This window comes from Gammaproteobacteria bacterium (assembly GCA_021648145.1).
In the GTDB taxonomy this organism is placed as follows: Bacteria; Pseudomonadota; Gammaproteobacteria; order JAADGQ01; family JAADGQ01; genus S141-38.
This window is the reverse complement of the sequence record JAKITI010000002.1, coordinates 57,672-115,342: the sequence shown is the minus strand read 5'-3', so window position 1 is coordinate 115,342 and position 57,671 is coordinate 57,672. Positions and strand designations below refer to the sequence as shown.

Annotated in this window: 64 protein-coding genes and 2 pseudogenes (2 of these 66 cut by a window edge); 13 read left to right on the top strand and 53 right to left on the bottom strand. The window is 41.9% G+C overall.

The annotated features are described in order from the left end of the window. The 6 genes from L3J70_01750 to L3J70_01725 form a co-directional block, all read left to right on the top strand. Positions 1–90: the 3' portion of a 2Fe-2S iron-sulfur cluster-binding protein gene (locus L3J70_01750; GenBank protein ID MCF6235094.1), read on the top strand. Its footprint begins 642 nt before the window's first position; 90 of the gene's 732 nt are visible here — the last part of the coding sequence; the start codon falls outside the window, past its left edge; the stop codon is at positions 88–90. Continuing rightward, positions 83–619, top strand: a complete 537-nt coding sequence (locus tag L3J70_01745) for an NADP oxidoreductase (protein ID MCF6235093.1) — start codon at positions 83–85, stop codon at positions 617–619. Before L3J70_01750 ends, L3J70_01745 begins: the two co-directional genes overlap by 8 nt. 9 nt (positions 620–628) lie before the next feature. Then, a complete protein-coding gene (locus tag L3J70_01740) occupies positions 629–2,101 on the top strand; it encodes a Ni/Fe hydrogenase subunit alpha (GenBank protein ID MCF6235092.1) in 1,473 nt (490 codons plus the stop codon). After that, entirely contained in the window at positions 2,091–2,594 is a 504-nt protein-coding gene (locus tag L3J70_01735) for a hydrogenase maturation protease (GenBank protein ID MCF6235091.1), read from the top strand. Before L3J70_01740 ends, L3J70_01735 begins: the two co-directional genes overlap by 11 nt. 227 nt (positions 2,595–2,821) lie before the next feature. Continuing rightward, complete coding sequence (tviB, locus tag L3J70_01730; protein MCF6235090.1) at positions 2,822–4,099, top strand: Vi polysaccharide biosynthesis UDP-N-acetylglucosamine C-6 dehydrogenase TviB; 1,278 nt, start codon at positions 2,822–2,824, stop codon at positions 4,097–4,099. 2 nt (positions 4,100–4,101) lie between these two features. Continuing rightward, complete coding sequence (locus L3J70_01725) at positions 4,102–5,109, top strand: NAD-dependent epimerase (GenBank protein ID MCF6235089.1); 1,008 nt, start codon at positions 4,102–4,104, stop codon at positions 5,107–5,109. A gap of 75 nt (positions 5,110–5,184) precedes the next feature. On the opposite strand, the gene L3J70_01720 is transcribed toward L3J70_01725, so the two are convergent. The 4 genes from L3J70_01720 to L3J70_01705 form a co-directional block, all read right to left on the bottom strand. Continuing rightward, complete coding sequence (locus L3J70_01720; protein ID MCF6235088.1) at positions 5,185–6,717, bottom strand: SulP family inorganic anion transporter; 1,533 nt, start codon at positions 6,715–6,717, stop codon at positions 5,185–5,187. A gap of 176 nt (positions 6,718–6,893) precedes the next feature. Then, positions 6,894–8,249, bottom strand: a complete 1,356-nt coding sequence (locus L3J70_01715; protein ID MCF6235087.1) for a sigma 54-interacting transcriptional regulator — start codon at positions 8,247–8,249, stop codon at positions 6,894–6,896. Continuing rightward, on the bottom strand, positions 8,236–8,880 hold the full coding sequence (locus L3J70_01710; protein ID MCF6235086.1) for a hypothetical protein: 645 nt from the start codon (positions 8,878–8,880) through the stop codon (positions 8,236–8,238). Before L3J70_01710 ends, L3J70_01715 begins: the two co-directional genes overlap by 14 nt. Positions 8,881–8,884: 4 nt before the next feature. Next, a complete protein-coding gene (locus L3J70_01705) occupies positions 8,885–10,330 on the bottom strand; it encodes an ATP-binding protein (protein MCF6235085.1) in 1,446 nt (481 codons plus the stop codon). A 295-nt stretch (positions 10,331–10,625) separates the two neighbouring features. Between L3J70_01705 and L3J70_01700 the strand changes: the two genes are divergently transcribed. Further along, the gene (locus tag L3J70_01700; protein ID MCF6235084.1) at positions 10,626–10,871 is read left to right on the top strand and encodes a calmodulin; all 246 of its coding nucleotides are present in this window, start codon (positions 10,626–10,628) and stop codon (positions 10,869–10,871) included. Between the two features lie 171 nt (positions 10,872–11,042). Here L3J70_01700 and L3J70_01695 read toward each other — a convergent pair whose 3' ends face one another. From L3J70_01695 to L3J70_01685, 3 genes are all read right to left on the bottom strand, one after another. Further along, entirely contained in the window at positions 11,043–12,221 is a 1,179-nt protein-coding gene (locus L3J70_01695) for an ABC transporter permease (GenBank protein MCF6235083.1), read from the bottom strand. Further along, the gene (locus L3J70_01690; GenBank protein MCF6235082.1) at positions 12,214–13,590 is read right to left on the bottom strand and encodes an ABC transporter permease; all 1,377 of its coding nucleotides are present in this window, start codon (positions 13,588–13,590) and stop codon (positions 12,214–12,216) included. The genes L3J70_01695 and L3J70_01690 overlap by 8 nt, the downstream gene beginning before the upstream one ends. A 357-nt stretch (positions 13,591–13,947) precedes the next feature. Continuing rightward, complete coding sequence (locus tag L3J70_01685; protein ID MCF6235081.1) at positions 13,948–14,481, bottom strand: hypothetical protein; 534 nt, start codon at positions 14,479–14,481, stop codon at positions 13,948–13,950. 148 nt (positions 14,482–14,629) lie between these two features. Here L3J70_01685 and L3J70_01680 point away from each other — a divergent pair, with 148 nt between their 5' ends. Next, positions 14,630–14,995, top strand: coding sequence for a DUF6164 family protein (locus L3J70_01680; protein MCF6235080.1), 366 nt, complete (start codon positions 14,630–14,632; stop codon positions 14,993–14,995). 16 nt (positions 14,996–15,011) lie between these two features. On the opposite strand, the gene L3J70_01675 is transcribed toward L3J70_01680, so the two are convergent. The 8 genes from L3J70_01675 to speA form a co-directional block, all read right to left on the bottom strand. Further along, a complete protein-coding gene (locus tag L3J70_01675) occupies positions 15,012–15,701 on the bottom strand; it encodes an NrdJb (protein ID MCF6235079.1) in 690 nt (229 codons plus the stop codon). Between the two features lie 2 nt (positions 15,702–15,703). Next, positions 15,704–17,857 carry an adenosylcobalamin-dependent ribonucleoside-diphosphate reductase gene (locus L3J70_01670; GenBank protein MCF6235078.1) on the bottom strand — a complete coding sequence of 718 codons (2,154 nt, stop codon included), beginning with the start codon at positions 17,855–17,857 and terminating at the stop codon, positions 15,704–15,706. A 231-nt stretch (positions 17,858–18,088) separates the two neighbouring features. Continuing rightward, positions 18,089–19,960 carry a polysaccharide biosynthesis protein gene (locus L3J70_01665; GenBank protein MCF6235077.1) on the bottom strand — a complete coding sequence of 624 codons (1,872 nt, stop codon included), beginning with the start codon at positions 19,958–19,960 and terminating at the stop codon, positions 18,089–18,091. Between the two features lie 118 nt (positions 19,961–20,078). Further along, positions 20,079–21,443, bottom strand: a complete 1,365-nt coding sequence (locus tag L3J70_01660; protein MCF6235076.1) for a sigma-54 dependent transcriptional regulator — start codon at positions 21,441–21,443, stop codon at positions 20,079–20,081. Positions 21,444–21,462: 19 nt separating this feature from the next. Beyond that, on the bottom strand, positions 21,463–23,109 hold the full coding sequence (locus L3J70_01655) for an ATP-binding protein (protein MCF6235075.1): 1,647 nt from the start codon (positions 23,107–23,109) through the stop codon (positions 21,463–21,465). Between the two features lie 9 nt (positions 23,110–23,118). After that, complete coding sequence (locus L3J70_01650) at positions 23,119–23,628, bottom strand: zinc ribbon-containing protein (GenBank protein MCF6235074.1); 510 nt, start codon at positions 23,626–23,628, stop codon at positions 23,119–23,121. A gap of 129 nt (positions 23,629–23,757) precedes the next feature. Beyond that, positions 23,758–24,273, bottom strand: coding sequence for a peptidylprolyl isomerase (locus tag L3J70_01645; GenBank protein ID MCF6235073.1), 516 nt, complete (start codon positions 24,271–24,273; stop codon positions 23,758–23,760). Positions 24,274–24,309: 36 nt separating this feature from the next. Then, positions 24,310–26,211: a biosynthetic arginine decarboxylase gene (speA, locus tag L3J70_01640; protein ID MCF6235072.1), complete on the bottom strand. Its 1,902-nt coding sequence runs from the start codon at positions 26,209–26,211 to the stop codon at positions 24,310–24,312. Positions 26,212–26,298: 87 nt separating this feature from the next. Between speA and L3J70_01635 the strand changes: the two genes are divergently transcribed. Next, on the top strand, positions 26,299–27,120 hold the full coding sequence (locus L3J70_01635; GenBank protein ID MCF6235071.1) for a response regulator: 822 nt from the start codon (positions 26,299–26,301) through the stop codon (positions 27,118–27,120). 97 nt (positions 27,121–27,217) lie between these two features. Here L3J70_01635 and L3J70_01630 read toward each other — a convergent pair whose 3' ends face one another. The 5 genes from L3J70_01630 to L3J70_01610 form a co-directional block, all read right to left on the bottom strand. Further along, positions 27,218–27,523: a hypothetical protein gene (locus L3J70_01630; protein MCF6235070.1), complete on the bottom strand. Its 306-nt coding sequence runs from the start codon at positions 27,521–27,523 to the stop codon at positions 27,218–27,220. An 87-nt stretch (positions 27,524–27,610) separates the two neighbouring features. Then, positions 27,611–28,528: a polyphosphate kinase 2 gene (gene ppk2, locus L3J70_01625; GenBank protein MCF6235069.1), complete on the bottom strand. Its 918-nt coding sequence runs from the start codon at positions 28,526–28,528 to the stop codon at positions 27,611–27,613. A 336-nt stretch (positions 28,529–28,864) separates the two neighbouring features. Further along, entirely contained in the window at positions 28,865–29,104 is a 240-nt protein-coding gene (locus L3J70_01620; GenBank protein MCF6235068.1) for a ribbon-helix-helix domain-containing protein, read from the bottom strand. A gap of 57 nt (positions 29,105–29,161) precedes the next feature. Next, complete coding sequence (locus L3J70_01615; GenBank protein ID MCF6235067.1) at positions 29,162–29,833, bottom strand: SDR family oxidoreductase; 672 nt, start codon at positions 29,831–29,833, stop codon at positions 29,162–29,164. Between the two features lie 18 nt (positions 29,834–29,851). Then, positions 29,852–31,726: an ATP-binding cassette domain-containing protein gene (locus L3J70_01610; protein ID MCF6235066.1), complete on the bottom strand. Its 1,875-nt coding sequence runs from the start codon at positions 31,724–31,726 to the stop codon at positions 29,852–29,854. Between the two features lie 77 nt (positions 31,727–31,803). On the opposite strand from L3J70_01610, the gene L3J70_01605 reads away from it, so the two are divergent. From L3J70_01605 to L3J70_01590, 4 genes are all read left to right on the top strand, one after another. After that, positions 31,804–32,562, top strand: coding sequence for a class I SAM-dependent methyltransferase (locus L3J70_01605; GenBank protein MCF6235065.1), 759 nt, complete (start codon positions 31,804–31,806; stop codon positions 32,560–32,562). 5 nt (positions 32,563–32,567) lie between these two features. Then, positions 32,568–32,999 carry a ribonuclease HI gene (gene rnhA, locus L3J70_01600; GenBank protein ID MCF6235064.1) on the top strand — a complete coding sequence of 144 codons (432 nt, stop codon included), beginning with the start codon at positions 32,568–32,570 and terminating at the stop codon, positions 32,997–32,999. A 47-nt stretch (positions 33,000–33,046) separates the two neighbouring features. Then, positions 33,047–34,042, top strand: a complete 996-nt coding sequence (hemH, locus tag L3J70_01595) for a ferrochelatase (GenBank protein ID MCF6235063.1) — start codon at positions 33,047–33,049, stop codon at positions 34,040–34,042. Between the two features lie 109 nt (positions 34,043–34,151). After that, positions 34,152–35,903: an EAL domain-containing protein gene (locus L3J70_01590; GenBank protein ID MCF6235062.1), complete on the top strand. Its 1,752-nt coding sequence runs from the start codon at positions 34,152–34,154 to the stop codon at positions 35,901–35,903. Positions 35,904–35,938: 35 nt separating this feature from the next. On the opposite strand, the gene L3J70_01585 is transcribed toward L3J70_01590, so the two are convergent. The 33 genes and pseudogenes from L3J70_01585 to rplB all read right to left on the bottom strand — a co-directional run. Beyond that, a complete protein-coding gene (locus L3J70_01585; protein MCF6235061.1) occupies positions 35,939–36,820 on the bottom strand; it encodes a diguanylate cyclase in 882 nt (293 codons plus the stop codon). Positions 36,821–36,899: 79 nt separating this feature from the next. Continuing rightward, positions 36,900–37,931 carry a chemotaxis response regulator protein-glutamate methylesterase gene (locus L3J70_01580; protein ID MCF6235060.1) on the bottom strand — a complete coding sequence of 344 codons (1,032 nt, stop codon included), beginning with the start codon at positions 37,929–37,931 and terminating at the stop codon, positions 36,900–36,902. Further along, positions 37,928–40,720, bottom strand: a complete 2,793-nt coding sequence (locus tag L3J70_01575; protein MCF6235059.1) for a hybrid sensor histidine kinase/response regulator — start codon at positions 40,718–40,720, stop codon at positions 37,928–37,930. The genes L3J70_01580 and L3J70_01575 overlap by 4 nt, the downstream gene beginning before the upstream one ends. 4 nt (positions 40,721–40,724) lie before the next feature. Next, entirely contained in the window at positions 40,725–41,441 is a 717-nt protein-coding gene (locus L3J70_01570) for a chemotaxis protein CheW (protein MCF6235058.1), read from the bottom strand. Then, positions 41,438–42,676 carry a hypothetical protein gene (locus L3J70_01565; protein MCF6235057.1) on the bottom strand — a complete coding sequence of 413 codons (1,239 nt, stop codon included), beginning with the start codon at positions 42,674–42,676 and terminating at the stop codon, positions 41,438–41,440. Before L3J70_01565 ends, L3J70_01570 begins: the two co-directional genes overlap by 4 nt. 12 nt (positions 42,677–42,688) lie before the next feature. Next, positions 42,689–43,177, bottom strand: coding sequence for a chemotaxis protein CheW (locus L3J70_01560; protein MCF6235056.1), 489 nt, complete (start codon positions 43,175–43,177; stop codon positions 42,689–42,691). Between the two features lie 5 nt (positions 43,178–43,182). Next, positions 43,183–44,181 (bottom strand): annotated as a pseudogene (locus L3J70_01555) (methyl-accepting chemotaxis protein). A 114-nt stretch (positions 44,182–44,295) separates the two neighbouring features. Continuing rightward, positions 44,296–44,601: pseudogene (locus L3J70_01550) on the bottom strand (HAMP domain-containing protein). Positions 44,602–45,388: 787 nt separating this feature from the next. Beyond that, complete coding sequence (locus L3J70_01545; protein MCF6235055.1) at positions 45,389–46,132, bottom strand: DsbC family protein; 744 nt, start codon at positions 46,130–46,132, stop codon at positions 45,389–45,391. Between the two features lie 25 nt (positions 46,133–46,157). Continuing rightward, positions 46,158–47,042 (bottom strand): site-specific tyrosine recombinase XerD, encoded by an 885-nt coding sequence (gene xerD, locus L3J70_01540; GenBank protein ID MCF6235054.1) that lies wholly within the window; start codon positions 47,040–47,042, stop codon positions 46,158–46,160. 28 nt (positions 47,043–47,070) lie between these two features. After that, positions 47,071–47,451, bottom strand: a complete 381-nt coding sequence (rplQ, locus tag L3J70_01535) for a 50S ribosomal protein L17 (protein ID MCF6235053.1) — start codon at positions 47,449–47,451, stop codon at positions 47,071–47,073. 181 nt (positions 47,452–47,632) lie between these two features. Next, a complete protein-coding gene (gene rpoA / locus L3J70_01530) occupies positions 47,633–48,616 on the bottom strand; it encodes a DNA-directed RNA polymerase subunit alpha (GenBank protein ID MCF6235052.1) in 984 nt (327 codons plus the stop codon). A 76-nt stretch (positions 48,617–48,692) separates the two neighbouring features. After that, positions 48,693–49,085, bottom strand: coding sequence for a 30S ribosomal protein S11 (rpsK, locus tag L3J70_01525; protein MCF6235051.1), 393 nt, complete (start codon positions 49,083–49,085; stop codon positions 48,693–48,695). A gap of 67 nt (positions 49,086–49,152) precedes the next feature. After that, positions 49,153–49,509 (bottom strand): 30S ribosomal protein S13, encoded by a 357-nt coding sequence (gene rpsM, locus L3J70_01520; protein ID MCF6235050.1) that lies wholly within the window; start codon positions 49,507–49,509, stop codon positions 49,153–49,155. An 85-nt stretch (positions 49,510–49,594) separates the two neighbouring features. Beyond that, positions 49,595–49,708, bottom strand: a complete 114-nt coding sequence (gene rpmJ, locus L3J70_01515) for a 50S ribosomal protein L36 (protein ID MCF6235049.1) — start codon at positions 49,706–49,708, stop codon at positions 49,595–49,597. Between the two features lie 68 nt (positions 49,709–49,776). Continuing rightward, positions 49,777–51,096, bottom strand: coding sequence for a preprotein translocase subunit SecY (secY, locus tag L3J70_01510; protein ID MCF6235048.1), 1,320 nt, complete (start codon positions 51,094–51,096; stop codon positions 49,777–49,779). Further along, positions 51,097–51,531 carry a 50S ribosomal protein L15 gene (gene rplO, locus L3J70_01505; protein MCF6235047.1) on the bottom strand — a complete coding sequence of 145 codons (435 nt, stop codon included), beginning with the start codon at positions 51,529–51,531 and terminating at the stop codon, positions 51,097–51,099. It lies immediately after the preceding gene. Then, complete coding sequence (gene rpmD / locus L3J70_01500) at positions 51,531–51,716, bottom strand: 50S ribosomal protein L30 (protein ID MCF6235046.1); 186 nt, start codon at positions 51,714–51,716, stop codon at positions 51,531–51,533. Before rpmD ends, rplO begins: the two co-directional genes overlap by 1 nt. Before the next feature lie 5 nt (positions 51,717–51,721). Beyond that, entirely contained in the window at positions 51,722–52,225 is a 504-nt protein-coding gene (rpsE, locus tag L3J70_01495; GenBank protein MCF6235045.1) for a 30S ribosomal protein S5, read from the bottom strand. Between the two features lie 15 nt (positions 52,226–52,240). Beyond that, a complete protein-coding gene (gene rplR, locus L3J70_01490) occupies positions 52,241–52,594 on the bottom strand; it encodes a 50S ribosomal protein L18 (protein ID MCF6235044.1) in 354 nt (117 codons plus the stop codon). Between the two features lie 25 nt (positions 52,595–52,619). After that, positions 52,620–53,150: a 50S ribosomal protein L6 gene (gene rplF, locus L3J70_01485; protein MCF6235043.1), complete on the bottom strand. Its 531-nt coding sequence runs from the start codon at positions 53,148–53,150 to the stop codon at positions 52,620–52,622. 14 nt (positions 53,151–53,164) lie between these two features. After that, the gene (gene rpsH, locus L3J70_01480; protein ID MCF6235042.1) at positions 53,165–53,557 is read right to left on the bottom strand and encodes a 30S ribosomal protein S8; all 393 of its coding nucleotides are present in this window, start codon (positions 53,555–53,557) and stop codon (positions 53,165–53,167) included. A gap of 74 nt (positions 53,558–53,631) precedes the next feature. Next, positions 53,632–53,937, bottom strand: coding sequence for a 30S ribosomal protein S14 (rpsN, locus tag L3J70_01475; GenBank protein MCF6235041.1), 306 nt, complete (start codon positions 53,935–53,937; stop codon positions 53,632–53,634). A gap of 10 nt (positions 53,938–53,947) precedes the next feature. After that, positions 53,948–54,487 (bottom strand): 50S ribosomal protein L5, encoded by a 540-nt coding sequence (rplE, locus tag L3J70_01470; GenBank protein MCF6235040.1) that lies wholly within the window; start codon positions 54,485–54,487, stop codon positions 53,948–53,950. A gap of 14 nt (positions 54,488–54,501) precedes the next feature. Continuing rightward, complete coding sequence (rplX, locus tag L3J70_01465; protein MCF6235039.1) at positions 54,502–54,819, bottom strand: 50S ribosomal protein L24; 318 nt, start codon at positions 54,817–54,819, stop codon at positions 54,502–54,504. A gap of 21 nt (positions 54,820–54,840) precedes the next feature. After that, positions 54,841–55,209, bottom strand: coding sequence for a 50S ribosomal protein L14 (rplN, locus tag L3J70_01460; protein MCF6235038.1), 369 nt, complete (start codon positions 55,207–55,209; stop codon positions 54,841–54,843). Positions 55,210–55,257: 48 nt separating this feature from the next. Next, positions 55,258–55,521 (bottom strand): 30S ribosomal protein S17, encoded by a 264-nt coding sequence (gene rpsQ / locus L3J70_01455; protein MCF6235037.1) that lies wholly within the window; start codon positions 55,519–55,521, stop codon positions 55,258–55,260. Next, positions 55,518–55,715 (bottom strand): 50S ribosomal protein L29, encoded by a 198-nt coding sequence (gene rpmC / locus L3J70_01450; protein ID MCF6235036.1) that lies wholly within the window; start codon positions 55,713–55,715, stop codon positions 55,518–55,520. The genes rpsQ and rpmC overlap by 4 nt, the downstream gene beginning before the upstream one ends. A gap of 2 nt (positions 55,716–55,717) precedes the next feature. Beyond that, positions 55,718–56,131 carry a 50S ribosomal protein L16 gene (gene rplP, locus L3J70_01445; protein MCF6235035.1) on the bottom strand — a complete coding sequence of 138 codons (414 nt, stop codon included), beginning with the start codon at positions 56,129–56,131 and terminating at the stop codon, positions 55,718–55,720. Positions 56,132–56,146: 15 nt separating this feature from the next. Next, positions 56,147–56,830, bottom strand: coding sequence for a 30S ribosomal protein S3 (rpsC, locus tag L3J70_01440; GenBank protein ID MCF6235034.1), 684 nt, complete (start codon positions 56,828–56,830; stop codon positions 56,147–56,149). 12 nt (positions 56,831–56,842) lie between these two features. After that, entirely contained in the window at positions 56,843–57,175 is a 333-nt protein-coding gene (gene rplV / locus L3J70_01435) for a 50S ribosomal protein L22 (protein MCF6235033.1), read from the bottom strand. Between the two features lie 14 nt (positions 57,176–57,189). Then, positions 57,190–57,465: a 30S ribosomal protein S19 gene (rpsS, locus tag L3J70_01430; protein ID MCF6235032.1), complete on the bottom strand. Its 276-nt coding sequence runs from the start codon at positions 57,463–57,465 to the stop codon at positions 57,190–57,192. Between the two features lie 30 nt (positions 57,466–57,495). Beyond that, a protein-coding gene (rplB, locus tag L3J70_01425; protein MCF6235031.1) for a 50S ribosomal protein L2 crosses the window boundary here: on the bottom strand, positions 57,496–57,671 show its final stretch. It continues 652 nt past the right edge of the window; the window shows 176 of its 828 coding nt (coding positions 653–828); its start codon lies off the right edge, out of view — the gene reads right to left on this strand; it ends in the stop codon at positions 57,496–57,498.

The window sequence follows — 57,671 nt, the reverse complement described above, 5'->3', positions numbered from 1 at the left end:
ATTGGCTGCCGAACTTTTGATCTGCGTAGCATCGCTGAAATCGATTTGGGCGATGTAAAACTCTCTGAAAAGAGTCAACACAATGAATAAAATACGCATCGCAACCACGTCCCTCGCGGGCTGTTTTGGCTGCCATATGTCATTTCTTGATATCGATGAAAGAATTTTCGAGCTGCTTGAGCATATCGAGTTTAACCGCTCACCATTGACGGATATTAAACACTGCGACATTTGTGATATCGGCTTGGTTGAAGGCGGTTTATGCAATGCAGACAATATTCATGTGCTCAAAGAGTTTCGTGCAAACTGTAAAGTTCTTATTGCCGTCGGAGCCTGTTCTATCAATGGTGGCGTGCCTGCCATGCGCAATCATCACCAACTAGCAGAGTGCTTGGCAGAGTCATATCTCAACGGTATAGGCGTAGAAAACCCACAAATTCCTAATGATGTAGAGGTTCCGCTTTTGCTCAATAAAGTTCACCCTATTCATGAAGTTGTAAAAATAGATTATTACCTGCCTGGTTGCCCACCCCCAGCTGATGCTTTTATGAAGGTACTGGGTGATCTGATTGAAGGGCGTGAACCCTCTTTACCAAAAACGATGCTGCGTTACGATTAGGAAGTGAGTATGAAAGAGAATAAAAAAAGACAAAACCTGCGTCGTGTCGCGATTGATCCTATCACCCGTGTTGAGGGTCACGGTAAAATCACACTATTGCTTGATGAGAACAGTCGCGTTCAGGAAGCACGTTTGCATATTGTTGAGTTCCGTGGTTTTGAAAAATTTATCCAAGGGCGACCCTATTGGGAAGTCCCATTTTTCGTGCAGCGCTTGTGTGGCATCTGTCCAGTCTCTCACCATTTAGCCGCCGCCAAAGCGATTGACCAGCTTGTGGGTGTCGAGCAACTGACACCAACAGCGGAAAAACTGCGTCGGCTGCTGCATTTTGGCCAAGTATTACAATCACACGCCCTGCACTTCTTTCACCTCTCATCACCTGATCTTCTGTTTGGTTTTGGCTCAAACCTGGCACATCGTAATATCGTAGGTGTTATTGAAGATTACCCAGACCTAGCGCTCAAAGGGGTTAAACTTCGTAAATACGGCCAGCAAATTATTAAAGCGATTACGGGCAAACGTATCCATGGTACAGCTGCCATTGCTGGGGGCATGAATAAAGCTTTAAGCCTGGAAGATCGCAATGGGCTTTTGGAAAATATCAATGACATACTGAGCTGGACGCAAGAAGCCGTCACACTGAATGAGCAGATCCATACCAGCCATGCAGAGAACCACAATTTTGCAGCCATTCAAAGCCATTTTCTATCCATGGTCGATGGGGAAGGTGCGCTGGAGCTTTATCACGGCGGCCTACGTGCGACATCAATCACTGGTGAAAAAATATTTGATCAGTTTGATTATCGTGGTTATCAAGAGATCATTCGTGAAGAAGTTCGACCATGGTCCTACATGAAATTTCCATTTCTTACCGAACTGGGCAAAGAGAACGGCTGGTATCGAGTGGGCCCATTAGCACGTTTGAACAGTTGTGACTTTATCTCCACACCCCAAGCTGAAGCAGCGAGAAAAAGATTTCGTGCTTTTGCTGATGGTGGCTTAGTTCAGGATACGTTGGCTTACCACTGGGCACGCATGATTGAAACCTTGCATTGTGCTGAAGCGATTCATGACCTACTTCACGACCCTGATATTTGTGGCACTGATCTTATGGTGCATAGTAATGAGAAACGAAAAGAAGGCATCGGTGTCATTGAAGCACCACGTGGCACACTGTTTCACCACTACATTATTAACGAGGAAGGCTTAGTAGAAAAAGCCAACCTGATCGTATCCACCACCAGCAATAATCAAGCAATGAACGAATCAGTACGCGCCGTTGCGGATGCTTATATTGATGGTAACGAAATCACCGAAGGATTACTGAATCACCTGGAAGTCGCGGTACGTGCTTACGACCCCTGCCTCTCTTGTGCAACACACGCACTGGGGAAAATGCCGTTACAAGTTGAACTCATTGGTGCATCAGGCCAACAAGTTGATCGTTTATTTAAACATTCTGACGGAACAATTGAGCGCTAATCCAGCTATGCCCCCTTCCCCTAAAAAAATTCTCTGTTTTGGTTATGGAAATCCTGGCCGAGGTGATGATGCACTAGGCCCTGAACTTATCAATTATATAGAAACTCAGGAACTTAAAAATGTTGAGTGCATCTGTGACATGCAGCTTCAGGTTGAAGATATTACCGAGCTTACTGGGCGTGAAAAAATTATATTCATTGATGCGGATATGTCTTGCGAAGCACCCTTCCAGTATTCACAAATCTCAGCACGTAAAGATTGTTCATATACCAGCCATGCAATGACTCCTGAAGCGCTGCTTTATGCTTATTGGAAAACGTATGGAAAAGAAGCGCCGCCTGCTTATATGCTGCGTATTCGAGGGTATCAATTTGAGTTGGGAGAGTCGTTGAGTACAGCGGCTGAGGTTAATCTTGGAGAGGTGCGGAAGTTATTAAGAATATGGGGCAGCGATATGAACTCCCTCTTTATTAACAATAAAATTAAAGATTAAATAAGAACTTAAATTATTGATTTATCAGCGTTTCATATATTATACATTTTTGGACATTCATCTTACTTTAAATTAGTACGATAAATACCTTAATTAATGACCAATAGGATGGCTTTACATTTTATAATTCATCAGTTATATCTACCATACTATTGATTGGCACCAAACAAAAAGCAAGAGATCGCTTCGTATTATCATATTAAAGCTCAAGTAATAAAGGAAAAATAATGTTTGACTTAAACTCCACAAAAATTGGCATGATAGGCCTAGGTTATGTCGGTCTGCCACTGGCTGTCGAATTCGGCAAGAAAATGACAATCATTGGCCTAGATGTGAACACCGCACGCATTGCTGAATTAAAACAAGGAAAAGACAGCTCTCTGGAAGTTGAGCCTGAAATACTCAAAGAAGCGACACTGCTCTCTTACACGACAGCTCCCGAAGACCTCGCAGAGTGTAATATTTTTATCATTACCGTACCCACACCTATTGATAAAAATAAGCGCCCAGACCTGACCCCACTGGAAAAAGCCAGTGAAACTGTTGGCAAACTGCTTAAACCTAATGATATTGTTATCTATGAATCAACCGTTTACCCTGGTGCAACTGAAGAAGTTTGCATTCCAATCCTGGAGGCACAGTCTGGGCTTGTATATAATCAGGATTTTTATGCAGGTTACAGCCCTGAACGCATCAACCCTGGTGACAAAGAGCATCGCGTCAGTAATATTCTTAAAGTCACCTCAGGGTCAACACCAGAAGTGGCTGATTTTGTCGATCTACTTTACCAACAGGTCATCACAGCCGGCACTTACAAAGCCAGCACCATTCGTGTTGCCGAAGCTGCAAAAGTCATTGAAAATACCCAGCGCGATGTCAATATTGCCCTGATCAATGAGCTTGCGCTTATTTTTAATAAATTAGACATTGATACTGAAGAAGTTTTACTTGCCGCAGGTACAAAGTGGAACTTCCTGCCATTCCGTCCAGGTTTAGTCGGTGGGCACTGCATTGGTGTTGACCCTTATTACCTCACCCACAAAGCTCAGGAAATTGGTTATCACCCCGAAATGATCCTCGCCGGACGGCGCGTCAATGATGGAATGGGAGCTTATGTTGCCCAGCAGGTTGTTAAATTAATGACCAAAAAGCAGATTCATGTGTCAGGCTCAAAGATTCTGCTTCTCGGCCTGACCTTCAAAGAAAATTGTCCAGATATGCGCAACACTCGTGTTGTTGATATTATTGAAGAGTTTAATGACTATCATACTCAACTTGATGTTTATGATCCATGGATTGACAATAGTGAAGCCCAGAAAGAGTACGGTATTACTACGATAGATTCATTGGAAAATGGAATTTATGATGCAATTATCGTTGCGGTATCACATAAGCAATTCATTGAAATGGGTGTGGATAAAATTCGTGCACTGGGTAAAGAGAAATCAGTTCTATATGATATCAAGCACCTTTTCCCAGCCGAACAAACTGATGGTCGACTATAAAAATGAAAATTTTAATTACCGGAACAGCGGGTTTTATTGGCAACGCACTTGCACAAAAATTACTGGAAAGAGGTGATGAAATTATAGGCATTGACAACCTCAATGACTATTATGATGTCAATTTAAAACTGGCACGATTAGATAAAATAAAAAGCCATAACAACTTTACAGAAGTTAAAATTGATATTGAAGACCGTGATGCCGTTGCTGCGATTTTTAAAAAGCATCAGCCACAACGTGTCGTTAATCTGGCCGCTCAAGCGGGTGTTCGTTATTCACTTGTGAACCCTCATGCCTATATTGACAGCAATATTGTCGGTTTCACCAACATATTGGAAGGCTGTCGGCACAACAGTGTAGAGCACTTGGTTTATGCATCCAGCAGCTCTGTTTACGGCGCTAATAAAAAGATGCCATTCTCTGTGCATGATAATGTTGACCATCCCGTCAGCCTTTATGCAGCAAGTAAAAAAGCCAATGAGCTGATGGCACATACATACAGCCATCTCTACCAACTCCCTACGACCGGATTACGATTTTTCACCGTATATGGCCCGTGGGGTCGCCCTGATATGGCGCTTTTTATGTTTACTAAAAATATTCTCGAAGGCAAACCGATTGATGTATTCAACTACGGCAAGTGCAAACGTGATTTCACATTCATTGATGACATCGTAGAAGGTGTCACACGCACGATGGATAACATATCAAAACCTAATCCTGACTGGTCAGGAGAAAACCCCGACTGTGGAACCAGCTACGCGCCGTTCAAACTATACAACATAGGCAATAATCAGCCTGTTGAATTACAATATTTCATTGATGTTATTGAAAAGAATCTAGGGATCAAAGCACAAAGAAATATGATGCCACTACAACCCGGTGATGTGCCTGAAACCTACGCTAATGTTGATGATTTAATTAACGATGTTGGCTTTAAGCCCGCAACATCCATTGAAGACGGCATCGCACTCTTTATAGAGTGGTACAGAGATTTTTATAAAATATAATAAGACTGATCGCTCTCATCTGAGACCAACAATATACAAAGGTCTCAGATAAGTGATTACAGCGTGTTCCTTAAATCAGCCCAGCTGATTATCTGCAACTTTGTATTTTGGGTCTTCAATAACATTGACCTCTACAAGATCCTCAGCTTGATGTAATAACTTTCTACATTCAGGACTTAGATGGCGTATATGCAATTTTTTACCCACTTTCACATAACGCACAGCTAAAGCATCAATTGCCTCTAACCCTGAGTGATCGTAGACACGCGTATTCTTAAAATCAACAACAACATCGTCAGGGTCACCTTTAGGATCAAAAAGATCACGAAAGCTCTGGATAGATCCAAAGAATAGCGGGCCATTCAACTCATAAATCTTGCTGCCATTTTCATCGATAGAAATATGACACTCCATACGTTTAGCAACATTCCAAGCAAATACAAGTGCCGACACAATGACTCCAACAACAACGGCCATCGCCAAATCCGTTGCCACAGTCACTCCAGAGACTAAAATAAGAACAAAAGCATCAGCACGCGGAATTTTTTTCAGGATACGAAAGCTTGACCACTCAAAAGTGCCAATGACAACAATAAACATCACACCAATCAATGCCGCCAAAGGAATCATTTCGATCAGACCTGATGCAAACAGAATAAATCCCAGTAAGAACAGCGCAGCTGAAATACCCGATAAACGCCCTCGCCCACCTGAATTGACGTTAATCATGCTTTGACCGATCATCGCACAACCGCCCATGCCACCGAAGAAACCCGTCACAACATTTGCAGTGCCCTGCCCCAGACACTCACGATTACCATGCCCTCGTGTATCCGTTAGTTCGTCAATAAGAGTTAATGTTAATAGTGATTCAATAAGCCCCACAGCCGCCAAAATCACAGAGTATGGTAAAATAATCCAAAAAGTTTCCCATGTCAGTGGCACCATAGGAATATGAAAATCGGGTAATCCCCCTGAAATTGATGCAAGATCACCGACTGTTTTTACATCCATATTGAAGATCATAACAATCGCCGTCACTACAATAATAGCGGCCAGAGAGGAGGGAACTGCTTTGGTAAAACGAGGCAAATAGTGAATAATTGCCATAGTCAGTAGAATAAGCCCAAGTAATACAGCCAAAACCGAGCCGCTGAGCCACTGAACCACACCATCATCCCCAACGGGCATTTGAAAGTGTTGTAGTTGTGCAAGAAAAATAACAATGGCCAAACCATTCACAAACCCCAACATGACGGGGTACGGTACCATACGAATGAATTTACCCATCTTCAGCGCCCCTGCGGATATCTGGATAACCCCCATCAGCACCACAGCTGCAAATAGATATTCAACACCATGATCAGCCACCAGCGCCACCATAACGACCGCCAAGGCACCAGTTGCACCAGAAATCATACCAGGTCGGCCGCCAATGCAAGCGGTAATCAGCCCCACCATAAAAGCAGCATAAAGCCCCACCAGTGGCTGAACTCCCGCAACAAAGGCAAACGCGACCGCTTCAGGCACTAATGCCAGAGCAACAGTCAACCCAGACAGCAGTTCATTTTTTAGACGAACTTTTGAGCTCGCGTGTGCTTCAAACATGAAATAAAGTCTCTAAAATAGATTTAAGTAGCCAAGCGAAATTTTGTTAGAATAATTTGTCTTGGCTACTTATAACGGCAAAGGGCGCGAAGTATAAAACAAAATAGTGGCAATTACTCAGGATGTTAGAATAAAATTTTGAATGGCTAAACATTATGTCTAGGCTTCAGAAAAGCTCAGTCATGCCGAAAGATTTTCGGCTCCAGCTGATGACGACCCAGCAATTTGTAAAACTCAGTTCGGTTTCGTTTTGCCAAGCGTGCTGCCTGCGTCACATTTCCCTGGGTCATCTGCAAAATACGCACCAGGTAATTTCTCTCGAATTCACTTTGCGCATCAGCCAGCGGAGTAATTTCTCCCATCTTTCCTCTCAGCGCTTTATTTATCTGCACTTCTGATATCGCAGGTGTAACACTTAATACAGCAACCTGCTCCACCACATTCAGCAACTGTCGTATATTGCCAGGCCATGGTGCAGTCATCAGTGCTTCCATCGCTTCGGGCGAAAAATATTTAGCGATACAATTTTCAGAACGCTTTTGTAACTGCTTCAAAAAATGATTCGCCAGTAATGAAATATCTTCACGCCGCTCACTGAGTGGCGGCAACTCCAACATGACCACGTTAAGACGGTAATATAAATCTTCACGAAAAGTGCCTGCCTGAATGGCGGCTTCCAGATCGGTATGTGTTGCAGAAATAACTCTTACATCGACGGGTATGGATTGGGTCGCACCCACAGGTCGAACCTCCCCTTCTTGTAATACGCGCAATAATTTAGCTTGAAACTCAAGCGGCATATCACCGATTTCGTCAAGAAACAAAACCCCACCATCAGCGGCCTCAATTAAACCAACATGATTAAAGTCAGCTCCGGTAAAGGCTCCTTTGCGATGACCAAACAACTCCGACTCCAGCAGGTTATCAGGAATCGCAGCACAATTGATCGGCACAAAAGGTTTTTCATGTCGAGGGCTAGCTCTATGTACAGCGCGAGCCAGTAGCTCCTTACCTGTACCACTGTCACTCTGAATCAGTATGCTGACTTCACTTTGCGCGATACGTTGCGTCTGTTTCAGCAATTCGTTCATCACTGGGCTTTGTGTCATTATTTCATTGTGCCAATCCGCCGCCATCTCCTCGCCGGTTTTTTCCATGACTGGGTAACACTGTTTAATAGCTGATTTTACATTAGAGATTAACTGCTGACTGTCAAAGGGTTTGGTCAGATAACTAAAAACCCCTTTATGTGTTGCATCAATCGCATCGGGAATAGTGCCGTGTGCTGTCAAAATAATCACGGGGAGCGATGGGTACTTATCTTGCACCGCATCAAAAAGCGCCAACCCATCCATCCCTTCCATCTGTAAATCGGTAATGATTAAATGTGGATGAAAAGCTTCGAGTTTACCAAGCGCTTGTCGCCCGCTCGTTGCAGTTTCAATCTGAAAATCAGCCGATTTCAACCGAAGCGACAATAACTTTAATAGCCTTGGATCATCATCAACCAGTAAAACTCTATTTTGGTTCATTAAGTATCTTATCCGTCAAAGGCGCACTGATTTCCTGCTCCCTAGCATTAATATTTTTATCAATTTTTTGAAGCTGCTCTAATTGTGACTGTGCTTTTGCCAAGCGCTCCCATAAATTTAAAGCGAGTGTTTGTTCTGTTTCGAGCTGTTTTTTTAAAAAGTTCTGGTGACTCTGCATTTTTTTACGCCAATGAATTTCATCTGACAACAGCCATGCAATTTGCCTATCTTGAATGACTGGCACTTCTCCTTTTTCAAGAAAGTCCTTGAGTAGTTGTTCTGCTTCTGCATCATTTTTCAATCTGAATTCCGGCAAACCAAGCAGCATAGCCAAACGCAGTCGATTACAGTTGTCTTTTGTATAATTCAAGCTCAGGCGAAGAGAGACCAACCCCAGTTTCAGCTCATTCGTAGACATAAGCCTGAGCGTTTCATAGTAATTCAACATTCCACCACATTGGCTAACCACGTCCGTTACAGGCTTTTCCTTTAATTTTGGTTGAGCTTTCAGATTTTCATATGGCACTTGTAACGGCTCATGTTGCACTTTTGGTTTGTCATAATGAATCGGTGCACAAGCGGAAAGCGCTCCAAGCAACAATATTAATATGATAGACAATAAACCTTGCATTTGATTACTCACTTTTTTTCTTATTTTCATCTAATGGCAAACAAACTCTAAAGTGCGCGCCATGATCCGATTCCATCACATGAATACTGCCATTGTGCAAACGAACATAACGTTGAGCAATAGCCAAGCCTAAACCAGTTCCTTTAACAGGCCCCTTTATAACCTGCTTGCCCTGAAAAAATGGCTCAAAAATTTGTTGTCGATATTCAGTACTAATTCCAGTCCCCTGATCAATCACATCCAGACAAGCCATTGAACCCTCAATACCGAGTTTTATTTTTATTTCTGCTGAATCCGGAGAGTATTTAATAGCATTGGACAATAGATTATCGATCACATTTCGCAACTGCTCAAGCTCACCTGAAATCGTTACGGGATGAATTTCTTTGACTACACTGATGTGTCGTGGGCGCATGGCGAGTTGATGCTTTTTGATGACTTCATGAAGCATTCCGGCCAAATCAACCTCTTGAAGTTTAGCCGGTCTATTTTGCGCCATGGCAAGATTAAAATTTAACAGGCCTTCAACCTGCATCTGCAGTTGTAAACTACTCTCCTGAAGAATTTCCACCACCTCAGCCTGCTCTTCATTTAACGAGCCAACCACCTTGTCACGCAGTAACCCTGCTCCTTCACGTATTGCCGTCAATGGTGTTTTTAACTCATGTGATACATGCTGCAAAAAAACAAGTTTTTGCTGATCCAGTTCAGCCAGTCGCTGCCGCATCCAATCCAGCTGTTCTCCTAGCTCGAGTACATCCTGAGGGCCGGAGACTGATACAGGAGTCGCCCACTCCCCAGCCCCTAAACGATGAATGGCTTTTCCCAGATTGCGTAATGGCCGAGTGATCAATATGCTAAAAATTCCTGAAAGTATTAATGCCAGAGGTATTAATGCAATGGCTTGCCACAATAACATCTGTTGCACACGTTCAATCTGCAAATTCATGGTATCACTATCGCCGACAATCCACTCTGTCACAGAGCCAGGAATCGGACGTACAACACCTGCAAGCTTAAGTGATGGGTCAAGTATTTGTGCATCATTTCCTGACATGGCAGCCCATTTTTTTAGCTGCCCATACATCGCCTCTTCGCGCCGTGAAAGCTGTGTAATTTGACCCGATAAATCCACGCCGAGTGGTAGAGCCAATAAGCGTGTGATCGCTTCAGCCAATTGCTTTCTTTGAGCCTGATAACGCTCAAGCAATATCGGATCACGTAAAATGCCATACTGCCCAGCACTTCTTTCCATGCTTAATGCCTGCGTGGTAATCAGTCGGCTTGTCTCAACGGCCTGCACAGAATCCCGCATCACTTTTTGCATTTGTACTGCTAATCTGTCGACCTGAAGTACCGTGCTGATCAGAGCAATAGTCAAGGGAGTTACAACCAGCAAAAACCCTAATACAGTAAGTCGACGAATCGAACTGGAGAACCTCATTTTCATTATGCTCTGATTCACAATATCGTAAACTCTATCAGCTTTTAACCAAAGACACGAAGTGTCTCTAAATAGAGACAGCCAAAAACCCTGTACTAATAGGCATGAGTGAATTATTTATAAAAAAGTGTCGCCTAACAACGACAATAAATCACGAAAGCTAGAGCAAGAACATCACTAAAACATACATAAATAATTGAATTATATAAATTTAATAGAACATGGCATACCATTTGCACTATTAAAATCAATCGTAAAAATTGCGATTGATTCTTATAATAACTATTAGAGAGAGAAGATCATGACTAATAAACTACTAATTCTTGCCTTGGCCATCGCTGCTTCTGGAACTGCTATTGCAGGTGATGCTTATTCAGCGCTTGATGCTGACAACAGCGGCGCTATCAGTCTGTCTGAAGCTGCAGCTCTGCCTGGTCTGACTGAGCAATTCAACGTTCTGGATGTTGATGTTAATGGTAAGTTAAGCGCTGAAGAGTTTGCCAAGTTTGAAATGGCTGAAGCTGAAGCTCCATATACACCTCAATAAAATCTCAGGTGAACGGACTGGCAGTTATTATCCTATCTACGTACACTGCCAAAAACATTAACGGATGATGACAAAAGCTCCGCAAGTGCCCACCTGCGGAGCTTTTTTTTGGTAAGCTTTATATCACTACGGCCTTAAACAAAACCAAAAACCTTCACACAGGCAACATCATCACTTATTCTTGGAAATATGAGGATCAATCGCATCACGCAACGACTCCCCAATCAAGGTATAGGCAAACACAGTGAGAAAAATGGCTCCTCCTGGGAAAACGGCCATCCACCAGTTAAATGTTGAGGCCTGAACAGCCTGATTCAACATCTGTCCCCATGAAGGATCATCCACTAAACCAAGCCCTAAAAAGCTCAATGTGGCTTCAGCCAAAATTGCGGATGCGACACCAAAGCTGGCGGCCACCAAAATGGGCGCAATGCCATTCGGTAACATGTGGCGAAACAGAATTGATTTCAGCGGCAAGTCACAAGCAATCGCAGCTTGCACAAATTCTTGCTGACGTAAGCGTAAAAATTCTGCTCGAATATAGCGCGCATAACCCGACCAACCCGTTATCCCAATAATCACCATCATGACATAGAGGTTTGGACTAAAAAAGGCGACAAAAATCAGTAATAGAAATAGAGTGGGTACGGCTTCAAACACTTCCACCAAGCGCATTCCAAGCATATCCACCCAGCCGGAGAAGTAGCCCATCAATCCGCCGAGGATAAGGCCGATGAACATTGCGATACCGGTGGCGATAAAGCCGATTGCAAGCGCAATCCGTGAGGCATGAATCATGCGACTTAATACATCAGCACCATCGGTTTCAGTGCCCAGCCAATGAGTGCGCTCTTCACTGCCGAGTGGTGATTCAAGCCCGGTATCACCATCATCACGCAAATAGTCTTTCGGTGAATAAGGAATGGGGGCATGCACCACCCAGTCGTACTGACCTGTGTTTTGATTATCACGATACTGTTCGTAAATCGTCAGTTGCGGCGGGGAAATAAAAGAGACGCTCAATGTGGCAACTACAAACAACAGACCCAAGCCCGCCATGACCTTACGCCGTAAAGCCCACGGTATCAGTAATAAAATTATTGTGATTAATAGCAGTGCCAATATGATCACGTCATTAGGTGTCATAAATTGCAGCATTGGGCTTTGCCACGCTCCATTCTGACTTAACAGCAATGGATGGCTATTCGCTAACAGAGGTGCAAATACAGCACAAAAAATTAATACTCCGATCCAGAGCAAACCTAATCGAGCGCCCCAACGGCTGAATGTATCGCGCAAAATTTGTGCGACATAACCGCTGCCTTTTTCGGGCAATCCTGAATCAGTCATAGCTCACCCGAGGATCCGCCACTGCGTAACAGAGATCTGCAATCAGATAGCTAAACAGAGTCAAGACACCACTGATCAGTGTAATTGATAATATCAGCTCACGATCCCGCCCCTTGACAGCTTCAATCGCCAGCTTTCCCATGCCATCAATACTGAAAATAGCCTCAACAATTACTGAGCCTGCTAGCAAACTGGGCAACAGAGTCGCTGAAACTGTAATCAACGGCAACAAGCTGTTACGAAATACGTGCCGCCATAAAACATCTCGCTCAGCCAAACCTTTGGCGCGTGCAGTACGTGCATAATCGGCAAGTAGATTTTCCAGCATTGCAGTTCGCATCAATTTCGCCAAAAAGGCGAAGCCGCCATAAGTCAAACAGAGCACAGGTAAAATCAGATGCCAAAGACGATCCAGCAAAAAACCTCGTACAAATTCATCTTGCATTAGAGTACACGCCAACAATATGCCGAGAAAAATACCCAGCAAACCCATCAAGCTGGTACGCAGCGCAGTAAAACTTGTATAACCAAGCAAACCTAATAGAACAGAGCCGCTCACACCGAGTAAAACAGACATGAATAGAGTGCCTGCATTCACATCACTGGCCATCATAAAACCCAGAATGCCGCCCAACCCTGCCATCATGGCCATTCTTATGGAGCGTTTTGCATATTGGCTCAATGCAACCAGCGATAATAATCCTATCACCATAAAAAACATCAACAGCAAAACATCCCACATAGATCCCCAATGCGGTAGAAATGGCATATCCAAGGCTTCACGGTCGCTGAGACCCGCGGTCGGAAACCATTGCCAATACTGATCACTGGCAAAAAAACCGATCAACAGCACACCCGCCAACATTGTTGGAATAGACCACAACCCCAGCATTGCAATACTGGATGAGGTGTCAAATGATTTTCCACGCTGGGTTGCGGCGCGCACCCCGACTGCAATAGAGAGCAGATAGATAATGGGCAGAGAAAGTACATTGAGGAGCAACGTAATCGGCACACGTTCTTCGATTAAATCCAATACAGAACGGCCGTAACGAAAGCTCATACCTAGATCGGAGCCTTTAAAAAGTGAGAAGCCATTGACGCTATTGTTTTCATCAAAGGTAAAGCCAATAGGGGAGATATTATTGAGCCAACGCAAATATTGCATAGGAGCAGGCTGATCCAGCCCGTACAGACGATTGTAATAATCCTCCATCGCCTGCTTCGCTTGTGGCTCCATATGGCCTTCAATCAGACTCTGAGCACTGATACCACCTGGTGCGGCGGCCATGACCGTAAATACAACCAGGGTGATGCCCAGCAAAGTCGGTATCATCAGTAATAAGCGGCGCAAGATGTAGCTATACATTTATAATTCAGTTTATATATTTTTGGTTGTTTTTAACTGCTTTGCAGTTTAGCAGTGATGCATTGTTTTTTCTTCAATTGAATCAAAATCGAGTAGTCGTTGACAAGGTGTGTCTAGTGTTAAATGTTGATTAATGTTGATTAATGTTCTAGTGAAATTGCCGATAACTACTTGCTAATGTCAATATAATTATTGACAAACTGGCATTTTCCGTGTGAAAATTAAAAAAAGTAGAGCGTATAAACGGAATGGTTGAACAGGCTAGCACTCCCCCGCCGAGAAATCGGTCTTTACCCAAGAGTAAGGATTAAAAGAGGTTCCGATTAGTTTAGAAGCCCCTGTTTTTCAGGGGCTTTTTTATTGTGGTTGTTTAATCACTTTATTCACATGAGTATTATAAACAATGACTTTGAAACCTATCGGCTTTTTATTTTTTCGCTCTTGTTCATGGTCTTTACTACGAACATATGCACTTTGAACATATAAATTAATTACACCTTTTTTCTTTGATTTAGAAAGAGTAAAGTAGACTTCATATTTTTCTGTTACTCCTTCATCACCCATCACATCAACTGTGAAAAAATTGCTATTTTTTGCATGGTAACATTTACGGTTCTCTAGGCTTTTTATAATATATGGAAGTTTCTTAGACCACTCATAACGTTCAAAACAAAAGACTCTTGTTTCTCTATTATCACTATATAAATGCTCTTTTTCTATCACTTCACCATTAAGTTGTTTTCGAGAGAAACAATGAAGACTAAAAATAACCTCTAGTGAATACCGTTTTTCTGGATTATGACCTTTTGCCTCTTGAACAACAGTGAATGCAAATGGCTGCAAATGTCCTAATTCATAGATTTTATTTTTATATATAAATGGATTCCACATAATGCCTAATTACTGCCCTGTATTTCTATAACCGTTAATTAAACAATTTTTGAATAAAAAATAATTTCTTTGCTATTGGGTATAGATTAGATATTATTTGAGCCCATTCGCAGTAGTGCAATAATTATTAAAAGGCAGTTTCTCATAAATGGCTACCCGTGTTTTTAACCTTAATAATGTTCCCGATGATGAACTCGAAGAAGTTCGAGAGCTGTTCAATCAACATCACATCGACTTTTATGAAACACCCGCAGGGCGCTGGGGCATCTCATCCCCTGCGCTATGGATTAAAGATAAAAAGCAACATGCTCAGGTCAAGAAGCTTTTAGCTGAATATGCGATTGAACGCGCCTCGCGTAAACGTTCAGAATATGAAGAACTTAAAAAAGAGGGGCAACAAAAAACAGCTTTTGATTTAATCAAAGAAAAACCGCTCTTTGTTGCCATGTATGCCGCCATTCTCGCATTGATCATCTACCTTTCAACGCTACCCTTTGTTCATTTTTTCAAATAGAAATTTTTATCATCCATTAGCCACACTTTGAATCGCCACAATTTAGGCAGGTTAAACAGCCGTCCATTTTAATCATGGCTTTGGTATTGCATTTTATGCACAGCTCAGAACCCGCTGGAAAATCACTGTCACTATTTTTTTCACTTTTACTCTGCACTGCTTCTAATTGCGCACGCTTTTCAGCAATCATTTTTTTCTGGTGCTCATCAAGATCTTCATCTTGAATCATGCCGATCATACGCAGGTGGGATTCAATCGCATCGCCAATTTCAGCCACTAATGATGGCATGAACTGGCCACCTTTCTTGAAGTATCCACCACGCGGATCAAACACAGCTTTTAGTTCATCGACTAAAAATGTAACGTCTCCTCCCTTTCGAAATACCGCAGAAATGATTCGTGTCAGCGCGACGATCCATTGAAAGTGATCCATATTTTTGGAGTTAATAAACACTTCAAAAGGACGACGCAATTCGTGTTCGGTACCTTGATTCAGAATAATGTCATTGATCGTGACATACAGCGCATGCTCGGAGAGAGGTGTTTTGATTTTATATGTTGAACCGACCAGCATTTCAGGGCGTTCAACTTTTTCATGCATCTGAATGACATCAGCTACACTGTTTTCTGCAACAGATTCCACTTTTACATCATCTGCAGATTTAACTTTGTAACCTACGATTTTACTTTTTAATTTAACAGCCATCATTAAAGCTTCCCGTAATAACCTTCTTTAAGCGCGTCATAAAGATTTGCAGCGGTATGTATTTCACCGTCATACTCCACCTCTTCATTACCTTTCAAATCAACCTGGTCACCATTTTCCAAGGTAAAGCTGTAGGTTGTATTTTCCAGGTCAGCCTCTTTAACCAGAACCCCTTGAAATGCTTCTGGGTTAAAGCGAAATGTTGTACAGCCTTTTAATCCTTTTTCATATGCGTATAGATAGATATCTTTGAAATCTTCATAGGCATAATCTGTTGGCACATTTGCCGTTTTTGAAATGGATGAGTCAATCCATTTCTGTGAGGCTGCTTGAACATCCACATGCTGTTTTGGTGAGATGCTATCCGCTGTAATAAAATAATCAGGCAAGCTCTCTTCAGGCTTGTCTGCATCAGGCATGGCTTTATGGTTGATCAGCTCACGGTACGCTAATAACTCATATGAACAAACATCGATTTTCTCTTTTGTTTTTTTGCCTTCGCGAATCACATTACGAAAGTAGTGATGCGCAAATGAGGGCTCAATACCATTGCTGGCATTATTGGCCAGAGAGAGTGAAATGGTTCCTGTCGGTGCAATTGAACTATGATGCGTGAAACGTGCGCCTACTTTGCTCAACTCTTCAACCAGCTCGGGAGCTAGTTTCGCAATCTGTTGCATATAGCGGCTGTATTTGGCATGTAGCACTTTACCTTGAACGGCATCGCCCACTTTCCAGCCATCATCAGCCATTTCCGGACGTTTGAGAAGCATCTCATCGGTCACTGCAAAATTTTCTTCTAAAACAGGTGCAGGGCCTTTTTCTTTGGCTAAATCTAACGCTGTTTCCCAACCGATCAGTGCAAGCTCTTGAGTCACGGTTGAAGTAAACTCCAATGAATCTTCACCACCATATTTCATGCACAACATAGTGATTGTAGAACCTAAGCCCAAATAACCCATGCCGTGCCGACGTTTACTTTCAATTTCATGGCGCTGCTGTGGCAGTGGCAATCCATTGATTTCAACCACATTATCAAGCATACGTGTAAATATGCGAATCACTTTACGATAACTATCCCAATCAAACTCAGCTTTGTCAGTAAAAGGGTTCAAGACAAATCGTGTCAGGTTAATTGATCCTAGCAAGCATGAACCGTAAGGCGGAAGCCCCTGCTCACCACAAGGATTCGTAGTACGAATATTCTCGCAAAACCAGTTATTGTTCATCTCATTGTATTGGTCAATAAGAATAAAACCTGGCTCTGCAAAATCATAAGTAGAAGTCATGATGACATTCCACAAGCGCTGCGCCCGAATTGTTTTATACACTCGACAAGCGACTTGCCCAGCATCATTGGCAATAAACCCCTCTGTAATAGGCCATTCACGCCAGATCACCTGAGATGAGTCATCAAAATTTATATTATCTGTTTTTGACTCTTTTTCAGAGATTGGAAATGCCAGTTTCCATTCTTCATCATTTTTTACCGCTTCCATAAACTCTTTGGTAATCAACAATGACAAATTAAATTGACGTAGACGACCATCTTCACGCTTGGCACGAATGTAATCAAGCACATCGGGATGTCCCACATCAAATGTACTCATTTGCGCCCCACGCCGGCCTCCTGCTGAGGAGACGGTGAAACACATCTTGTCGTAGATATCCATAAAAGAGAGTGGCCCCGACGTATAAGCGCCAGCGCCGGAAACATACGCCCCTTTCGGGCGCAGTGTTGAAAATTCGTAACCGATACCACAACCAGATTTTAGTGTTAAACCGGCTTCATGCACCTTATTTAAAATATCATCCATTGAGTCATGAACGATGCCAGATACAGTGCAATTAATTGTCGAAGTGGCAGGTTTATAGGCTAATGCACCTGCATTGGAGATAATACGGCCTGCAGGAATCGCACCATGGCGCAATGCCCATAAAAACTGCTCAAACCATTCATCACGCTGACTTTGAGTCTCTTCCACATCAGCCAAAGCACGCGCAACCCGTTTGTAAGTATCGTCAATCGTACGATCGACAATATCGCCGTCTTTAGATTTTAAGCGGTATTTTTTATCCCAAATATCTAATGATGCTGACTGCATCGGGACTTCAGTCACAGGAACAGTATTTAATTTAAGAACAGCGCCTTTCATTGGATGGATATCCTCACTAACAATTCACAAACAAAATTTCCATTTATATACTTTTAAACTTTATTAACCATAAAATATATAAGCATTAAAACCTATACATATTGTGTTAACCGAGATAAAAACACACACTATATTGTGGAAAGAAGTGAATTATACCCAAAAATAAATTTAATAAAAGTCTGTTTTTTTATTAAAATGAGTGGTATAAAAGGAAAAATATAGAGCAAAAAGTCATGAAGCTGTTTTTAAATTAATAACATTGCCAGGCTGTTTCTCACCTGTAACCCGATGCATTTCAGGCACCAACTGTTCAAGTGAATTCATCATAATTTTTTCTTCATAGTCCTTGGCTGCAATATGCATGATATCAATTTCATTATTGAGCCAATCCCAATCAACTTTTTTTGCCTGTGCTAGCAAAATCTTATCATGACCCGTTGGACTCAGGTTTTCCTGTTCATAAAATAGCTCTTCATACAGTTTTTCACCTGGGCGTAATCCAGTGTAGATTATTTTCACATCTTTACCTGGTTTTTTACCAGAAAGAATAATGAGCTGTTCAGCCAGATAACTGATTTTTACAGGCTCGCCCATATCCAATACAAAAATCTCTCCACCCTTCCCCATGACACTGGCTTCCATAATAAGCCGACATGCTTCGGGAATAGTCATGAAATAACGTGTAATTTCGGGGTGAGTCACAGTCACCGGTTCACCGGCAGCAATCTGTTTTTTAAACAGCGGAACCACACTTCCAGCCGACCCTAATACATTACCAAAGCGCACGGTAATAAAGTGAGTTTTCGAGCGTCGGTTCAGTGCCTGACAATAGATTTCAGCGGCACGTTTACTTGCTCCCATCACATTGGCAGGGTTGACCGCTTTGTCCGTAGAGATCATTACAAACGTCTCACAACCCCACTCTGAAGCCGCGCGTGCCATTGTACGTGTACCACTCACATTATTAATAATCGCTTGCCGTGCCTGATTTTCCAAAATAGGCACATGTTTATAGGCTGCGGCATGAAATATCACATCGGGTTTGCAACGTTTCATAACGTGATCAACAGTGGCTTGATCACACACATCCCCAAGACAAGCATGCAGCACAAACTCAGGGTACTCTTGGCGTAATTCCATCTCAATGCTATATAAGTGATATTCAGAGCGCTCATAAAGTATTAATGCTGCAGGCCCCAACCGACACACCTGGCGACAAAGCTCAGAACCAATAGACCCTCCCGCACCTGTAATGAGCACAGTTTTTCCCGTCAATCCTTTACTAATACGCCTCCAATCCAAAGTAATCGCATCCCTGCCCAACAAATCTTCCAGCTTAACTTCACGCAGTGCTTCCAATACAGTACGATCCGAAGAGAGATCCTGCAGCCGAGGGAGCGTTTTAAATGGAATATCAAGCTGTTCACACAGGTCAACAACACGCTGCATTTCACTGTTTGTTGCTGTTGGTATCGCAATCATCACCAAATCAACAGATAATGTTTCCACAATGTTGGACAGATGATCGACATCCCCCATCACTTGGGTTCCATGCACACTTGCACCTTTCAGGCGAGCATTATCATCTAAAAAACCAACCGGCAAATAACCATCATCACGCCGCATTTCGCGCACCAACATCTCTCCTGCTCGTCCAGCCCCCAAGATCAGCACTCGCTTGCGCTGTGAAATATTGCTCCACTGCAACTTTTGATCACGGTAAATACGATAGATTAAACGAGGAACTCCAAGAAAAAGCGTTAAATAGACTGCATAAAGTGCCAATACGGAGCGAGGCACGCCGTCCAAACGAGTAAACAGGAACAGCACCAGACTAATCGCTAAAGTACCAATAGCGACAATGCGAATAATACGCCACATATCAGGGACACTGCTAAAACGCCATACCCCCCGATACAAACCCACTTTCCACAATACAATTCCCTGCACAATGAGTACAGCAGGCAATGCCTGTAACATGGCCTGAATTTCTACGCCGCTTAATGAATACTGATAACGTGTCAGATAAGCCGCTGCCCACGCCAATGACACCATCAAGAAATCATGGGAAATTACAGAAATACGTTTGTAATCTGCTTTCATTTTTAGTCTCTACACCATAAATAATTAGGCACTATAATAACATGCCCATTATAAATACCATGTTTTGCACATAAATTCTGTGAACAACGAGACCAGACAATCAAAAACCGACTGAAGTCTATGCAAGATCCAGCTTTTTCAAACGATAACGCAACGCACCAAAACTGATACCCAACAACTTAGCTGCTGCCGTTTTGTTATAACGCACCTGCTCCAATGCTTTTATAATGGTCTCTTTTTCCACAGAATCGACCATTAAATCCAAATTACCTGATGCTACTTTTTGTGTCATTTTATTTAAACCATGGCCTGTATTTATCACTTCAGACTCAGGGAGCAGCAAATCTTCAAGCTCAATTTTATCCCCTTCTGAAAGTGTCATTGCACGCTCGAGAATATTTTCCAGCTCACGAACATTTCCGGGAAAAGAGTAGTTTTGCAGTGCAGTCAAAGATTGTTCAGACAGCAGTGACGGTGCGCTATTGAACACTTTTGCCAAACGAATTAGAAAATGATCCACCAATAATGAAATGTCTTCAGGACGTTTACGTAAACTTGGCACATGCAACTCAATCACATTAATACGATAAAACAGGTCTTGTCGAAAACAACCATTTTCGACCAGCGCTGACAGGCTCTTATGTGTTGCACATAAAATACGCACATCAACCGACTGCTCTTTTTGTTCGCCGACGCGGCGAACGGCCTTCTCCTGAATTGCCCTGAGCAACTTCACTTGCATTTGTAACGGTAGATCAGCCACCTCATCCAAAAATAGTGTGCCGCCATTCGCAGCCTGAAACAGCCCTTCTTTATCTGATACAGCGCCCGTAAAGCTTCCTTTTTTATGCCCAAAAAATTCACTCTCCATCAACTCCTGTGGAATTGCTCCACAATTCACTGGAACAAAAGAGAAGTCACTTCGTGCACTCTTTTCATGAATCGAGCGTGCCACCAGCTCTTTACCTGAGCCTGATTCGCCACTAATATAAACAGGTGCCTGACTGCGTGCCAGCTTATCAATCATCACTCGTGTTGACTGGATGGCCGCTGACTCTCCGAGCAGCTCAAGTGTTGGATTTTTATTTATAGATAAAGTTTTCGGGGTAATCTCCAGAGAAAGCTTGAGTGCTGTTTGCACAAGATTACGCAGAACCTGTAAATCGACAGGCTTTGAAACAAAATCAAATGCACCGGCTTTAAGTGCCTCAATCGCAGAAACCATACTGCCATGTGCAGTAATCACTGCCACAGGCAGATCAAAAAAATATTTTTGTATATGTTTCACCAAGTCAATGCCATTCCCATCGGGCAAGCGCATATCAGTCAAACATAAATTAAACGTATAGTTTTTAAGTAAGTGCTTCGCTTCAGCAAGATTTTTTGCTGAATGGCATAAAATTTCCATACGTTCCAGAGTTAACGCCAATAACTCTAAAATATCCGGTTCATCATCAACAATCAGCACGATTGGTTGACTCATAGACCACCTCCCTATGTTTTTATCCTTTCTTAAGCGTTCTTCTAATATCCGCAAAAGTAATACGAAAACAACTTCCACCACCGGAAGCTGGTAAATAATTTAATCGAGCCTGATTTGCTTCGCATAAGCCACGAGCAATGTATAACCCCAACCCCGTCCCTTCAACTTCTTTGGTAAAAAAAGGCTCAAATATACGCTCAACTTCTTCAGAGTTCACACCCGAACCAAAATCAATAAGATCTAAATAAGGTGTATATGACTCCTCAGTAAAACCCACTCGTAATTCAAGTTTTGCCGCACCCTCGCTGGGCTGAGTATAACGCAAACCATTATGACAAATATTCCACACCACCTGATACAGCTGTGTTGAATCAAAATAAACATCAACAGGATCGGCCTCAAAAATTGTAACAATATCCTGCAAGGGATCAAGATGCTGAGCCAAACAGAACTCTTCCATAAACTGTACCAGCCAGGTATGTAAATCAATATGGACAGGCCGAGATTGGCCACTACGGCTCAATTGTAAAATATTTTCAACAATTGTGTTCACTCGTAATGCATGATTGCGAATAATTTCAGTCAGTCGCAGGTCACTTTGCGACAAGTCGGGAGCTTCCGCCAATAGTTGCCCTGCGTGACTGATTGCTCCAAGTGGGTTACGAATTTCATGGGCAATACTTGCAGTCAACTGCCCAAGCGATGCCAGCTTAAGTTGCTGTGCCTGCTGTGCCATTGCCGCCATGTCTTCAAGAAAAATCAGTGTTCCTGATATCTGCTGATCTGCCCCCAAACGAGCAAAATGCGGTAACAGATCAGTAGACATTTCATTGGCGCGAAATGTACTTTCTCTATCAATTTCATCTGTTTTCCAAGCATTTAGTCTAGATGAAAGCGCAGGGCATATTGCGGCTAGCAGAGTCCCTTCTACATCCTCCTTCAAACCCAATTGATGACGTGCAGACTCATTGACCAAGTGCACCTGATCCAGGCGATTTAATACAACAATACCGGTTTGCATTTGTTGAATGACATACTGGGTCAATTGAACCATATTAGCAAGATCACTGCCTCGCTCCAACGCCAGTGCTTCACTCTCACGCAACTTATTAGCAAGAAGGTGACTCGCTAAAGAGACCACTAAAATAACGAGCGCCAGCATTCCCGACTGCGCCAGACTTGTACTCGGCTGAGAAGTCAAAATTTGAGTATAAAACTGTTCGCCTAATACGATCAAACTGGCAAATGAAGCAAAAAACAGCACAGCCTGCATACTCATAATCAGGCTACTGCCCGCCATCGCCACCACAAGCAACACCCCCCAACCACTTCCAGCGCCACCCGCAGCATGCATAATGAACGTGATAAAAAGGATATCAATAACGGTCAGTGTATACACTTGACCCGTAAAATCAGGCCAACGCTTTAATACACTAAAGAGAGCGATAATACCGACTAAAAGATAAAACAGACTCACAGTAAACAGAATTGAAATGCCTGCATCCGCACGCAATTTCAATTCATTACCGTACAGTGTCATAAGTACAAAAATACAGCCGAGCGCTATGCGGTAGTAATTGAAGTACCACAGTGGTTTCCAGGTGGTGAGATCAGCAGGTTTTAGTAAATGGTCGTATGACTCGGTCTCAAATGATGGAGCAGACACGTAAAAAAATCACCGTTTAAAAACTGTTTTGTGGCACTTGGGACAAGGGGGAATATGACCCGTAGAGTGGAAATGCATCTCCTGACCGCAATCTACACAGTGCAGCGTACCTATTCCGGTCACTTCTCCAGTACGCCACTCACTCTGCTTGCGCGCACGTTCAGACAGCTTATCAAGCTCTTCGCGGGTATGGTCAGCCATGCTGGAAAACAGCTCAAGCACTTTTATCTCAATGAGCTCTAATTCAAATTTGAACCACTCGGATAACTGCGACTCTGTCTGCTTAAGGTAGTGCGCTGCATCATCCAGATCACGCTTCAGGTAGTCTGAAACTTTATTGGCTTCTTCCTGAGTCACTTCACCCAGCTCGACTGCTTTTTCACGAGCCGCCTGCAGAGCTTTTTGAACAGCGGGTGAGGTCTCTTTTTCAGCTTGATCAATCAACGCTTTAACCCGTTCCAGCATACGGTTATAAGCATGAACGAGCTTTTCAGTGTTATGGGTATTATTGTCAGTCATCACATCCACTCCCAATCTGCGTATAAAAAAACAGCTACACTCCGACTATAGCATTTTGCCCATAAAAAAGCCCCGACAATATCGAGGCTTTTGACTACAATCATGACGATGCATAAGCACAACAGGCTATTATTTATCCAAAATTATATTCCAATCATCCAGGCGAGACTGCATATCAGCTTTTAACTCCGCAATATCCCCTTCGATTTCAACAGACTCAATCGAATCTCCTTGTGAAATTTTATTAACGACAGCCATATCATCATCACTGACCACCGCACCAAAAACAGTATGTTTACCATCTAACCAAGGCGTGGCCACATGAGTGATAAAAAATTGGCTGCCATTCGTTCCCGGCCCTGCATTTGCCATCGAAAAAACACCAGGTTTGTCATGACGCAGCTCACTATTGCACTCATCTTCAAACTGATAACCAGGGCCGTCGCTACCTGTACCCGAAGGGCAACCACCCTGAACCATAAAATCAGCAATCACACGATGAAAGCTCAAATTATTGTAATAACCACGCTCAACCAGATTAACAAAATTTGCTACGGTTATCGGTGTCTGGTCTGCATAAAGTTTTAAACGGATTGTACCCTGACTGGTTTTCATCACTGCTGTGATATCACTATTTTCGCTCATTTGTTTTCCTTCTTATGGATTTAAAATTTTTTACTTTCATTTACTCTCAAGATAAGTATAGCCACTCATCCCCACTTTCAAGGCCTGCATAAAGATCGTTCGTTGATTATTGTCCAGTGAAGCCAATTTAACTTTTTCCTGGAAAATATCAAGCAGTTCATCAACATCAAACTGAACAAAATTCAGTACCGAATCGACCATATCGCCATCAGTCACCTGCGTCAAACAATAACCCCCATCATCATTGAGCTCTACATTCACCGAATGAGTATCACCAAACAAATTGTGCATGTCACCCAAAATTTCCTGATAAGCCCCCACAAGGAAAATACCTAAAAGATAAGGCTTATTTTTATCAGACAGGTCAATAGCATGAAGCGGCAAACTGCTTTCAATGCCCGCTTCATTCACATAATGGTCAATACGACCATCAGAATCACAGGTCATATCATGAATAATGCCACGCTGGGTGAGCCTTTCGTTTAACCGCTGCAGCGGCACAATCGGAAAAACCTGATCAATCGCCCATGCATCAGGCAGCGATTGAAACAGTGAAAAATTGCAAAAATATTTATCTGCCAGATTTTCATTCAACTCATCCAATACTTCACGATGAGCACGCAATTCAGGACGTAATAATGTCTGCACTTTTCTACACGTCGTAAAATAGAGCTGTTCAGCTTGCGCCCTCTGCTCCAGGGTCAAAACCCCATGAACATACATCGTCTGCGCTTCAGCCAAATAATGCACCACATCATGGTAAATTTCCAAGGCAGGATGTTCTGGCAATCTTTGCACCGCATTCCATAGGTCATGAATAATGCGTGGGTCATTTTTATTTGGTGACGACAATAAAGTAGTGCCCAACTGCTGCTCAACATCAATAACATTCGTCATCAGCATCGCATGGTGTGCCGTCATCGCTCTGCCAGATTCTGTGATAATATCGGGGTGTTTCAATCCGTGACTTTCACAAACTTCACATAAAATACGCACAATATTTTGAGCATATTCACGCATACTGTAATTCATCGAACAGAAGCTGCGTGAACGCGTTCCTTCGTAATCCACACCAAGACCACCGCCCACATCGACTACTCTAACATTAACGCCTATGCGGTGAAGCTCTGCATAAAAACGAGCGGCCTCATGCAAACCTCGCTGAATATCACGAATATTGGAAATTTGAGAACCCAAGTGAAAATGAAGCAGCTGCAAAGTATCAAGCATATTGGCTTGTCGTAACCGATCAACGGCTTCTAATATCTGCGTTGCAGAGAGCCCAAACTTTGCCTTTTCACCCCCGCTGTTTTGCCACTTCCCCATACCAGTAGCAGTCAAGCGAACCCGAACACCTAGCTTGGGAGTCACACCCAAGTCACGCGCCTCTTCAATCACCAGAGAAAGTTCAGAAAGTTTTTCGAGCACAATACATACATCATGACCAAGCAACTGCCCAATAAGAGCAAGACGAATATATTCACGATCTTTATAGCCATTACATATCACCACGCCCCCATTTTGCTCAGACAAAGCCAGCACAGCCATCAACTCAGGTTTACTCCCTGCTTCCAAGCCAACCCGTACACTGCAATCACGCAAGATCTCTTTCACAACACTGCGCTGCTGGTTGACTTTGATCGGATACACAGCGGTAAATTGCCCTTGGTATTGAACATCCACCATAGCCGATTCAAATGCAGTACAAAGCTTTTTTACACGCTGGTGTAAAATTTCAGGAAAGCGAACCAATACGGGCAGAGAGAGCCCTATGTTTGCAATATCACGGCTTAACGATACACAATCAATTGCTGCTGAACTTTCACTCCCTCTAGGGGTGGCAATTAAATGCCCTGCATCATTAATATCAAAATAGCCGCCACTCCAGTGACTGATACTGTACGTTTCACGTGCGTTTTGAATATTCCAGCTCATCATTTATGGAGTCATTAAGGATAAAATCACTTCAGCGATTATTGCATTTACCGATAAGAATCGAAACAGGGAAGACAAGGACGTATACTCATGGCGGAAAAATCACTCACTATTCAGGATCTTTCAATCACACTGGTTGAGCCTTCACCGACCCAGAAAAAAATCATATCCAACCACTTGGAGAGTTTAGGTGTCTCCCGCTCACAGTGGTTTCAAGAAGGTGCGGCATGCCTGGAAAATCTAAAAACATCATTCAAACCTGATTTAATTATCAGCGCGATGTACCTGCCGGATATGAGTGGCACTGAACTCGTACAATCACTTAAAAATGACCCTGAGCTTGATGATATTCCATTCATGCTTATCTCCAGTGAAATATCTGACTATTATCTTGAACCAATCCGTCAAGCTGGTGTTGTTGCCATTCTGCCGAAACCTTTTGATCTGAATGAACTGCGCAATGCACTGTATGCTACTGTTGACTTTTTAGAGCCTGATACCAACGCACTTAAAGATTTTGATATTGAAGAGCTTCGTATTCTTCTCGTGGACGATAGTTTGAGTGCTCGTAAACATATCATCCGAATTTTAAATTCTCTCGGCATTGAAAATATTACCGAAACCATCAATGGAAAAGAGGCTATAGATCAACTGGAGTCTGATTTTTTTGATCTGATTGTAACGGATTATAATATGCCAGAAATGGATGGCAGAGAGTTAATAGATTACGTACGCGAACAGAGCAATCAATCATCAATTCCTGTTTTAATGGTCACCAGCGATGCAAATAACAGCCACTTGGCTGGCATTAAGCAATCCGGTATTTCAGCCATCTGTGACAAACCTTTCGAACCTAAATTGGTTATATCACTGATTAAAAAAATACTCAGCGGTACTCCCCAAGCCAGCTGATATAACAACCAAGCCCTTTTACCTGGCAACTGACACCTTTTCAAAAGCAGCACACCCTTCCTTTGATGGTGCGCTGCTCTTTTGAACTATTAAAAATTTATTTGTTTTTTTTCTTATTTTTTTTAGCTTCCTTAATACCTTTCTTTTTAGCTGTTTTTTTCGCCGTCTTTTTCTTGGCGCTTTCATCCGCCTTTAATTGTTTAAGCTGTGAAGTGGCTTTTTTTAGACGATTTTCAGCTTTAATCACCAAATCTTGAGCTGCATGAGCTTGTAAAGATGCCTTGTTAGCTTTTGCTTCAGCTTTTTTAGCCGAGTCTAAAGCCTTTGCAATATCTTTTTGGGACTTTTTAATGATCTTTTTAATTCTTTTTTTAATTTTCAGTTTCTTTGCTTCTGAACTCATATTTTTTCTCCTGATAGTAAAAAATTCGTTTAAGCATAAAAATGCTAGCTAGAGTCGAAATACATAGCATGTATTTGTATGGCTATTTTATATATTTGTATCTGGCTGATTATAGTAATCAGTAGATTCGTCTTTCTCATGAATATTCTTTGCAGAGCCAGCAATAAGGGGGTCTAACTTCCCAACAACATCTGTATCCTTATTTGGGTAGCTCAATAGACTTAAAAAGTGACGCATACAGTTAAGGCGGCCACGTTTTTTATCATCTGATTTAATAACTGTCCAGGGAGCATCCTTCGTATCTGTATGGAAAAACATCTCCTCCTTACTTTTAGTGTAATCATGCCACTTACCAAGTGATGCCATATCAACTGGACTTAACTTCCATTGTTTCAAAGGATCTTTTTGGCGTGATTTAAAGCGACGAAACTGCTCTTCACGACTCACTGAAAACCAGTACTTAAAAACAATCAATCCAGAATTAACGAGCATTCTTTCAAATTCTGGTGTTTGGCGCAGGAACTCTAAATACTCGCGATCATCACAAAAACCCATCACCCTTTCAACACCCGCACGGTTGTACCAAGAGCGATCAAATAACACGATTTCACCTTTAGATGGAAGGTGTTGGATATAACGCTGGTAATACCACTGATTTCGCTCTCGAGCATTAGGCTTTTCTAATGCAATTACTTTTGCACCACGTGGATTAAGGTGCTCCATAAAACGCTTAATCGTTCCACCTTTGCCAGCAGCATCACGCCCCTCAAAAACAATGACAACCCGCTGTTTGGCATCTTGAATCCAACCTTGAGCCTTTAACAGCTCAATTTGTAACAAATGTTTCTCTCGTTCATAGGTCACCACATCCATTTTTTTATTGTAAGGATAGTTCCCATCTTCGTTCCATCTGATCTTTGGATTTCTAGCATTAAGATCAAATTTAATTTTTTTCTGGGTTTTATCCTCTACACCATGGCTATTTTCTTTTGCCTTTTTAGTCATAATTTTATTTCGACTCCTCACTAGATCAACAGCCTTTAAGATGAGTTTAATTATAACATACAAAAAATATTTTCACTCAATTTATCTCACTCTAAAATGGTCATAAATCCTAGATAATAAAGGGTCATTCAAAGTGATGCAGACGGCGGCTTTAGATTGACGCAATGAAACGAAGGGCGATGTTGTACGGAGCCGTAACGGACGCAGGACGGCCGGGGCAAAAGGAATTAGCTGTCATGTTAGTGAGTGAATTTTTGGCAGGGATGGCTGAGAGTTAATAGATTACGTACGAGAACAAAGCGATCAATGGGCCTGAATCTATTAATATTTTCTTCATTATTTTTTTGATCGTATTTTATTTTTAATGAGAACTTTTCTATCTTGTGAAAGGTTATCTTGCCCACTCGCATACTTTCCAAAAAGTTCTCTACCGAGCTCCCATGGGGATGGCCGTTCTAATTTGTCAAAAAATTCCGTGAGGCTTTTTCTTACCAACTCAGATTTACTGACACCTAATCGCTGCGCCGTATGATTGATTGTTTTTTCCAATTTAGGGTCAAGCCTAAGAGTGATCATATGCCTTCTCAATAATTACCGTATTACTCATTGTAATACAGCGACTGAGTGTCAACATTAATAAGGCACAACCTTGCCATCAAATGCGACAAATGCACCGAGCTCATACTCACCAATGCGTTGAATCACATCACTCATTCCTGCAATGGATTGAGTCACATCAATCAATCCACCGTGCCCCGTCATATCAGTACGCACCCAGCCAGGATGCAACGTAATCACCTGAATACCATATTCAGCTAAATCAATGGCCATTGATTTAGAAATAATCACCAGTGCCGCTTTTGCAGCTCGGTATGCGTAACAACCTCCACTGCTATTATCATCTGACGACCCCATTTTCGAGCTTAAATTAGCAATCGTACCCCGTGCTTTTTCGATACGCGACTTAAGGGCTTGCGCGACTCGTAGTGCGCCCAGACAGTCGATATCAAACACGGTCTTCATGGTTTCGGCTGTGACCGTTTCAAACGACTGATTAGCACCATAAATACCAGCATTGTTTATCAATAGATCCAGTGAATCAGGCAAGTCCATTTCTGCTAATGCCGCTGTCGTTTTGTCTTCCTGAACATCCCACCGTACGGCATGCAAACCAGGCGAAGTGATGTCAGCCAGCCCACCTAAATCACTGCGGTAACACGCCCAAACCTTATACCCCTGATCCAGATAGTGTTCAACAAACCCCAGACCAATGCCACGATTGGCTCCTGTAATTAGTACATTCATAATTTTTCTCCCGCCCAATCAGGCATCCAATATTTCCCAGCGAGCGTAAGCTTTAGCCAGCTCATCACCAATCACTGAAAGTCGGCTTGATGACTTGGCGATCACATCCGCTTCTTTTTTATAAAACTCTGGATCCGCCATCGCTTGGTTCAAAGACTTTTGCTCTTCTTCCAAAGATTCGATCAGTTGTGGTAAATCTTCTAGCTCTTGCTGCTCTTTGTAACTCAATTTAACAGGTTTATTGCTCTCTGGTTTAGGTTCTACTTGAGGTTTTTTTTGTTTCACTGGCGCTTTTATTTCAATCTGAGGGCGCTGTCTGAGCCAATCATCGTAACCACCCACGTATTCACTGATCTGACCTTCACCTTCAAGAATTAACGTACTCGTCACGACATTATTGAGAAAGGCACGATCATGACTGACCAGCAATAGTGTCCCTTGGTAAGCGACTAAGCGGGACTCTAATAGCTCCAGTGTTTCCACATCAAGATCATTGGTCGGCTCATCCATCACGAGAACATTAGCAGGCTTGGTAAATAATTTAGCAAGCAGCAGTCGATTTCGCTCTCCACCTGAGAGCGCTTTAACGGGTGTTCGAACACGCTCCGGGCTGAATAAAAAGTCCTGCAAGTAGCCCATGACATGGCGTGGTTTGCCATCAATCATCAGCTCATCGCCATTTTCAGCAACGTTATCTTGAACGCTTTTTTCTTCATCGAGCTGACTTCTTAGCTGATCAAAATAGGCCACTTTCAAACTGGTTCCCTGCTTGACACTTCCTGTTTGTGGCTCCAGTTTTCCTAACAAGATTTTTAACAGTGTAGTTTTTCCTGAGCCGTTCGGGCCAATGATGCCGATTTTATCACCCCGTATAATGGTAGTGCTGAAATTGTGCATGCAGACTTTTTCAGGATAGTTAAAGCTGACATTTTCAACTTCAACAACGACTTTCCCAGAGCGTGTCGCTTCTTGCATTTGTATCTTTGCCGTACCCGAACGCATGCGCCTTTCACCCGCTTGTTTACGCAATGCTTCTAACGCACGTACTCGCCCTTCGTTACGTGTACGCCTCGCTTTAATTCCCTGACGAACCCACACCTCTTCTTTTGCCAGCTTTTTATCAAACTCAGCGCGCTGTGATGCTTCGGCATCAAGCATCTCTTCTTTATGGCGTAAATATGCGTGATAATCACCCGGCCAACTGGTGAGTTGACCTCGATCCAGCTCTATCATTCGTGTCGCCAGATTTTGCAACAACATTCGATCATGAGTCACAAATAACAGTGCACCTTTATAACCCAACAAAAAGGCTTCAAGCCAATCAATCGAAGCAATATCCAGATGATTGGTCGGCTCATCCAGTAATAATAGATCAGGTTCGGTGACTAAGGCTTGTGCCAGCAAAACCCGCCGCTTAAGCCCACCCGAAAGCCCCGCAAATGAAAGTTCTGCATCCAGGCTGAGCCGAGTCAGCACTGAATCCACTCGCTGCTGCAACAACCATCCATCGTGCGACTCTAACTCATGTTGAACTTTCTCTAGCTGATCCAGCACATCCTCTCCAGCTTCGAGCTGATTCAACACTTCATGATAATCACTCAAAAGCTGTCCGACGTGCCCCAAGCCTGCCGCCACCACCTCATAAATAGATTGCTCAATATTTTGCGGCACTTCCTGAGCGAGCTTTGCAATTTTTATACTCTGAGAACGCTCAATCACGCCGTCATCGGCTACAATTTCACCAGCGATCAGCTTCATCAGGGTCGATTTACCCTCACCATTACGCCCAATCAAGCAGAGCCGCTCACCCGTATTGATCTGAAAGTTGATATGATCAAGCAACAATGGGCCGCCATAACTAACACAAATATTTCTTAAATTTAATAATGCCATAGTGTTTTTTTTATCTATAAATTAAACTGACGACATTCTGCCTGTAACTGTCACTTAAATAAAGGGAACATAAACCGATGTCTGAACTGTTAATGCTGCAAAAAATGCGACGCTGGTACTCCAGCGCCATTGGCCAGCATGTACTGGAAACAGAGCAGATATTAATTGATGAAGCTCTTTCCAAACTATTCGGTTACGAGCTACTTCAAATTGAACATTTAACGAGCAGGGACTTGCGTCAAGCCAGCCAGATTAAGCATCACACAACTCTATCTACTGATACAAAGCACCCCGATAAAGCGATTAATGTCTATGGCCGCTATGATGCACTTCCTATCACCACCGATACAATTGATGTTGTACTGCTTCATCATACTCTTGAACTCACGCAATCGCCCGACCTAATTTTGCGTGAAATAGACCGAATATTGATTCCTGAAGGGCACGTTGTTATCTGCGGATTTAACCCGTATAGCCTGCTCGGACTGTGGCAAGTATTTTCAAAACAAAAAACGAATGCCCCTTGGTGTGGCCACTTTCACGGAGTATCTCACATTAAACAATGGCTGAAAGAAGTAGGTTTTGATATTATCGAACAACACAACTACTGCTTTCGCCCCCCCCTTCAGCAACAAAAAATAATGCAAAACCTGAAAATTCTCGAATCAACAGGTGCGCGTTGGTACCCTCAATGCGGCGGTGCATATATGTTAGTTGTAAAAAAACGAGTGATCACCTACACACCGATCAAACCTCGTTGGTGGCCACAAAAAGCACTGGCTTCAAGCCTGACTCAGCCAACACTGAGAAATTACAAAACAGATAATAAAGAGTGAATTCTATGGTTGAAATTTTTACTGATGGCGCATGTCGTGGCAACCCTGGCCCAGGGGGCTGGGGAGCCATATTAAAATATAACGGCCATGAAAAAGAGATTTTTGGCGGTGAAAACCACTCAACCAATAATCGCATGGAACTCATGGCGGCCATCATGAGTCTGGAATCACTCAAAAAACCCTGTCACGTACAACTGACCACGGATTCAAAATATGTCAAAGATGGCATTAGCCAGTGGATTGTCAACTGGAAAAAGCGTGGTTGGAAAACGGCCAATAAAAAGCCTGTTAAAAATGATGATTTATGGCGCCGTCTTGATGCCGCAACAAGCATCCATGAAATTGAGTGGCTGTGGGTCAAAGGGCACTCTGGACACCCTGAAAATGAAAAAGCAGATGAACTGGCCAACAGAGGCATTGATCAACTCACATTGTGAATGATACTCCAAAATCAAAACTTTATTAATATTTAAACCAAGCGCTCATGACTAAAATAAATAGTAACTCAACACACAATAAAAATTTATCCGTGGGAGTTTTAATCACTAATTTAGGAACGCCTGATGCGGCCACCCCTAAAGCAGTACGTCGTTACTTAAAGCAGTTTTTATGGGATCCGCGCATTGTTGATATACCACGCATCCCCTGGTGGCTGATCTTGCACGGCATTATTTTGCGTACACGTCCGCGTCGCTCCGCAGCACTTTACAAATCAGTATGGACGGATGAAGGCTCACCTCTACTTGTCATATCCCAAGCACAAAAAGATGCGCTGCAAAAAAAACTGGGAGATACAGTCAAAGTTGAACTCGGAATGCGTTATGGCAATCCATCCATCCCTTCTGCCCTCGAAAAACTTAGGCAGCATGGAGTAAAGCGCATTATTGTTTTACCGTTATACCCTCAACATTCATGCACAACAGCGGCATCGACTTTCGATGAAATCGCGAATACATTCAAAAGTTGGCGTAACCTGCCTCACCTGCAATTTATCAGCCGATACCACACCCACCCCAAATATATCAGTGCATTATGCAATTCAATCCAGGAGCATTGGGCAAAACACGGTCAAGCAGAAAAATTAGTACTCTCTTTTCATGGTTGCCCCAAACACCACCACACTCAGGGCGACCCCTATTATGATGAGTGCCTGGAAACAGCACAAAGCGTTGCAGAGCAGCTTAAGCTGCCCAAAGAGCAGTGGGTTGTGACATTTCAATCACGCTTTGGCCGAGCAGAATGGCTAAAACCCTATACTGACGAAACACTTAAAAAGCTCGCTCAAAGTGGCATCAAAAGCCTTGATCTTGTCTGCCCAGGGTTCAGTGCTGATTGCCTGGAAACTCTCGAAGAAATTGCTGTGGAAAACAGAGCATATTTTATTGAGTCAGGTGGTGAAAAATATCATTATATTCCAGCACTTAATAGTAGACCGGACTTTATAGAGGCCATAGCTTCACTGGTTTCAGCTCAAACTTAAAAGTTATTAATAATAAAGATCTCCTACCCTTTGTCGATACTCCTCTTGACGGAACACTCAAGAAACAAAAGTGCATATACCAATGCAGCAGCCCCCGAAGGAGACCCCCTTGAGCGAAGAAAACATGCAGCTCATACTTGATTCAACTGACAAAGGAATCATCTCTATTGATGCGACTGGAAAATGTACCTTTGCTAATAAGTCTGCACAAAAAATGCTGGAACGCACAGAAGATGAACTTTTAGGAAAAGAGATCATTAAATTAATGTGCCAGGAAAAACCGGATGGTCAATGCCTTCCACTTCATGAATCACGTATTTCCAGCCTATTTTTAAGCGGACAAGGGTGCACCGTTGATGATGAACAAATGTACCGTGAAAATGGCTCCTCATTTCCCGTGGAGTACTCATCCTACCCTATAAAGAATAGTGGTAATATTGAGGGCGCAGTTATAACATTCAGTGATATCAGTGAAAGAAAGCGAGCTGAAAATCGCCTGTATCATTTGGCCAATTATGATGATCTCACCGAGCTCCCGAACCGCAACCTTTTTATGGACAGGCTACACCAGGCCATCACCCGATCCAAAAGAGACAATAAACAGATGGCTCTCGTAGTCATTGATTTAGATCAATTTAAAAAAATCAATGAGACTTTGGGTCATGAAGCAGGTGATCAGGTACTTCAAGAAGTCAGCTTGCGACTCTCCGACTGCCTTAGAAAATGTGATTCTATTGCACGTCTATCAAGTGATATATTTGCAATAACATTGGAGAGTATTGGCAAAGCAGACGATATTCATCAGATCGTAAAAAAATTACTTGAAAATATAAGTAAGCCTTTCAATCTAACGCACCATGAAATATACATCACGAGCAGTGCGGGAATCAGCATATATCCGACCGATGGAACAGAGCTCTCTATATTGCAGCGTAATGCCGAAGCTGCGATGTATAAAGCAAAAGAAGAGGGGCGAAATAGCTATCAATTTTACAAAATAGAGATGAATGAAAAGTCCTATCAGAGAATGATGCTCGAAAATAGCTTAAGACTTGCATTAGATAAGAATGAATTTTTACTCCATTATCAACCACAAGTTGATCTGAGTGATGGAAAAATCTTTGGGGCTGAAGCTCTATTACGATGGCAACACCCTAAACTTGGCCTTGTCTCTCCGGCAGATTTTATCCCGACCCTTGAAGAGACTGATTTAATTATTCCAGTGGGTGAGTGGGTATTAAAAACAGCATGTAATCAACTTAAAGATTGGCAAAGCAGTGGGTCGTTTCAAAATTTGCGTATTTCAGTCAACCTGTCAAGCCGCCAGTTTGTTAGGCCTGGCATAGTGGATACGATAAAACAAGTCGTGCAAAAAGCAGGTATAAAACCTCATCTGCTAGAGATTGAGATTACCGAAAGTACGATCATGCATAACATTCAAACAACCATTGACTCTTTAAAAGCAATCAGTGCAATGGGGGTCAGAGTTGCAATTGACGATTTTGGCATTGGTTATTCGTCTCTGGCTTATTTAAAACGTTTTCCCATCGATACATTAAAAATAGACCGTGCTTTTATACGTGACCTCACCATTGACTCCGACGATGAAGCCATTACTTCATTGATTGTTGCCATGGCTCGCAGTTTGAAACTTGATGTGATTGCTGAAGGTGTAGAAACCAATAATCAACTGTTATTTTTGAAAAATACAGGGTGCGACCATATCCAAGGTTTTTTATTCAGCAAGCCACTGCCGGAAAGTCAATTTAGAAAACTTCTTCAAGATGGCCGACGTTTATCATTTGAAGTTGAAACCAAGGAAGAGGGTCACCAGAAAAAGGATTTCTGCCCCGTTTTTTAAAAGCCAATATTGCTTTCTGTATTTAGCAATACAGATTATTTTGCCAAACAATACCGATTACGCCCCGACTCCTTAGCTTCATACAGTGCGTTATCTGCCAGCTTAATTAATTCATCAGGTACACTATCAGTAGGCAGCACTCCAGCAACACCCAAGCTAATTGACACATAATTGGCCGTTGCCGAATAATTATGCGGCAAAGCTAAATTTTCCACTTTTTGGCGTAATTTTTCTGCAATCAAGCCTGCCCCTTGAATATCAGTATTGGGCAATACAACCACAAATTCTTCACCACCATAGCGTGCAACCATATCTCCAGGTCGCCCCACAACCTCGGCCAGCGCACTGGCCACTTGACGCAAACAATCATCCCCTCCTTGATGCCCATAGTGATCGTTATACCCCTTAAAATGATCAATATCGATCATGACCAGTCCAATATTTGTTTTATCACGAATGGCACGATCCCACTCTTTTTGTAAAAATAGATCAAAGCTGCGGCGATTAGATATACCTGTCAAACCATCTTCTAATGATATTCGCTCTAACTCAGCATTTTTTTCTTTTAACTCTTTATGCACCACATCTAATGCTTGATGTGCCATATAGCTACGTGAATGAGCTCGAATCCGAGCAATCAATTCAATTTTTTCAGGGGGTTTAACCAGGTAGTCTGCCGCGCTGTTTTCAAAAGCCTCACTTTTTATTTTTGGGTCTTCTTTACTCGAAAGAACAATCACCGGCACTTTTGATGTCGCCGGGCTTTTATTTAGAAGACGTAACAGCGTCATACCATCAATATCTGGCATCACCAAATCCTGTAGAATGACTGTCGGCTGGTATTTTTCAGCAGCATTGATCGCATCCGTTGAATCCTGACAGTAATGAAAATCAATATCACTCTCTTCTGCCAGCATACGCCTGATACCTTCTGCAACAATCAGTTGGTCATCCACTAAAAAAACTCGCGGCCCAGGCACCTTCTCTTGCGTATTGTTATCCACCATTGCTCCTTTTCATTAATGCCGAACTAATCATTTCAACAGGCAATACATCTACAGCAGCCCCTGCTTCGATAGCCGCTTTTGGCATACCATACACAGCGCTACTCTCACGATTTTGTGCAATCGTATAACAACCTCTTTTACGTAAATTCAACAAACCTTTCGCACCATCCTGTCCCATGCCGGTGAGTAATACACCCACTAATTCTGATCTCCAATTTTTGACAACACTATTAAATAAAATATCGACTGATGGCCGATAAACTTCATCAACAGGCTCCGCCCTGTAACTGAGCTTACCCGCCGCTGTCATAATCATATGATCACCTGTTCCCGCAATCAAAACTGTTCCTGACATTGGAATATCACCACATTTTGCCAGCCGAACATGAACTTTACATTGTGAATCTAACCAACGTGCCAGGTCGCCCGCAAACTGAGCATCAACATGCTGAACCACTAAAATTGAAGCGTTATAGTTTTCAGGCAAGTCCGACAATATTTCCAACAATGCCTGTGGCCCTCCCGAAGATGCACCAATGACAATTAATGGAGAAAGATTATTAACTCTGGAGCCATCAAACTTTTCTGTAACGACTCGGGCTGGGTTCGCTTGAAGCGTATCTTTTGCATTGATCAAGACTTGAAGTGTTGCAATTTTTTTTAATAGATCATCTCGCCCTTGCCCATCACCATTCAAACCAAGCTCAGGCGTATTCACCGCATCCAAAGCTCCAGCTCCCATCGCTTCAAAGACTTGCGCCGAATGATGGTGTACTGAACTTGTTACCACTAAAATTGGACAGGGTGAATACTGCATAATTTTACGTGTTGCCTGAACCCCATCCATAACAGGCATGATTAAATCCATCAGAATCAGGTCTGGACAATTTTTTTGACATCGCTCGACTGCTTCAGCCCCATCATATGCCACCCATGCCACTTCATATTTTCCCGAAAAATTTAATACCCGACGTAAACTTTCCACCGCCATTTTCATATCATTGACGATGGCAATTCTCATACTGTCGCCTCACCAATGAGATCCAGAACCGCTTCTTGCAAGCTGTGATCATGAAAACTCCCTTTAGTCAGATAGTAGTCAGCACCCGCCTCCAGACCACGAAGCCGATCTTCTTCTCGATCTTTGTAAGAGACTACAATCACTGGAATATGAGCAGTGTTGGGGTTTCCTTTGATATATTTTACAAATTCAATACCATCCATTCTTGGCATATCAATGTCGGTGATGACCAAGTCGTAGCTGCCTTGGTTTACCATGTTCCAGCCATCCATACCATCTACAGCAACATCGACACGGTAGCCTGATGCAAGCAACAGGTTACGTTCAACTTCCCGCACTGTAATCGAATCATCAACAACTAAAACATGCTTAATTAGATGCTCATCTGCCTCTCTATTTCTACGCTCTGAGGAGATGGCACTGACTTGCCCACCATTAACAATCTTATTAATAGAGCACAACATATCATCTACATCCACGATCAAAACCGGGGAACCATCCTCCATTAATGCGGCAGCACTGATGTCTTTTATTTTTTTGAGTTGGCTGGGCATCTGCTGCACCACCAAATCCCGCTTTCCAATAAAACTATCGACAACTAATCCGTAAATACTCTTCTTTTCGCCTAAAACAACAACTGAAACCGTCTCTTGATTCGATATTAAATCACCCGGCAATTCAAGTAGCTGTGCCATAGAGATAACACCCACAGATCGCCCCTCTATATTGATAAATTGATGCCCTTCAATTTTTTCAATAGCGCTTTTATCCTTCTTGAATATCTGTTTTATACGCGCCAATGGAAAAGCATATGGCTCTTCTGAGACATAAGCAAGCAAACATGGAATCACCGACAGTGTCAGTGGAAGCTGCATATGAAAGCGTGTTCCTTCTCCTAAACGTGATGAAACACGAATTTGCCCCCGCATTTTTTGAACGACTTCATGAACCACGTCCATGCCAACACCACGGCCAGAAATTTCTGTGACATCCTGCTTGGTTGAAAAGCCGGGTAGAAACAGAAAATCATACAATTCAGTTTCTGATAGGTTTTTGGCCATGCTTTCATCGACCATTCCCTTCTGTAAAACTTTTGCACGTAAACTTTCGATATCAATTCCACCCCCATCATCCTCAATGACGATGGATAACATTCCCGCCTGATGAAATGCCGAAAGCCGTACAACTCCTTTTTCAGGCTTTCCTGATGCTTTTCGTACCTCGGGCATTTCAATACCGTGATCAACCGCATTACGTAACAAATGATTCAGGGGCGCTTCAATTTTTTCAAGAATATCCCGATCCAGTTTTGTGGCTTTTCCTTCTATTTCCAAGTTAACTGATTTATTTAATGAACGAGCAACATCACGCACCATGCGTGGAAATCCTTCCACACCATCAGAGAATGGACGCATACGACTTGTTACAACAGCCTGATGCAATCGGCTAGAAAGGTTAGTCGCATGTCGGTCGTACTCTTCCATTGCAGCAATCCGATCTGCTAACTCTCTGCGACACACCGCTTCTCTGCTTTGGATATCACGCAACAACTCATAAATTTCTTCATCATTCGTCGTATTACTCACCACACTCCACAACATATCAAGACGCTGGGCTAACCTGACATGGTGTTGTTTCAACCTGGACATAGACTCAACATAAGGTCGTAACCAGCGTGCTCGCACAATTGACTCGCCTGTTAACCCCATGAGCCGGTTAATTTGTGCAGTGCTCACCCGTAGCACAGAGGTGACCTCCTCTGCTTCTTCATCCACCACTTCAGGTGGAGGGGGATTTATTTTTTTTGGTAAAGAGTGTAGCTGCTTTACCTCTTGATCAGGCTCTCTTTTTTCAGGCTTGGCTTGAATAAGTCCAGGTGAATGACTCTGCTCCTCACTAACAAGCTTTTGCCTGACACTCTGCAAAGAAAGCAGCAGTGTCTCATACTCACTTTTATTATTATCCAGCCATTTATTTTCAGGTGTTTGAAGGTGCATAGTGAGGGCATCAATACTTTTAAATAAAACATCAATATCTTCAACAACCAGAGTAGCACCGCCCTCCTGTAAGGCTACAAAACAATCTTCCATCAGATGTGCGATATCAACGACTTCATTTAAACCCACCATGCGTGCAGCACCCTTTAAAGAGTGTGCTGCACGCATCAAAGCCTCTAAACACTTAGATGATGACTGCCCTTGCTCCAACTCTAGCAAACCACTACTTAATATACGGGAGTGCTCTTCAACTTCTAACTGGAACAACTCCAGCATTGATGCATCGCTCAGGCTAAGCTCATTCGGTAATGAATTAGGTTCGGAGTCAGGTGTTTCAAAGGGTTGTATTGACTCTAGGGCAACCCTCTCCTCCAGCATTTCACCCTTTTTTACCATCAATGCTCTTAAGCAAACCATCAGTTCATCATACTCACTCTGATGCTCAACCACCCATTTGTCTGCTGGGATTTTTGACTCTGAAATCTGGCTAATAAGGTCAATGCCATTTAATAAGAGGTCAATATCCTTTTCATCCAGGTTCACCTCGCCTGACTGAACGGCTACAAAACAGTCTTCCATTAGATGAGCAACATCAACAACCTCATTAATTCCAACCATACGAGCCGCTCCTTTAATAGAGTGCGCCGCTCGCATCAAAGATTCCAGACATTCAGAGGATGGTTCCCCTTGCTCCAACTCCAGCAAACCATTACTAATATCGGGTGCATGTTGCTCCACTTCCTGACGGAACAGGTCTAACATGGAAGAATTATGTAACTCTTCTTCATGCATTAGACTAACGCACCTCTTTTTTCAGTGAGTTCAATAGCTTTTGGCCATCAAGACAACCAACATGAAATATATTTTTGCCTCCTGTTTCACTATGCAAATCCAGCATTCCTTTGAGATAACTTGAAGCACAGTATGTCGCTGTTGAAGGGGCGTGATATATTTCTGAGGGCGCGTAGTGATAAATGCCTTTAATCTCACTGACAGGAAATACATATTGTCCCTCGTCACCGGAAAAAACAATGAATCGTTTATATACCTTTTTTTCACTTACTTCCGCTCTTTCTTGCTTATCTATTCCTAATAAGCGCCCGAGTGAAATGCATATCAATAGTTCCCCATGCACATTCACCAGCCCTTTCAAACTACCATACCTTCTATGTGGTAGTGTATGCACTTTACGCATACAAATAACCTCTTTAAAAAATATTGTCGGCAATGATAACCACTCATATCCCAAGCGAAAAATAACAATAGATTCTGTTTTATAGTCCTCAGTTTCATGCTCTTTAGCAATTACTTTTTGCAACTCATCCAGATAACCGCTGGGGGGCTCGCGCTCCAATAAATGGCGGCCAGCCTTAGAGTAAACCTTACAATTCCTACAATGAATTACCTTTTTTAACTCTGAACAACGTTGTTTTTCTCTACCCCATATACCAATATGGTTCCAACAATCATTCACTTTTTTTTCTATTTTTTCCATATTGGATTGCTGAGTCATACTTTTTTCTCAGCAATACGTGTCGCACGCGAGCGGTACACTTTAGCCGCTGTAGAATCACCCCGTCGCTCCGCATAAATAGCCAAATAAGTGAGTGCCTCATAATGCTTTGGATTTAAATAGAGTGTTTTACAAAATAGATCGTGTGCTTTAGCCCACAGCCCTTCCACATCAAGAATCACCCCCATTAAATAATGAGCAGAGATAGAAACACTGTTTTTTTCTAAAAATTGCTGACATAATATTTTTGCTTCATGCAGCTCACCTTGATCGGCTAATTTCTGAATACTCTCGATAACCTCCTCATCCTCAAGCACATACGCACCCTTTATTTTTTTTATCTGTAATTTTTCAGCTTTCCTCAGTGATGCAAACGAATTTTTATATGAGTTATTGGAAGGAAATTTTTGGATCGTCGGAGTTACAGGTTTTAATTTAATGGGTTCTTGTTTATAAAAAGCAAAAGCACTGGGGTAAGAAACCGGGGTAAAGGGTTGATTCATTAACGCACTAACATCTGCATAACCAACAAACAACACGCCATTATCAATTAATAGTTGACTGAGATGATTAACAACCTTTTTTTTAGTTTTATCATCAAAGTAGATCAATAGATTTCGGCAAAAAACAATGTCATAACGGCCTGATTTTTTGATGAAATCATCATCAAGAACATTGCCGTAATTGAATGAAACAGCATTTTTTACAGCATCATCCAATTGATAGCTGCTCACTACTTTTTTAAAGTAGTGCTGATACTGATTAATAACATTTCCACGAAAAGAGTGCTGCGAATAGTGACCTTTTTCTGCATAATCTAAAACCCCTGTATTAATATCCACAGCATCAATTGAAAACTGATGCGGCTTCATACCACACCCTAGTAGCGTCATCGCGACAGAGTATGGCTCTTCTCCTGTCGCACATGGAATATTTAATATGCGTAATTTCTTTTTTCTCTCCGCTGTAAGCCATTGATTATGGATAAATCTTTTCAAAAAATTAAAGGGTATATCATCGCGAAAAAACCAGGTTTCAGGCACCATTGTTTCGTTAATCAGCAGCTGTAATTCATCTATTGACTTACTAATAAATGAATAATAATCAGAAACATCAATAATAGAGCACTCTTCCATACGCCGCTTAATATTGGTTTTTATTGACTCTGAACCAATAGAGGCACTATGTAATCCTGTTTTGTCTTTTAATAGTGTTTCTATTAATTTATAAATCATCTAGATTAACTATCATTCTAAAGTTTCATGAAGCAATAAAGTATGTGATTGTAAAATTTTAGATTTCCATTGGTCTGGCATCAAATTTTCGAGATTAACCAATTGAATGATCTCTTTATCATTCATCACAACCTGATTCAAAAATGACCTGTCTGCCATATCAATTTTAGAATTCACCAAGGACTTTTCATCAATGTGAATCGCCTCCGTCACACCCTCCGCAAGTACCCCTAACAAAATAGATTCCGCGCCCTCTTCTTTTTTCGAGTGCATCAAATCAACAACAATAATTCTAGAGCCTAAATAGATAGAAACAGGTTGCTGTAGATACAAGTAGTTAATATCAACAACCGTGACAGGGGTTCCATGAAAGTTCAATAGCCCTGCAATGTAATCAGGGCTACAAGGAATTTCTTTAACCGCAACGGGCGGAATGACTTTAACCACATGGGAGACATCAATACCATAACGTTCATTACCGATCGTAATCAGTAAAAGCATCACAGCTAATTCGCCTCTGATTCTTTTGTATGAATACTTAATACTTTAAATTGGCTCACACCCTGTTGCAAGCCCTGCGCAGCATCATTCAAATGATCAATTGATGAGTTAGACTGATGAAGTGATTCAACGGTTTGTTGGGCCGCACTGCTTAACTGCACGATGGCTTGCTTAATCTGCTCAGCCCCTTGGGCCTGAAATTGCATCCCCTCATGCACACTTTCAAATCTTGGACTCAACGCTTGAACTTGTTCAATAATTTGCGTTAGATCTTGCCCTACATGGCTTACAACTTCGACGCTGTTTTGTACCTCTTTTGAAAATTTATCCACACTCATAACGCCTGCAGAAACGGCAGTTTGAACTTCTTTCACCATCTGCTCAATATCTAGAGTGGCTCCAGCAGTTTGGTCAGCCAACCGCCGAATTTCAGTTGCTACAACTGCAAAACCCACACCATATTCACCTGCTTTTTCTGCTTCAATTGCGGCATTGAGGGATAACAGGTTTGTTTGATCGGCTACTTTAGTAATTGTGGTAACAACGGTGTTAATGTTATTCGCTTTTTCATTTAGCACTTCTAGTTTATTTGCAATTGTCCCTGAGGCATTAACGACTTGGCGCATTGTCTCTTCCATTTTAGCCAACCCCTCTTGTCCACTACTTGCGGCCGTTGCAGTTTGCTCCGAAACAGAAGAGACTTCATCCATAGTTAAAACAAGATCTTTGTTTGTTGCTGAAATTTCTGTTGCTGTCGCAACAATTTCATTAATCGTCGCGGCCTGCTCAGTGAGTGTTGCCTCTTGCTGTTTAGCCGTTGCGGCTATTTGTGTTGCCGATGAAGTCACTTTAATTCCAGATTGCTGCACCTGTGTCACCAATGCATTCAAACGATCAACCATACGCTGAACACCCATCGCTAACTGGCCAATACTATCCGTTCCATTGACCGTTATTTTTCCAGTCAAATCGCCTTCTGCTGCTTTTGTAACAACATCCAATATTGCTCCGACTTTTTCTTTTAGCTCTTCAACTGCGGTACGCCTTTCATCCATCAATGTACGCAAATTGCCCAACATGGCTTCCAGCCCTGCACCTAATTCACCAATAGCACCTTCCCGTGATATAGAAACAGATGTCTCTAAATCACCTTTAGCGGCTCTGCTCACTACTTTAAGCAATACATCAACTTTATGGCGTAACTCTTGTGCAACTTCTTGTTCACGTTTGAAACTATCATTTAATTTGTCGGACATGGCATTCAAAGCCAAACCAAGCCGCCCGACTTCATCAGAGCTCGTCACAATGGCTCTGGCACTATTATCTCCATTGGCACGACGTTTAACGACTTTAATTAAATTTGAAAGAGGCTCTGAAATCCAGCGGCGTAATAAAAAATTGGCCAAAAACAAACCTAAAACCATCAATAGTAAATTTGCAAACGCTGCAGTCCACATCTCCTGAGTCACTTTTTCATCAATATCAGCAAGTGAATAGCTCACTCTAACTAATCCATTCACAGTACCAGTAGGTACGTTATGGCAAGCCAGGCAATTGGTGTCACCATCACTTGTGGCTCGAATAGGTGTCAAGACGGTTAGCACACGGCCACTATTACGATGCTCCGTGAACATAATTTCTTCACCCAACAGTCCGCGCCGATCATACTCATCGACAGGATGTTCTTCTGGTAAACCAGGGCCATACTGATCAATGATCGTTTGACCACGCACAACTCGAGCTTCTAAAACATCAGGGTCTTGCAGGATTTTTTTACGCAAAATAGAACGTTGATCCATGGTGTCGGTCAACATCATGGTATTTAAACTATCGAAATAAAAATTTGAAATGCTTTTTGTATGATCAGTCACTAACTCCAATACACGCTCTTCCGTACGCTGCATCGTAAAAATAGTCACTAACATAACAACACTGACAAAAATTAATGTCACAATTAGGTTGATTTTCGTACGTACTGAAAAGCGACCTATTATTGAGGATACCCCTGCCATAAAGCCTATTGCACTCCTATCCTTGGTGTAGATTAAAATTAAATTATCAAGGCATAGAGCGGCAAGTCGCTCATTTTCTTTAAGCTTTATACAGGTGATAGAACAAGAGGGAATTTAAATGACGCGGCATAAAAAATCTCACTGCAGTGAAAACAAGCTGCAGCGAGACTGTTATTAAGTAGATTTTCGGTAAGAAGTTTTATTTAACAGCAGCTGCACTCATTTCCAATACTTTATATAACCGCTCGGCAGGTACATAACCTGGAATAAAAGTCCCATCAGATAAAACCATACTTGGTGTACCACGCACACCGACCACCTCTCCTAATTCCATGTGCTTTTTCACTGGGTGATTGTCACAGTTATTAGTTTCAAGTTTTTTACCTAATTTTGCAGCTGTCATTGCTGATTTACGATCATCAGCACACCAGACAGTAACAGATTTCAAATAAGATTCAGTCCCTACGCCAGAGCGAGGGTAGGCCAGATAACGGACAGCAATACCCAATTTATTATAATCATCCATCTCTCTATGCAGCTTTCGGCAATAACCACAATCAATATCTGTAAAAATAGTGACCGTATGCTTGGTTTTTTCAGGCGCGAAAATAATCATCTCATCTTCTTTTATGTTAGCAATTAATTTAGCTCTGGACTTTTCACGACGAGTTTCTGTCAAATTACTCATTTGATTTAGATCAATCAAATCACCTTGAAACATAAAGTTTCCATCGCCGGAAATGTACATTATTTCAGAGCCGACCTCGACTTCATAAATTCCTGAAACTGGGGATTCTGTAATAGCATCAGCACTCAAACCAGGTGAAAATTTATTCAGAGCGCTGTTAATTTTTTTTATTTCGTTTGTTTCTGCTGCAAAAAGTATTGATGACCCAGCAACAAGTGAAAAAATAATCAGGCAACTCAAAAGCTGTTTATACATAGCACTCTCTCTTCGTTTATATTTATTAGCCGCGCGGATGATGTTGGACATAAAATTTTTTTATACGTTCACTGGAAATATGTGTATAAATCTGTGTCGTTGAAAGCGTACTATGCCCAAGCAACATCTGCAACACACGCAAATCTGCACCGTGATTCAATAGATGAGTCGCAAAACTATGACGCAGTGTATGTGGTGATATTGTTTTAGAGATACCCGCTTGCAGTGCATAATTTTTAATTAAGACCCAAAATTCTTGGCGCGATACACGGGTTCCACGTTTTGTCACAAAAATATTTTCCGATCTATTTTTCTTTAATAATTGTGGGCGTACTTCTTTGAGATAGTGGTCAACACGATTAACCGCCTCTTCACCAATCGGCACAAGACGTTCTTTGGCTCCTTTACCATTAATACGCAAAACTCCTTGATGTAAATTACAATTAGCAACATTCAGCGTTACAAGCTCTGTCACACGTAAACCACCCGCATACATCAACTCAATCATTGCTTGATCCCTTATGCCGATTAAGTCATGTTCATCTGGAGCCGCAAGTAATTTTTCTACTTCTTGTTCTGTCAAAACCTTAGGTAATAACGGACTTATTTTTGGCAAAACAAGATGCAGACTTGGGTCTGTAGTAATCACAGACTCTCGTAATAAATATTGATAGAAACGTCGAAGAGTTGTGATGAGTCGCGCAGTACTACGAGCACTCTTTCCGCATTTTAGACATTCATTTAAATAGCTCAGTAAAGTCGCTTTATCTGCATATTCAATTGCAGTTCCTTTTTTTTCAAGCCAGCCTGAAAAAGACCTTAGATCTGAATGATAGGAATCTATCGTATTTTCACTCAAACCACACTCCAGCCAGAGCATCTCCAAAAAATTACTTAGCATTACTGACATAAAAAAACGGGCGGTGCCCGTTTTTTTATTACTCTTCTGCTACTTCAGCAACTGGCCTGTCTACCAGCTCCACTATGGCCATCGGTGCTTTATCTCCAGCTCGATACCCACATTTCAAGATTCTTAAATAACCCCCAGGCCGATCTTTATAACGAGGCCCCAACTCGTTGAAAAGCTTGGCTACTATTTCTTTATCTCTTAAACGAGAGAAAGCTAACCTTCTTTTTGCAACATTATCTTCTTTGGCCATTGTAATCAATGGCTCAACAACACGACGAAGCTCTTTTGCTTTTGGTAAAGTTGTTTTAATCATTTCATGCTGCATAATAGAAACAGCCATATTTTTGTACATAGCTTTTCTATGGCTACTATTTCGGCCTAACTGCCGAGCACTTTTCCGATGTCGCATCGATATACCCTTCTTATCTTCTAGTTCCGTAAATATTCATATCACCCCTGAAATCCGCCATTTCTGCGTTAAAAAATGATCGTTTACACCACATCTGTAAATTCACATTTTTCGCCTTGAACTGGCGACTTTTAGAGGCAACCTGAACAGTTACATATTAATGCTGAATTTCAAAATTTAATTAATCGTATAAACCAGCAGGTGGCCAATTTTCTAAGCGCATCCCCAAGGATAGCTCATGCCTTGCTAAAACATCTTTAATCTCTGTAAGTGATTTTTTTCCAAGATTAGGTGTTTTAAGCAGTTCAACTTCAGTTCGCTGAATCAGATCACCGATATAAAAAATATTTTCTGCTTTCAAACAATTTGCTGAACGTACCGTTAACTCAAGGTCATCTATTGATCTCAATAGTGTTTGATCAACCTCGGATTGTTCAACTTCTGGCTCTTCTTCAGGCTGAACTTTCAAATCAACAAATGCTGACAATTGCTCATGAAGAATGGAAGCAGATTGCCTAATCGCTTCTTCGGGGTCAATACTGCCATTAGTTTCAATGTCAATAATCAATTTATCTAAATCAGTACGCTGATCAACACGAGTACTTTCAACCACATAGCTCACTTTTTTAATAGGTGCAAAGGTTGCATCCAAAGGAAGCTTTCCTAATTTCTGACTAGACTCTTCATCTGTAGTAATAATATTACTAGCCCGATATCCACGACCACGCTCAACTTTTAACTTCATATTGAGCTCGCCTTCCTTAGTAAGGCGAGCAATCACAAGTTCAGGATTGATGATTTCAACATCGTGTGGCAATTCAATATCACCAGCCAAAACAGAACCCTCCCCTTTTTTAGAAAGAGTCAATTCAATCTCATCACGTCCATGCATACGAATAGAAAGGCACTTTAAGTTAAGAAGAATATCAATAGTATCTTCTTGAACACCTTCTTTTGCAGTGTATTCATGTAAAACACCTTCGATTTCTACTTCTGTCACAGCACAACCGTGCATAGATGACAGTAATATCCGCCTAAGAGCGTTACCTAATGTATAACCAAAACCACGTTCAAGTGGTTCAAGTGTAATTTTAGCGTGATATTTATCTTTAACCTTAACATCGACTACGTTAGGCCTAAGAAAATCTGACACTGAGCTCTGCATGAAAATGCCTCATCAAAGTGAAAATTTATTCCAATAAATAATATAAAGAGAGAACTCTATATATCAAACTCGTAAACTATACTCTACGTTTTTTGGGTGGTCGACATCCATTATGTGGGATCGGAGTCACATCATTAATACTGCCAATATTAAAGCCTGCAGCATTAAGCGAACGCACAGCTGAATCACGACCTGGCCCAGGACCTTTAACCATAACATCAAGGTTTTTCATACCACACTCTTTCGCGGCAATCGCTGCTTTTTCAGCAGCAACCTGTGCAGCAAATGGAGTACTCTTACGTGAGCCTCTAAAACCACAACCACCCGCAGTAGCCCACGACAGCGCATTACCCTGACGATCAGTAATTGTTACTATGGTATTATTAAATGTCGCGTGGATGTGCGCTATACCATCAGCAACATTCCTTTTCACCTTCTTTTTAGACCGACTTGAAGTGGCTTTTGCCATAACTCTTTACCTATATCAAACAAACAATATTAATGAAAAACTTATAAAACTTTTAAGACGACTACGCCTATCTCTTAATGGGTTTACGCGGCCCTTTACGAGTACGAGCATTCGTACGAGTACGTTGACCTCGCAATGGTAAACCACGACGATGACGCAGTCCTCGATAGCAACCAAGATCCATTAATCGTTTAATATTCATGGAAACTTCCCGACGTAGGTCACCCTCCACCAAAAACTTGGCGACTTCATCACGTAGACTAGAAACTTGATCATCTGTCAACTCTTTAACTTTACTAGCAGGATTAACGCCAGTTACATCACATATACTCTGCGCACGAGTCGACCCTATACCATAAATAGAACGCAGTGCAATGACTGTGTGTTTATGTGTAGGGATGTTAATACCGGCAATACGAGCCATCCAAAAATCTCCAATCTTTTGTATATTGCACCAAAAAACGGGCAATACTACATATGTAACCTTTAATAATCAATACGAAAAAGAATTAACCTTGACGCTGCTTATGTTTTGCTTCTTTGCAAATTATTCTAACAATACCTTTGCGTCGAACAACTTTGCAATTTCGACACATTTTTTTAACTGATGCACGCACTTTCATGAGTCACGACCCTTAAACATTCGAAAAATAAATAAAAATTAATGGAGCGAGTAATAACAAATAATGGCTTACTTAGTACCGCCCTTAAGATTTGCTTTCTTCATAAGCCCCTCATATTGATGAGACATCAAATGTGATTGAACCTGAGCAATAAAGTCCATCACTACAACTACGATAATCAAAAGAGACGTGCCACCAAAATAAAATGGTACATTCCAATAAACAATTAAAAACTCAGGAAGTAGACATACTGCTGTAATATAGATTGCACCGATCGTTGTCAATCGAGTCATGATAGTATCAATATAACGTGTGGTTTGAACTCCAGGGCGTATCCCTGGAATAAAAGCACCTGAACGTTTCAAATTATCCGCAGTATCTTTAGGATTAAAAACTAGAGCCGTATAAAAAAAGCAAAAGAAAATAATCGCTGTAGCATATGCCAAAACATAAACGGGCTGACCTGGGGACATCAATGTAGCAATATCTTGCAGCCACTCCATTCCTGAACTAGTACCAAACCAACCGGCTATTGTTGCAGGAAAAAGAATAATGCTAGATGCAAAGATGGGAGGTATCACACCCGCCATGTTTACTTTTAGAGGTAGGTGACTTGTATGGCCGCCATATACTTTACGCCCCTGTTGGCGCTTTGCATAATTAACAGTAATACGCCGCTGACCACGCTCTACAAAAACAACAAAGCCTGTTACACCCAACGCTAAAGCAAAAAGAAAAATAACTAACAACGCACTCATTTCGCCCGTACTACTTAACTCCAGAGTCCCACCAATCGCTGAAGGCAACCCTGCGACTATACCCGCAAAGATGATAATCGAAATACCATTACCTATCCCTCTTTCAGTCACTTGTTCACCAAGCCACATCAAAAAAATCGTACCACTCACAAGAGTCATGACTGTAATAAAGCGAAAAGCCAGCCCAGGATCTATAACTAAAGGGCTTCCACCATAAGACTGACCCTCCAATGCAATAGATATACCTATTCCCTGAAATGTAGCAAGCACTACCGTTCCATAACGCGTGTACTGACTAATTTTCTTGCGGCCTGACTCACCTTCTTTCTTTAACTGCTCAAACTTCGGATAAACAGCTGTTAAAAGCTGCATAATAATTGAAGCCGATATGTAGGGCATGATTCCAAGTGCAAAAATTGCAACTCGCTCAAGTGCCCCACCGGAAAACATGTTAAACATATCAAGAATTGAACCACGCTGCTGATCAAACAAAGCAGCCAATGCAACAGGGTCAATTCCTGGAACGGGAATAAATGTACCTATGCGATAAACTAAAATCGCACCAATAACAAAAAATATCCGACGCCTAAGCTCGGTCATTTTTCCCATAGATGGCAAGGCAGTTCCCATTTAAACCTCTATCTTCCCGCCAGCCGCTTCAATTGCCGCTCTGGCTCCTTTGGTAACAGACAAACCTCTCAATACTACTGGTTTTGTAATTTCACCAGAGAGAATGACTTTTACACGTTTAATTTTGTTTGAAATAATATTAGCTTTTTTCAGAGATTGAATATCAGCCACACCACCGTCAACCTTCTCAAGTTCGTGAAGGCAAACCTCATCAACACTAAAACCTACTCGCGATGTAAAGCCGAACTTAGGCAAGCGACGTTGCAAAGGCATTTGACCACCTTCAAAACCAACCTTATGAAACCCACCAGAACGAGAACGCTGACCTTTATGACCACGACCACATGTCTTGCCACTACCAGAGCCAATTCCACGACCTACGCGTTTGGAAGATTTATTACTACCTAATGCTGGCTTGATTGTATTTAAGTACATTATTTACCCTCAATTTTAAGCATATAGGAGATTTTATTAATCATTCCACGATTACAAGCGGTATCTTCTACTTCAACAGTTTGATGCATACGACGAATCCCTAAGCCACGAGCGCAAGCTTTATGAGAAGGTAATCGTTTAGCCAAGCTACGAACCAGCGTAACGCCGAGTGTATTCTTTGACATGACTTTTACTCCAGAATATCTTCAATAGATTTATTACGTTTAAGCGCCACGGACTCAACATCCATCATCTCTTCCAAGCCACGAATTGTTGCACGTACAACATTTATTTGACTCGTCGAGCCGATACTTTTGGCAAGAACATCTTTAACACCGAGCACCTCAAAGACTGCACGCATCGCACCACCTGCAATAATTCCAGTACCTTCTGAGGCAGGCTGCATAAACACTTTTGTAGCGCCATAGTGTGCAGTAATAGCATATTGCAATGTACTACCTTTAAGGCTAATTGTTTTCAAGTTGCGGCGAGCATCTTCCATTGCTTTTTGAATTGCAGCAGGAACCTCTCTGGCTTTACCTCGCCCAATACCAACCCGACCCTCACCATCACCAACCACAGTCAGTGCAGAAAAACCGAATTGACGACCACCTTTAACAACTTTAGCAACCCGCCTGATATTAACTAGTTTCTCTACCAGCCCGTCGGATACTTGAGAATTTACATTCGCCATTACTTAATACGCCCTTTAAATTTTCAAACCATGCTCACGTGCAGCTTCTGCAAGCGCTTGAACACGACCATGATATCTATAACCAGAGCGATCAAACGCAACACGTTCAATCCCAGCTGATTTTGCACGCTCTGCAATGATCTTACCGATCAATGCTGCCGCATCAACATTACCACCAGAAGAAATGCTTTCTTTCACGTCCTTATCAAGGCTTGATGCCGATGCCAGCACCTCTGATCCAGAAGGAGCAATAATTTGGGCATATATATGACGAGGTGTACGATTAACACACAAACGGTGCATGCCAAGCGCTTTTATTTTAGCGCGCCCTCGGCGAGACCGGCGTATACGAGAAGTTTTCTTATTCACTACAACCCCTTAATTTTCTCTTGGCTTATTTTTTCTTGGCTTCTTTTCTAACAATGGTTTCGTCTGAATAACGAACCCCTTTTCCTTTATATGGCTCAGGCGGTCTGTAACTTCTTATATCTGCTGCAACCTGCCCAACTTTCTGTTTATCCGAACCTTTGATCAAAATTTCAGTCTGACTTGGCGTTTCAACAACAATTCCTTCTGGAATCATATATTCAACTGGATGAGAAAAACCTAAAGACAAACTCAGCTGCTTTCCTTTAGATTGTGCACGATAACCAACCCCAACCAGTTCTAATTTCTTCTCAAACCCAGATGTCACCCCTACAACCATATTATTCAATAAAGAGCGAGTTGTAGCGACTATAGCTAAACCTGATGAAGGATTTTTGGGAGCGAACTTTAACACATTCCCATCCTGCAAAACATCTACAGAATGATGAATATTAAAAACTAACTCGCCTTTAGGGCCTTTAACAGTCACTTCACTATCTTTTAATACCACTTGAACACCGGCAGGGATGTTAACTGGACTTTTTGCAATTCTGGACATCTTGTTTTTACCTGCTATGAAACATAACACAAAACTTCACCACCGAGACCGGCAGCACGAGCAGATTTATCTGTCATAACCCCACCAGAGGTAGAGACAATAGCGACCCCTAAACCAGACATCACTTTAGGAATTTCACTTTTGCCTTTATAAATCCGTAAACCTGGTTTACTAACACGATCAATACTCGCAATAACCGGCCTGCCTTCATAGTATTTCAATATCAGCTTCAAAGTCGGCTTAGCCTCTTCGGTTACACTAAAGCTCTCAATGTAACCTTCTTCAATAAGCACCTTAGCAATCGCTTTCTTTATTTTTGAAGATGGCATGCTGGTCTCAATTTTTTGAGCCATATGCGCATTACGAATACGCGTAAGCATGTCCGCAATTGGATCGGTCATAGTCATTTTAATAAACCCTACGTTATCTCTACTCTCTATATTTTGAGAATTACAACAATCATTAATTATCTTTGAAAGTTTTACCAACTACTTTTAACAAGCCCTGGAACATCACCACGCATTGCAGCTTCGCGAAGTTTATTTCGTGCCAAACCAAATTTACGATAGAATCCATGCGGCCTACCACTGACACGACAGCGATTACGCATACGTACCGAACTTGAATCACGCGGTAAAGAGTGGAATTTTCGATATGCATCTGAACGCTCTTCTTCAGTCAAAGACTCATCAAACATACGCGACTTTAACTCGGCACGCTTAACTGCAAATTTTTTAACTGTTTTACTGCGCTTAACCTCTCGGTTAACCATTGAAACCTTAGCCATTTTTTAACCTCTAGTTTTTCAATGGGAAGTTAAACGCTTCAAGTAAAGCCCTTCCCTCTTCATCATTTTTAGCCGACGTTGTGATGCAGATATCCATGCCTCGCAAAGTATCAATTTTGTCATAATCAATCTCTGGAAACATAATTTGCTCACGAACACCCATACTGTAATTTCCTCTACCATCAAAAGATTTTGGATTTAAACCACGAAAATCACGAATCCTAGGAATAGAAACATTAACTAAACGATCGACAAATTCATACATACGTTCGCGCCGCAATGTTACTTTGCAACCTATAGGTATATCGTCTCTTATTTTAAAGCTGGCAACAGATTTTCGAGACTTACAAATAACCGGTTTTTGTCCAGATATTTGAGTCATATCATCAACCGCACCTATCATGGCTTTTTTATCACCCACTGCTTCACCTACACCCATATTCAGAGTGACCTTAGTGATTTTTGGAACTTCCATAATATTTTTATATTTAAACTGCTCCATTAACTTTGGAACAATCGTTTCTAAATAGTAATTTTTTAATCTTGCCATCATGTTACCTGCAATTAGACATCAACGACTTCACCGTTGGATTTAAAGTAACGAACTTTTCGCCCATCATCCAGCAATTTAAAGCCGACTCTATCAGCTTTATTTGTTCCAGGATTAATGAGTGCAATATTAGAGAGCTGAATAGGCATCTCTTTATGAATAATACCACCAGGCTGCTCAGCATTAGGATTCGGTTTAGTATGGCGCTTTGCCATATTAATCCCCTCCACGATAGCTCGACCATCCGGAGCGACACTGAGCACCGTACCCCGCTGACCTTTATCCTTACCTGCAAGGATAATTACATCATCATTTTTCTTAATTTTACGCATTACTATAATACCTAACAGAGCTCAAAGAACTTCAGGAGCCAATGAAATAATTTTCATAAAACTTTCGCCCCGTAATTCACGCGTTACCGGACCAAAGATACGTGTTCCAATCATTTGTTTTTGACCATTTAGCAATACTGCAGCATTTCCATCAAAACGAATCAATGAGCCATCAGAGCGTCGAACACCTTTCCTCGTGCGTACAACAACAGCACTATAGACTTCACCTTTTTTTACTTTACCGCGAGGCATCGCCTCTTTAATGCTGACTTTAATAATATCACCAACCCCAGCATACCGTCGATGTGACCCGCCAAGCACTTTAATACACATAAGTCGACGTGCTCCACTATTATCAGCAACATCCAACATTGATTGCATCTGTATCATGGCACTTTATACTCCAGATTTAATTCTTAATTTATTACAAACCACTTTCTAGCTTTCTGCCTGCTTAACAATCTCTTTTAAGCGCCAACTTTTAGATTTTGATAATGGACGACATTGAACAATTGAAACCAGATCACCCATTTTGCATTCATTTTTTTCATCATGAGCATGCAACTTAGTTGAGCGACGAATGTACTTTTTATAAATTGGGTGAGGCAACTTACGCTCTAAAAGGATCGTAATAGTCTTATCCATTTTATCACTGACAACTCGCCCGACTAAAGTACGAGATACTTTGCTATTTTCACTCATGCTGACTCACTCACTTTTTGCTTTAAAACTGTTTTTGCACGAGCAATATTTTTACGTACATTCTTAATTAAGTGGTTACTAGTCATTTGACCCGTTGCTTTTTGCATTCTTAAATTAAATTGCTCTTTTCTCAAAGCCAGAAGCTCATCGTTTAATTCAATTACAGTCTTGCTTTTCAACTCGCTTGTTTGCATGATCACATCACCATCCGAGTTACAAAAGTTGTTTTCACTGGTAGTTTTGCTGCTGCAAGCTTAAATGCTTCACGAGCAACCTCCTCAGGAACACCTTCCATTTCATACATCACGGCACCAGGCTTAATTTGCGCCACCCAATACTCAACATTACCTTTACCTTTACCCATACGAACTTCCAATGGTTTATTAGAAATAGGTTTATCAGGAAATATACGAATCCAGATATTGCCACCACGCTTTATGTAACGTGTCATAGCTCTTCGAGCCGCTTCAATTTGACGCGCAGTCACTCTCCCACGTGTCGTAGCCTTTAAACCGAATTCTCCAAAACTGACTTTATTGCCAGTCGTAGCCAAACCACGATTTCGACCTTTATGCTGTTTACGAAATTTAGTTCTTTTTGGTTGTAACATCGGGGTTCAACTCTCTTACTTTTTTGTTGTGTGCTTAGGTTTAGTTTCTTTAGGTGATGTAATCTCAGAGCCCCCAAAAATTTCACCTTTAAAAATCCAGACTTTTACGCCAATAATCCCATAAGTGGTGTGCGCCTCTGCTGTACCATAATCAATATCAGCACGCAAAGTATGTAAAGGCACTCGACCCTCTCTATACCATTCGGTACGAGCTATTTCTGCACCATTCAAACGCCCAGCAACATTAATGCGAACACCTTTAGCACCAAAACGCATCGTATTTGCAACAGCGCGTTTCATCGCTCGACGGAACATGATACGTTTTTCTAGCTGCTGTGCAATCCCTTCTGCAACAAGATATGCATCAAGTTCTGGCTTCCTTATTTCTTCTATATTAACGTGAACCGGAATTCCCATTATCTTGCTTATGGCTTTGCGCAAAGACTCAATGTCTTCACCTTTTTTGCCAATAACAATACCTGGACGTGCGGTATGAATAGTAATTCGTGCGTTTTTTGCTGGGCGCTCAATTTGAATGCGGCTTACAGACGCATTTTTAAGCTTGGAGCGAATAAATTCGCGCACTTGCAAGTCGTTATGTAAATTATCTGCATAATTTTTTGAATCCGCATACCAGGTTGATGTCCACTCTTTGACGATACCGAGTCGCATTCCAATGGGGTGTACTTTTTGTCCCATAATTTTTTCGCCTTATTTATCTGAAACTTCGACTGTAATGTGGCTCGTTCTTTTCAAAATACGATTAGCACGACCTTTAGCTCGTGCACGCATCCTTTTATGTGTTGTCGCTTCATCAACAAACACCCGAGACACTTTCAACTCATCAATATCAGCACCATCATTATGCTCAGCATTAGCAATTGCTGATTCAAGAACCTTCTTCATGATGGCCGCTGCTTTCTTAGTACTAAAACTCAATGTATTAATGGCACGATCTACAGGTACACCACGAATCATATCAGCGACTAAACGTACTTTTTGTGCAGAAATATGAGCATTTCTCAACTTTGCTATTGTTTCCATTTAACTGTGCTCCGCTATCTCTTCGCTTTTTTATCAGCAACATGACCACGATATAGCCGGGTTGCTGCAAATTCACCCAACTTATGACCAACCATATTTTCAGTAATCAACACAGGAACATGTTGGCGGCCATTATGTACAGCAATAGTCAAACTCAACATCTCTGGCGTAACCATTGAACGCCTAGACCATGTTTTAATGGGACGTTTATTATTTTCTGTAACGGCCTTATCTATCTTTTTTGCTAGATGAAGATCGACAAAAGGGCCTTTTTTAATTGAACGTGGCACCTACAAGCTCCTATGTTAACTTAATTTTATTTAACGTTTTTTGCGACGCGATACAATCAAACCATCTGTACGCTTGTTTTTTCGTGTCTTATAACCTTTCGTCGGAACACCCCATGGAGTGACTGGATGACGACCACCTGATGTGCGTCCTTCACCTCCACCGTGGGGATGATCTACCGGATTCATCACGACACCCCTCACCGTGG

Coding starts and splice junctions, on each gene's coding strand:
- L3J70_01745 (MCF6235093.1), top strand. CDS start 83: ATGAATAAAATACGCATCGCAACCACGTCCCTCGCGGGCTGTTTTGGC.
- L3J70_01740 (MCF6235092.1), top strand. CDS start 629: ATGAAAGAGAATAAAAAAAGACAAAACCTGCGTCGTGTCGCGATTGAT.
- tviB (MCF6235090.1), top strand. CDS start 2,822: ATGTTTGACTTAAACTCCACAAAAATTGGCATGATAGGCCTAGGTTAT.
- L3J70_01725 (MCF6235089.1), top strand. CDS start 4,102: ATGAAAATTTTAATTACCGGAACAGCGGGTTTTATTGGCAACGCACTT.
- L3J70_01720 (MCF6235088.1), bottom strand. CDS start 6,717: ATGTTTGAAGCACACGCGAGCTCAAAAGTTCGTCTAAAAAATGAACTG.
- L3J70_01715 (MCF6235087.1), bottom strand. CDS start 8,249: ATGAACCAAAATAGAGTTTTACTGGTTGATGATGATCCAAGGCTATTA.
- L3J70_01710 (MCF6235086.1), bottom strand. CDS start 8,880: ATGCAAGGTTTATTGTCTATCATATTAATATTGTTGCTTGGAGCGCTT.
- L3J70_01705 (MCF6235085.1), bottom strand. CDS start 10,330: ATGAAAATGAGGTTCTCCAGTTCGATTCGTCGACTTACTGTATTAGGG.
- L3J70_01700 (MCF6235084.1), top strand. CDS start 10,626: ATGACTAATAAACTACTAATTCTTGCCTTGGCCATCGCTGCTTCTGGA.
- L3J70_01695 (MCF6235083.1), bottom strand. CDS start 12,221: ATGACTGATTCAGGATTGCCCGAAAAAGGCAGCGGTTATGTCGCACAA.
- L3J70_01690 (MCF6235082.1), bottom strand. CDS start 13,590: ATGTATAGCTACATCTTGCGCCGCTTATTACTGATGATACCGACTTTG.
- L3J70_01685 (MCF6235081.1), bottom strand. CDS start 14,481: ATGTGGAATCCATTTATATATAAAAATAAAATCTATGAATTAGGACAT.
- L3J70_01680 (MCF6235080.1), top strand. CDS start 14,630: ATGGCTACCCGTGTTTTTAACCTTAATAATGTTCCCGATGATGAACTC.
- L3J70_01675 (MCF6235079.1), bottom strand. CDS start 15,701: ATGGCTGTTAAATTAAAAAGTAAAATCGTAGGTTACAAAGTTAAATCT.
- L3J70_01670 (MCF6235078.1), bottom strand. CDS start 17,857: ATGAAAGGCGCTGTTCTTAAATTAAATACTGTTCCTGTGACTGAAGTC.
- L3J70_01665 (MCF6235077.1), bottom strand. CDS start 19,960: ATGAAAGCAGATTACAAACGTATTTCTGTAATTTCCCATGATTTCTTG.
- L3J70_01660 (MCF6235076.1), bottom strand. CDS start 21,443: ATGAGTCAACCAATCGTGCTGATTGTTGATGATGAACCGGATATTTTA.
- L3J70_01650 (MCF6235074.1), bottom strand. CDS start 23,628: ATGACTGACAATAATACCCATAACACTGAAAAGCTCGTTCATGCTTAT.
- L3J70_01645 (MCF6235073.1), bottom strand. CDS start 24,273: ATGAGCGAAAATAGTGATATCACAGCAGTGATGAAAACCAGTCAGGGT.
- speA (MCF6235072.1), bottom strand. CDS start 26,211: ATGATGAGCTGGAATATTCAAAACGCACGTGAAACGTACAGTATCAGT.
- L3J70_01635 (MCF6235071.1), top strand. CDS start 26,299: ATGGCGGAAAAATCACTCACTATTCAGGATCTTTCAATCACACTGGTT.
- L3J70_01630 (MCF6235070.1), bottom strand. CDS start 27,523: ATGAGTTCAGAAGCAAAGAAACTGAAAATTAAAAAAAGAATTAAAAAG.
- ppk2 (MCF6235069.1), bottom strand. CDS start 28,528: ATGACTAAAAAGGCAAAAGAAAATAGCCATGGTGTAGAGGATAAAACC.
- L3J70_01620 (MCF6235068.1), bottom strand. CDS start 29,104: ATGATCACTCTTAGGCTTGACCCTAAATTGGAAAAAACAATCAATCAT.
- L3J70_01615 (MCF6235067.1), bottom strand. CDS start 29,833: ATGAATGTACTAATTACAGGAGCCAATCGTGGCATTGGTCTGGGGTTT.
- L3J70_01610 (MCF6235066.1), bottom strand. CDS start 31,726: ATGGCATTATTAAATTTAAGAAATATTTGTGTTAGTTATGGCGGCCCA.
- L3J70_01605 (MCF6235065.1), top strand. CDS start 31,804: ATGTCTGAACTGTTAATGCTGCAAAAAATGCGACGCTGGTACTCCAGC.
- rnhA (MCF6235064.1), top strand. CDS start 32,568: ATGGTTGAAATTTTTACTGATGGCGCATGTCGTGGCAACCCTGGCCCA.
- hemH (MCF6235063.1), top strand. CDS start 33,047: ATGACTAAAATAAATAGTAACTCAACACACAATAAAAATTTATCCGTG.
- L3J70_01585 (MCF6235061.1), bottom strand. CDS start 36,820: ATGCTGGCAGAAGAGAGTGATATTGATTTTCATTACTGTCAGGATTCA.
- L3J70_01580 (MCF6235060.1), bottom strand. CDS start 37,931: ATGAGAATTGCCATCGTCAATGATATGAAAATGGCGGTGGAAAGTTTA.
- L3J70_01575 (MCF6235059.1), bottom strand. CDS start 40,720: ATGCATGAAGAAGAGTTACATAATTCTTCCATGTTAGACCTGTTCCGT.
- L3J70_01570 (MCF6235058.1), bottom strand. CDS start 41,441: ATGACTCAGCAATCCAATATGGAAAAAATAGAAAAAAAAGTGAATGAT.
- L3J70_01565 (MCF6235057.1), bottom strand. CDS start 42,676: ATGATTTATAAATTAATAGAAACACTATTAAAAGACAAAACAGGATTA.
- L3J70_01560 (MCF6235056.1), bottom strand. CDS start 43,177: ATGCTTTTACTGATTACGATCGGTAATGAACGTTATGGTATTGATGTC.
- L3J70_01545 (MCF6235055.1), bottom strand. CDS start 46,132: ATGTATAAACAGCTTTTGAGTTGCCTGATTATTTTTTCACTTGTTGCT.
- xerD (MCF6235054.1), bottom strand. CDS start 47,042: ATGTCAGTAATGCTAAGTAATTTTTTGGAGATGCTCTGGCTGGAGTGT.
- rplQ (MCF6235053.1), bottom strand. CDS start 47,451: ATGCGACATCGGAAAAGTGCTCGGCAGTTAGGCCGAAATAGTAGCCAT.
- rpoA (MCF6235052.1), bottom strand. CDS start 48,616: ATGCAGAGCTCAGTGTCAGATTTTCTTAGGCCTAACGTAGTCGATGTT.
- rpsK (MCF6235051.1), bottom strand. CDS start 49,085: ATGGCAAAAGCCACTTCAAGTCGGTCTAAAAAGAAGGTGAAAAGGAAT.
- rpsM (MCF6235050.1), bottom strand. CDS start 49,509: ATGGCTCGTATTGCCGGTATTAACATCCCTACACATAAACACACAGTC.
- rpmJ (MCF6235049.1), bottom strand. CDS start 49,708: ATGAAAGTGCGTGCATCAGTTAAAAAAATGTGTCGAAATTGCAAAGTT.
- secY (MCF6235048.1), bottom strand. CDS start 51,096: ATGGGAACTGCCTTGCCATCTATGGGAAAAATGACCGAGCTTAGGCGT.
- rplO (MCF6235047.1), bottom strand. CDS start 51,531: ATGTACTTAAATACAATCAAGCCAGCATTAGGTAGTAATAAATCTTCC.
- rpmD (MCF6235046.1), bottom strand. CDS start 51,716: ATGTCAAAGAATACACTCGGCGTTACGCTGGTTCGTAGCTTGGCTAAA.
- rpsE (MCF6235045.1), bottom strand. CDS start 52,225: ATGGCGAATGTAAATTCTCAAGTATCCGACGGGCTGGTAGAGAAACTA.
- rplF (MCF6235043.1), bottom strand. CDS start 53,150: ATGTCCAGAATTGCAAAAAGTCCAGTTAACATCCCTGCCGGTGTTCAA.
- rpsH (MCF6235042.1), bottom strand. CDS start 53,557: ATGACTATGACCGATCCAATTGCGGACATGCTTACGCGTATTCGTAAT.
- rpsN (MCF6235041.1), bottom strand. CDS start 53,937: ATGGCTAAGGTTTCAATGGTTAACCGAGAGGTTAAGCGCAGTAAAACA.
- rplE (MCF6235040.1), bottom strand. CDS start 54,487: ATGGCAAGATTAAAAAATTACTATTTAGAAACGATTGTTCCAAAGTTA.
- rplX (MCF6235039.1), bottom strand. CDS start 54,819: ATGCGTAAAATTAAGAAAAATGATGATGTAATTATCCTTGCAGGTAAG.
- rplN (MCF6235038.1), bottom strand. CDS start 55,209: ATGATACAGATGCAATCAATGTTGGATGTTGCTGATAATAGTGGAGCA.
- rpsQ (MCF6235037.1), bottom strand. CDS start 55,521: ATGAGTGAAAATAGCAAAGTATCTCGTACTTTAGTCGGGCGAGTTGTC.
- rpmC (MCF6235036.1), bottom strand. CDS start 55,715: ATGCAAACAAGCGAGTTGAAAAGCAAGACTGTAATTGAATTAAACGAT.
- rplP (MCF6235035.1), bottom strand. CDS start 56,131: ATGTTACAACCAAAAAGAACTAAATTTCGTAAACAGCATAAAGGTCGA.
- rpsC (MCF6235034.1), bottom strand. CDS start 56,830: ATGGGACAAAAAGTACACCCCATTGGAATGCGACTCGGTATCGTCAAA.
- rplV (MCF6235033.1), bottom strand. CDS start 57,175: ATGGAAACAATAGCAAAGTTGAGAAATGCTCATATTTCTGCACAAAAA.